This window comes from Kineococcus rhizosphaerae, assembly GCF_003002055.1.
Classification (GTDB): domain Bacteria; phylum Actinomycetota; class Actinomycetes; order Actinomycetales; family Kineococcaceae; genus Kineococcus; species Kineococcus rhizosphaerae.
Window position 1 is genome coordinate 170,639 of record NZ_PVZF01000008.1, and the last position, 56,229, is coordinate 226,867.

At 75.1% G+C, this 56,229-nt stretch carries 59 protein-coding genes and 2 pseudogenes (1 of these 61 running past the window's edge); 35 read left to right on the forward strand and 26 right to left on the reverse strand.

Features of this window, described 5'->3' with window-relative positions; translation table 11 throughout:
• Positions 1–50: 50 nt before the first annotated feature.
• From CLV37_RS16460 to CLV37_RS16470, 3 genes are all read right to left on the reverse strand, one after another.
• On the reverse strand, positions 51–677 hold the full coding sequence (locus CLV37_RS16460) for a Maf family protein (RefSeq protein WP_245885446.1): 627 nt from the start codon (positions 675–677) through the stop codon (positions 51–53).
• 113 nt (positions 678–790) lie between these two features.
• Complete coding sequence (locus CLV37_RS16465) at positions 791–2,413, reverse strand: DUF885 domain-containing protein (RefSeq protein ID WP_106212341.1); 1,623 nt, start codon at positions 2,411–2,413, stop codon at positions 791–793.
• A 16-nt stretch (positions 2,414–2,429) separates the two neighbouring features.
• Positions 2,430–3,440, reverse strand: coding sequence for an ABC transporter substrate-binding protein (locus CLV37_RS16470; RefSeq protein WP_106212343.1), 1,011 nt, complete (start codon positions 3,438–3,440; stop codon positions 2,430–2,432).
• A gap of 86 nt (positions 3,441–3,526) precedes the next feature.
• On the opposite strand from CLV37_RS16470, the gene CLV37_RS16475 reads away from it, so the two are divergent.
• On the forward strand, positions 3,527–4,354 hold the full coding sequence (locus tag CLV37_RS16475; RefSeq protein ID WP_106212344.1) for a biotin--[acetyl-CoA-carboxylase] ligase: 828 nt from the start codon (positions 3,527–3,529) through the stop codon (positions 4,352–4,354).
• On the opposite strand, the gene CLV37_RS16480 is transcribed toward CLV37_RS16475, so the two are convergent.
• Together CLV37_RS16480 and CLV37_RS27695 are read right to left on the reverse strand one after the other, a co-directional pair.
• Entirely contained in the window at positions 4,295–4,879 is a 585-nt protein-coding gene (locus tag CLV37_RS16480; RefSeq protein ID WP_106212346.1) for a GtrA family protein, read from the reverse strand. The genes CLV37_RS16475 and CLV37_RS16480 overlap by 60 nt on opposite strands.
• 75 nt (positions 4,880–4,954) lie before the next feature.
• Positions 4,955–5,092, reverse strand: a complete 138-nt coding sequence (locus CLV37_RS27695; protein WP_170127310.1) for a hypothetical protein — start codon at positions 5,090–5,092, stop codon at positions 4,955–4,957.
• A 156-nt stretch (positions 5,093–5,248) separates the two neighbouring features.
• Here CLV37_RS27695 and CLV37_RS16485 point away from each other — a divergent pair, with 156 nt between their 5' ends.
• Both CLV37_RS16485 and purE read left to right on the forward strand, forming a co-directional pair.
• Positions 5,249–6,490 carry a 5-(carboxyamino)imidazole ribonucleotide synthase gene (locus CLV37_RS16485; RefSeq protein WP_106212598.1) on the forward strand — a complete coding sequence of 414 codons (1,242 nt, stop codon included), beginning with the start codon at positions 5,249–5,251 and terminating at the stop codon, positions 6,488–6,490.
• A 40-nt stretch (positions 6,491–6,530) separates the two neighbouring features.
• On the forward strand, positions 6,531–7,049 hold the full coding sequence (gene purE / locus CLV37_RS16490; protein WP_211298715.1) for a 5-(carboxyamino)imidazole ribonucleotide mutase: 519 nt from the start codon (positions 6,531–6,533) through the stop codon (positions 7,047–7,049).
• A gap of 271 nt (positions 7,050–7,320) precedes the next feature.
• On the opposite strand, the gene CLV37_RS16495 is transcribed toward purE, so the two are convergent.
• Positions 7,321–7,782, reverse strand: a complete 462-nt coding sequence (locus CLV37_RS16495) for a DIP1984 family protein (protein ID WP_106212348.1) — start codon at positions 7,780–7,782, stop codon at positions 7,321–7,323.
• Positions 7,783–7,872: 90 nt separating this feature from the next.
• Here CLV37_RS16495 and CLV37_RS16500 point away from each other — a divergent pair, with 90 nt between their 5' ends.
• Positions 7,873–9,129, forward strand: coding sequence for an alpha/beta fold hydrolase (locus CLV37_RS16500; RefSeq protein WP_425433624.1), 1,257 nt, complete (start codon positions 7,873–7,875; stop codon positions 9,127–9,129).
• Positions 9,130–9,251: 122 nt separating this feature from the next.
• Positions 9,252–11,024, forward strand: a complete 1,773-nt coding sequence (locus CLV37_RS16505) for a S8 family serine peptidase (protein ID WP_106212351.1) — start codon at positions 9,252–9,254, stop codon at positions 11,022–11,024.
• 65 nt (positions 11,025–11,089) lie between these two features.
• Here CLV37_RS16505 and CLV37_RS16510 read toward each other — a convergent pair whose 3' ends face one another.
• Positions 11,090–12,331: an LCP family protein gene (locus CLV37_RS16510; RefSeq protein ID WP_106212353.1), complete on the reverse strand. Its 1,242-nt coding sequence runs from the start codon at positions 12,329–12,331 to the stop codon at positions 11,090–11,092.
• 250 nt (positions 12,332–12,581) lie between these two features.
• Here CLV37_RS16510 and dprE2 point away from each other — a divergent pair, with 250 nt between their 5' ends.
• Genes dprE2 through CLV37_RS16525 form a run of 3 tightly spaced genes read left to right on the forward strand, consistent with a single transcriptional unit; the run spans position 12,582 to position 15,465 of the window.
• Positions 12,582–13,319 carry a decaprenylphospho-beta-D-erythro-pentofuranosid-2-ulose 2-reductase gene (dprE2, locus tag CLV37_RS16515; protein ID WP_106212355.1) on the forward strand — a complete coding sequence of 246 codons (738 nt, stop codon included), beginning with the start codon at positions 12,582–12,584 and terminating at the stop codon, positions 13,317–13,319.
• Positions 13,320–13,363: 44 nt separating this feature from the next.
• A complete protein-coding gene (locus CLV37_RS16520) occupies positions 13,364–14,155 on the forward strand; it encodes an SDR family NAD(P)-dependent oxidoreductase (protein ID WP_106212602.1) in 792 nt (263 codons plus the stop codon).
• An 11-nt stretch (positions 14,156–14,166) separates the two neighbouring features.
• Complete coding sequence (locus CLV37_RS16525; protein WP_106212357.1) at positions 14,167–15,465, forward strand: MFS transporter; 1,299 nt, start codon at positions 14,167–14,169, stop codon at positions 15,463–15,465.
• Positions 15,466–15,483: 18 nt separating this feature from the next.
• Here CLV37_RS16525 and CLV37_RS16530 read toward each other — a convergent pair whose 3' ends face one another.
• Together CLV37_RS16530 and CLV37_RS16535 are read right to left on the reverse strand one after the other, a co-directional pair.
• Positions 15,484–15,870: a tautomerase family protein gene (locus CLV37_RS16530; protein ID WP_106212359.1), complete on the reverse strand. Its 387-nt coding sequence runs from the start codon at positions 15,868–15,870 to the stop codon at positions 15,484–15,486.
• Between the two features lie 41 nt (positions 15,871–15,911).
• Positions 15,912–16,502, reverse strand: coding sequence for a hypothetical protein (locus CLV37_RS16535; RefSeq protein WP_146149445.1), 591 nt, complete (start codon positions 16,500–16,502; stop codon positions 15,912–15,914).
• A 77-nt stretch (positions 16,503–16,579) separates the two neighbouring features.
• Between CLV37_RS16535 and CLV37_RS16540 the strand changes: the two genes are divergently transcribed.
• On the forward strand, positions 16,580–17,740 hold the full coding sequence (locus CLV37_RS16540) for a winged helix DNA-binding domain-containing protein (protein ID WP_106212363.1): 1,161 nt from the start codon (positions 16,580–16,582) through the stop codon (positions 17,738–17,740).
• 1 nt (position 17,741) lies between these two features.
• Here CLV37_RS16540 and CLV37_RS16545 read toward each other — a convergent pair whose 3' ends face one another.
• Both CLV37_RS16545 and CLV37_RS16550 read right to left on the reverse strand, forming a co-directional pair.
• Complete coding sequence (locus tag CLV37_RS16545; protein WP_106212365.1) at positions 17,742–18,359, reverse strand: MBL fold metallo-hydrolase; 618 nt, start codon at positions 18,357–18,359, stop codon at positions 17,742–17,744.
• A gap of 23 nt (positions 18,360–18,382) precedes the next feature.
• A complete protein-coding gene (locus CLV37_RS16550; RefSeq protein WP_106212367.1) occupies positions 18,383–18,622 on the reverse strand; it encodes a hypothetical protein in 240 nt (79 codons plus the stop codon).
• 185 nt (positions 18,623–18,807) lie between these two features.
• Here CLV37_RS16550 and CLV37_RS16555 point away from each other — a divergent pair, with 185 nt between their 5' ends.
• The 4 genes from CLV37_RS16555 to CLV37_RS16570 all read left to right on the forward strand — a co-directional run bounded on the left by CLV37_RS16555 (position 18,808) and on the right by CLV37_RS16570 (position 23,193).
• Complete coding sequence (locus tag CLV37_RS16555; protein WP_106212369.1) at positions 18,808–18,999, forward strand: hypothetical protein; 192 nt, start codon at positions 18,808–18,810, stop codon at positions 18,997–18,999.
• A 68-nt stretch (positions 19,000–19,067) separates the two neighbouring features.
• Complete coding sequence (locus tag CLV37_RS16560) at positions 19,068–21,959, forward strand: helix-turn-helix transcriptional regulator (protein WP_170127311.1); 2,892 nt, start codon at positions 19,068–19,070, stop codon at positions 21,957–21,959.
• Positions 21,960–21,988: 29 nt separating this feature from the next.
• Positions 21,989–22,453, forward strand: coding sequence for a YbaK/EbsC family protein (locus CLV37_RS16565; RefSeq protein WP_106212373.1), 465 nt, complete (start codon positions 21,989–21,991; stop codon positions 22,451–22,453).
• A 59-nt stretch (positions 22,454–22,512) separates the two neighbouring features.
• Positions 22,513–23,193 carry an NADPH-dependent F420 reductase gene (locus tag CLV37_RS16570; RefSeq protein WP_106212375.1) on the forward strand — a complete coding sequence of 227 codons (681 nt, stop codon included), beginning with the start codon at positions 22,513–22,515 and terminating at the stop codon, positions 23,191–23,193.
• Between the two features lie 75 nt (positions 23,194–23,268).
• On the opposite strand, the gene CLV37_RS16575 is transcribed toward CLV37_RS16570, so the two are convergent.
• On the reverse strand, positions 23,269–23,877 hold the full coding sequence (locus CLV37_RS16575) for a TetR/AcrR family transcriptional regulator (RefSeq protein WP_170127312.1): 609 nt from the start codon (positions 23,875–23,877) through the stop codon (positions 23,269–23,271).
• 183 nt (positions 23,878–24,060) lie between these two features.
• Between CLV37_RS16575 and CLV37_RS16580 the strand changes: the two genes are divergently transcribed.
• Entirely contained in the window at positions 24,061–24,966 is a 906-nt protein-coding gene (locus CLV37_RS16580) for a dienelactone hydrolase family protein (RefSeq protein WP_106212377.1), read from the forward strand.
• 68 nt (positions 24,967–25,034) lie between these two features.
• Here CLV37_RS16580 and argG read toward each other — a convergent pair whose 3' ends face one another.
• From argG to CLV37_RS16595, 3 genes are read right to left on the reverse strand one after another with little or no spacing between them, the layout of a single operon-like run.
• Positions 25,035–26,447 (reverse strand): argininosuccinate synthase, encoded by a 1,413-nt coding sequence (gene argG, locus CLV37_RS16585; RefSeq protein ID WP_106212379.1) that lies wholly within the window; start codon positions 26,445–26,447, stop codon positions 25,035–25,037.
• A gap of 47 nt (positions 26,448–26,494) precedes the next feature.
• Entirely contained in the window at positions 26,495–28,099 is a 1,605-nt protein-coding gene (locus tag CLV37_RS16590) for a Na+/H+ antiporter (RefSeq protein ID WP_106212382.1), read from the reverse strand.
• 5 nt (positions 28,100–28,104) lie between these two features.
• Positions 28,105–29,031: an aldo/keto reductase gene (locus CLV37_RS16595; protein WP_106212385.1), complete on the reverse strand. Its 927-nt coding sequence runs from the start codon at positions 29,029–29,031 to the stop codon at positions 28,105–28,107.
• 84 nt (positions 29,032–29,115) lie between these two features.
• Here CLV37_RS16595 and CLV37_RS16600 point away from each other — a divergent pair, with 84 nt between their 5' ends.
• Positions 29,116–29,694 (forward strand): TetR/AcrR family transcriptional regulator, encoded by a 579-nt coding sequence (locus CLV37_RS16600; protein ID WP_106212387.1) that lies wholly within the window; start codon positions 29,116–29,118, stop codon positions 29,692–29,694.
• A 7-nt stretch (positions 29,695–29,701) separates the two neighbouring features.
• On the opposite strand, the gene CLV37_RS16605 is transcribed toward CLV37_RS16600, so the two are convergent.
• Complete coding sequence (locus CLV37_RS16605) at positions 29,702–31,021, reverse strand: FAD-binding oxidoreductase (RefSeq protein ID WP_106212389.1); 1,320 nt, start codon at positions 31,019–31,021, stop codon at positions 29,702–29,704.
• Complete coding sequence (locus CLV37_RS16610) at positions 31,018–31,299, reverse strand: helix-turn-helix domain-containing protein (protein ID WP_106212391.1); 282 nt, start codon at positions 31,297–31,299, stop codon at positions 31,018–31,020. Before CLV37_RS16610 ends, CLV37_RS16605 begins: the two co-directional genes overlap by 4 nt.
• A 57-nt stretch (positions 31,300–31,356) precedes the next feature.
• Between CLV37_RS16610 and map the strand changes: the two genes are divergently transcribed.
• From map to CLV37_RS16625, 3 genes are read left to right on the forward strand one after another with little or no spacing between them, the layout of a single operon-like run.
• Complete coding sequence (gene map / locus CLV37_RS16615; protein WP_106212393.1) at positions 31,357–32,124, forward strand: type I methionyl aminopeptidase; 768 nt, start codon at positions 31,357–31,359, stop codon at positions 32,122–32,124.
• Between the two features lie 31 nt (positions 32,125–32,155).
• Complete coding sequence (locus CLV37_RS16620; RefSeq protein ID WP_106212395.1) at positions 32,156–32,650, forward strand: GNAT family N-acetyltransferase; 495 nt, start codon at positions 32,156–32,158, stop codon at positions 32,648–32,650.
• Positions 32,647–33,195, forward strand: a complete 549-nt coding sequence (locus tag CLV37_RS16625) for a GNAT family N-acetyltransferase (protein ID WP_211298716.1) — start codon at positions 32,647–32,649, stop codon at positions 33,193–33,195. Before CLV37_RS16620 ends, CLV37_RS16625 begins: the two co-directional genes overlap by 4 nt.
• Positions 33,196–33,204: 9 nt before the next feature.
• Here CLV37_RS16625 and CLV37_RS16630 read toward each other — a convergent pair whose 3' ends face one another.
• Positions 33,205–33,672: a VOC family protein gene (locus CLV37_RS16630; protein WP_106212397.1), complete on the reverse strand. Its 468-nt coding sequence runs from the start codon at positions 33,670–33,672 to the stop codon at positions 33,205–33,207.
• A gap of 61 nt (positions 33,673–33,733) precedes the next feature.
• On the opposite strand from CLV37_RS16630, the pseudogene CLV37_RS29025 reads away from it, so the two are divergent.
• Positions 33,734–33,859: pseudogene (locus CLV37_RS29025) on the forward strand (transcriptional regulator); the annotation flags it as partial.
• Positions 33,860–33,912: 53 nt separating this feature from the next.
• Here the strand turns inward: CLV37_RS29025 and CLV37_RS28565 are convergent.
• Positions 33,913–34,245, reverse strand: a complete 333-nt coding sequence (locus CLV37_RS28565; RefSeq protein WP_245885449.1) for a hypothetical protein — start codon at positions 34,243–34,245, stop codon at positions 33,913–33,915.
• A 4-nt stretch (positions 34,246–34,249) separates the two neighbouring features.
• On the opposite strand from CLV37_RS28565, the pseudogene CLV37_RS29300 reads away from it, so the two are divergent.
• Together CLV37_RS29300 and CLV37_RS29305 are read left to right on the forward strand one after the other, a co-directional pair.
• Positions 34,250–34,336, forward strand: a pseudogene (locus CLV37_RS29300) (WYL domain-containing protein); the annotation flags it as partial.
• 190 nt (positions 34,337–34,526) lie between these two features.
• Entirely contained in the window at positions 34,527–34,748 is a 222-nt protein-coding gene (locus CLV37_RS29305; RefSeq protein WP_211298717.1) for a WCX domain-containing protein, read from the forward strand.
• A 30-nt stretch (positions 34,749–34,778) separates the two neighbouring features.
• Here CLV37_RS29305 and CLV37_RS16640 read toward each other — a convergent pair whose 3' ends face one another.
• Positions 34,779–35,303, reverse strand: coding sequence for a P-loop nucleotide/nucleoside kinase family protein (locus tag CLV37_RS16640; RefSeq protein ID WP_211298718.1), 525 nt, complete (start codon positions 35,301–35,303; stop codon positions 34,779–34,781).
• A gap of 45 nt (positions 35,304–35,348) precedes the next feature.
• On the opposite strand from CLV37_RS16640, the gene CLV37_RS28880 reads away from it, so the two are divergent.
• Positions 35,349–36,257, forward strand: coding sequence for a helix-turn-helix domain-containing protein (locus CLV37_RS28880; RefSeq protein WP_170127313.1), 909 nt, complete (start codon positions 35,349–35,351; stop codon positions 36,255–36,257).
• On the opposite strand, the gene CLV37_RS16650 is transcribed toward CLV37_RS28880, so the two are convergent.
• Positions 36,179–37,078 carry a MurR/RpiR family transcriptional regulator gene (locus tag CLV37_RS16650; protein WP_170127314.1) on the reverse strand — a complete coding sequence of 300 codons (900 nt, stop codon included), beginning with the start codon at positions 37,076–37,078 and terminating at the stop codon, positions 36,179–36,181. The genes CLV37_RS28880 and CLV37_RS16650 overlap by 79 nt on opposite strands.
• A gap of 84 nt (positions 37,079–37,162) precedes the next feature.
• On the opposite strand from CLV37_RS16650, the gene CLV37_RS16655 reads away from it, so the two are divergent.
• Complete coding sequence (locus CLV37_RS16655; RefSeq protein ID WP_106212401.1) at positions 37,163–38,203, forward strand: SIS domain-containing protein; 1,041 nt, start codon at positions 37,163–37,165, stop codon at positions 38,201–38,203.
• Positions 38,200–39,288 carry an N-acetylglucosamine-6-phosphate deacetylase gene (locus CLV37_RS16660; RefSeq protein ID WP_106212403.1) on the forward strand — a complete coding sequence of 363 codons (1,089 nt, stop codon included), beginning with the start codon at positions 38,200–38,202 and terminating at the stop codon, positions 39,286–39,288. The genes CLV37_RS16655 and CLV37_RS16660 overlap by 4 nt, the downstream gene beginning before the upstream one ends.
• Before the next feature lie 23 nt (positions 39,289–39,311).
• Here CLV37_RS16660 and CLV37_RS16665 read toward each other — a convergent pair whose 3' ends face one another.
• A complete protein-coding gene (locus CLV37_RS16665; protein ID WP_106212405.1) occupies positions 39,312–39,674 on the reverse strand; it encodes a hypothetical protein in 363 nt (120 codons plus the stop codon).
• A 154-nt stretch (positions 39,675–39,828) separates the two neighbouring features.
• Positions 39,829–41,367, reverse strand: coding sequence for an APC family permease (locus tag CLV37_RS16670; RefSeq protein ID WP_106212407.1), 1,539 nt, complete (start codon positions 41,365–41,367; stop codon positions 39,829–39,831).
• A 179-nt stretch (positions 41,368–41,546) separates the two neighbouring features.
• Between CLV37_RS16670 and CLV37_RS16675 the strand changes: the two genes are divergently transcribed.
• From CLV37_RS16675 to CLV37_RS16690, 4 genes are all read left to right on the forward strand, one after another.
• The gene (locus CLV37_RS16675; RefSeq protein ID WP_106212409.1) at positions 41,547–43,469 is read left to right on the forward strand and encodes a primary-amine oxidase; all 1,923 of its coding nucleotides are present in this window, start codon (positions 41,547–41,549) and stop codon (positions 43,467–43,469) included.
• On the forward strand, positions 43,469–44,905 hold the full coding sequence (locus CLV37_RS16680) for a gamma-aminobutyraldehyde dehydrogenase (RefSeq protein WP_106212411.1): 1,437 nt from the start codon (positions 43,469–43,471) through the stop codon (positions 44,903–44,905). Before CLV37_RS16675 ends, CLV37_RS16680 begins: the two co-directional genes overlap by 1 nt.
• A gap of 20 nt (positions 44,906–44,925) precedes the next feature.
• Positions 44,926–45,393, forward strand: a complete 468-nt coding sequence (locus CLV37_RS16685) for an Lrp/AsnC family transcriptional regulator (RefSeq protein ID WP_245885450.1) — start codon at positions 44,926–44,928, stop codon at positions 45,391–45,393.
• 176 nt (positions 45,394–45,569) lie between these two features.
• Positions 45,570–46,364 carry a universal stress protein gene (locus tag CLV37_RS16690; protein ID WP_106212413.1) on the forward strand — a complete coding sequence of 265 codons (795 nt, stop codon included), beginning with the start codon at positions 45,570–45,572 and terminating at the stop codon, positions 46,362–46,364.
• A gap of 45 nt (positions 46,365–46,409) precedes the next feature.
• On the opposite strand, the gene CLV37_RS16695 is transcribed toward CLV37_RS16690, so the two are convergent.
• Positions 46,410–47,378 carry a zinc-binding dehydrogenase gene (locus tag CLV37_RS16695; protein ID WP_106212415.1) on the reverse strand — a complete coding sequence of 323 codons (969 nt, stop codon included), beginning with the start codon at positions 47,376–47,378 and terminating at the stop codon, positions 46,410–46,412.
• Positions 47,379–47,448: 70 nt separating this feature from the next.
• Here CLV37_RS16695 and CLV37_RS16700 point away from each other — a divergent pair, with 70 nt between their 5' ends.
• From CLV37_RS16700 to CLV37_RS16715, 4 genes are all read left to right on the forward strand, one after another.
• Positions 47,449–48,021, forward strand: coding sequence for a TetR/AcrR family transcriptional regulator (locus CLV37_RS16700; protein WP_245885451.1), 573 nt, complete (start codon positions 47,449–47,451; stop codon positions 48,019–48,021).
• Positions 48,022–48,119: 98 nt separating this feature from the next.
• The gene (locus CLV37_RS16705) at positions 48,120–48,473 is read left to right on the forward strand and encodes a VOC family protein (protein ID WP_106212612.1); all 354 of its coding nucleotides are present in this window, start codon (positions 48,120–48,122) and stop codon (positions 48,471–48,473) included.
• 95 nt (positions 48,474–48,568) lie between these two features.
• Complete coding sequence (locus CLV37_RS16710) at positions 48,569–49,834, forward strand: PP2C family protein-serine/threonine phosphatase (RefSeq protein WP_146149448.1); 1,266 nt, start codon at positions 48,569–48,571, stop codon at positions 49,832–49,834.
• Between the two features lie 40 nt (positions 49,835–49,874).
• The gene (locus CLV37_RS16715) at positions 49,875–50,330 is read left to right on the forward strand and encodes an SRPBCC family protein (RefSeq protein ID WP_106212420.1); all 456 of its coding nucleotides are present in this window, start codon (positions 49,875–49,877) and stop codon (positions 50,328–50,330) included.
• Positions 50,331–50,339: 9 nt separating this feature from the next.
• Here the strand turns inward: CLV37_RS16715 and CLV37_RS16720 are convergent, their stop codons facing one another.
• Complete coding sequence (locus CLV37_RS16720; RefSeq protein WP_106212422.1) at positions 50,340–50,996, reverse strand: SMI1/KNR4 family protein; 657 nt, start codon at positions 50,994–50,996, stop codon at positions 50,340–50,342.
• A gap of 33 nt (positions 50,997–51,029) precedes the next feature.
• On the reverse strand, positions 51,030–51,857 hold the full coding sequence (locus tag CLV37_RS16725; protein WP_106212424.1) for a class I SAM-dependent methyltransferase: 828 nt from the start codon (positions 51,855–51,857) through the stop codon (positions 51,030–51,032).
• A gap of 262 nt (positions 51,858–52,119) precedes the next feature.
• On the opposite strand from CLV37_RS16725, the gene CLV37_RS16730 reads away from it, so the two are divergent.
• From CLV37_RS16730 to CLV37_RS16740, 3 genes are all read left to right on the forward strand, one after another.
• Positions 52,120–53,919, forward strand: a complete 1,800-nt coding sequence (locus CLV37_RS16730; protein WP_170127315.1) for a SpoIIE family protein phosphatase — start codon at positions 52,120–52,122, stop codon at positions 53,917–53,919.
• Between the two features lie 47 nt (positions 53,920–53,966).
• Positions 53,967–54,539: a TetR/AcrR family transcriptional regulator gene (locus CLV37_RS16735; protein WP_146149449.1), complete on the forward strand. Its 573-nt coding sequence runs from the start codon at positions 53,967–53,969 to the stop codon at positions 54,537–54,539.
• Between the two features lie 155 nt (positions 54,540–54,694).
• Positions 54,695–56,229 carry the 5' portion of a DUF5605 domain-containing protein gene (locus CLV37_RS16740; protein WP_106212430.1) on the forward strand. It continues 226 nt past the right edge of the window, so the window shows 1,535 of its 1,761 coding nt (coding positions 1–1,535); it begins with the start codon at positions 54,695–54,697; the stop codon falls past the right edge of the window.

Sequence of the window (56,229 nt, forward strand, 5' to 3'; positions counted from 1 at the left end):
GGAGTCGAAGGTGGGGGGAGCGGGACGAGGGCTGAGGATACCCGCGCCCGCTACCCCCGCGACGCCCACAGGTCGGTCCACACGACCCCCGCCTCGCGCACGAGGTCGCGCAGCAGCGGCAGCGAGACCCCCACCACCGCGTGGTGGTCGCCCTCGACCCCCGTCACGAAGGCCCCGCCGAGGCCGTCGATCGTGAACGCCCCCGCCACCGCCAGCGGCTCCCCGGTCGCCACGTACGCCTCGATCTCGGCGTCGGAGACGTCCGCGAAGTGGACCGTCACGCTCGCCACGCCCCCGATGGTCGCGCCCGAGCCCTCGTCCCGGTCGTCGATCAGCCAGTGCCCCGTGTGCAGGACCCCGCTGCGGCCCCGCATCGCCCGCCACCGCTCGGTGGCCTCCTGCGCGCTCGCGGGCTTGCCGAACACCTGCCCGTCGAAGGCCAGGACGGAGTCGCAGCCCAGGATCAGCGCGTCCTCGGGACGCTCGTCGTTCGCGGCGACGTCCTCGGCCTTGGCCTTGGCCAGGACCAGGCACACGTCCTCGGCGTCGGTGACGCCGTAGCGCTCCACGACGGCGGGTTCGTCGACCGCCGAGACCAGGACCGCCGGGTCCAGGCCGGCGGCGCGCAGGGTCGCGAGGCGGGCGGGGGAGGCGGAGGCGAGGAGCAGCGACGTCACGGCGCACATCGTTCCACGCGCCGCGGGGCCGGTCGGGGTCCGGACCGTTGACGCGACGGTGCGAAAGGTTCGTGCCGTCGCGTCAACGGTCCACCAGGGGCTGTCACGCAGGGTCAGGGCAGGAGAGTCGAGCGCAGCACGTCCAGCCCGACCGACCCCACGTCCAGGGCCCGCCGGTGGAACGCCTTGAGGTCGAACGCGGCTCCCTCGTGCGCCCGCACGTCCTCGCGCAGCGCCGCCCACAACCGTTCGCCGACCTTGTAGCTCGGCGCCTGCCCCGCCCAGCCCAGGTAGCGGTCCAGCTCGAAGCGCAGGACGTCGGGGTGGTTGCCGGACACCGAGCGCAGGTAGTCCCACGCCTTCGCGTACGTCCAGGCCCCGCCGTCGGGGGCCGGCAGCCCGCAGTGGATCCCGATGTCCAGCACGACGCGGCCCGCGCGCAGCAGCTGCGCGTCGAGCATCCCGAGCACCTCGCCCGGGCCGTGCAGGAAGCCGAGGTCCTGCATGAGCCGTTCGGCGTACAGCGCCCAGCCCTCGCCGTGCCCGGAGACCCAGCACCCCTGCCGGCGCCAGCGGTTCAGCACCTCGCTGCGCACGGCCGTCTGACCGATCTGCAGGTGGTGGCCGGGGACCCCCTCGTGGTGGACGGTCGTCGCCTCCCGCCACGTCGAGAACGCCGTCTGCCCCGCCGGCACCGCCCACCACATCCGGCCCGGGCGGGTGAAGTCCTCGCTGGGGCCGGTGTAGTAGATGACGCCGCTGGTGGTCGGCGCGATCCGGCACTCCAGCCGCCGGATCTGCTCGGGGATGTCGAAGTGCTCGCCCTGCAGCGCGTCGACGGTGGCGTCGGACCGGTCCTGCATCCACGCCCGGAAGTTCTCCGCCCCCTGCACGACCACCCCCGGGTCCGCGTCGAGCGCCGCGGCCGCGGCCGCGGCGTCGCCCGAGCCGGTGATCTGCCGGGCCACGTCCGCCATCTCCGCCCGCAGCCGCGCGACCTCCTCCAGACCCCACGCGTACGTCTCGTCGAGGTCGATCCGCGCCCCCACGTGGAACTGCGACCACAGCGCGTACCGGTCGCGGCCCACGGCGTCGGCCGCGGGCGCCTGCGGCAGCAGTTCGGTCCGCAGGAACCGCGCCAGGTCCGCGTACGCCTGCGCCGCCGCGGCGCCGGCCGCCTCCACGCCCCGGCCCGCCCCGAAGGTCGCGAAGAAGCCCGTCGCGTTCTCGGCCGCCTCCGTCGCGCACGCCTCGACCTGCCGCACCGCCGCGACCCGGCCGGCCGCCGCGGCCGCGCGCAACGACTCCACGTACCCCGCGAGCGCCGCCGGGACGGCGGCCAGGCGCTCGCCGACGACCTGCCAGTCGGCGTCGGTCGCGGTGGGCAGCAGGTCGAAGACCATGCGCAGGTCCTGGACGGGGGAGGCGATGACGTTGAGGTCGCCGAGCAGCTCGCCCGCGTCGTGCAGGGCGACCTCGAGGCCGAGGCGGTCCCGCATCGCGGCGACGGTGACGCGGTCGACGTCGTCGACCGCGGGGGTCCGCTCCAGCTCGCGCAGGGTCGCGCGGTTCGCGTCGGCCACGGCCGCCAGGCCCGCGGGGGAGCGGTCCCCGAGCCCGGGGGCCGGGTCGGGGGCGCCCAGGCTCAGGGCGAGCGTCGGCTGCAGCCGCAGCACCGTCTCGAAGTGGTCTTCGGCGATGGTGTCGACGGCCGTCGGGCGGCGCTGCTGGTCCACGGCACGACCCTAGTGATCACGACCCCGCGGCGGGAGCCTTCTGCGCAGCCGACTCCAGCAGGGGCACGAGCCGGTCCAGCAGCCACGGCAGGCTGAGCACGGTCGCGGACGTGGCCGTCACGAGGGTCTCGTCGTCGAACCAGGCGACGGCGTCGGCAGCCACCGCGGGCATCGTGGCGAAGACGGGGTCGGCGCGCAGCTGGTCGCGGGTCAGCCCGCCGTACCCGACGAGCACGTCGGAGTCGAGGTCGCGCACGCGTTCCTTGGCGACCTCGGCGTAGAACGTCGCCTCCTGCGCGGCCAGCGCGGTGATGCCGGGGGCGTCGACGAGGCCCAGCTCGTGCATGACGTCGACGCGCGGGTCGCCGGGCAGGTACGCCGACAGGCCCTGCTGGGAGGCGTAGACGTAGCTGAACGTCCTGCCCCGCAGCGCGGGGGCCGCCTCGGCGCGGGCGGCGAGGTCGGCCTCGGTGGAGGCCACGAGCGCCTGCGCCTCGGCGGTCCTGCCGATCGCCTGCCCGACGAGCCTGACCTGGTCCTGCCAGGTCGTCAGCCACGGCTGGTCGGGGTAGCCGACCGTCGGGGCGATCTTCGACAGCGTCGCGTAGTCGTCGGCCGTGATGCCCGAGTAGACGGCGAGGACCAGGTCCGGGGCCAGGGCGGTGATCTGCTCGAACGGCAGCTCGCCGGACGTTGGGTTCGGTAGGAACGTCGTGGTCGCGGCGTCGAAGTGACCCTGCCACCAGGGCAGCGTCCCGTCGGGCAGGCCGCCGTAGGTCACCTCGGGGACGGCGACCGTCTGCCCGCCCAGGGCCCACAGCGCCTCCTGGGACCCCCAGCCGAGGCAGACGACGCGCTGCGGCGCGGCCCCGACCGTGGTGGTGCCGAGGGCGTGGGTGATCGTCGCCGGGAAGGCGCCGTCGGGGGTGGCGGCGGGTTCGGCCGTGGCCTGCTCGCCGGAGCCGCAGGCGGCGGCCAGGGCGAGGAGCGGGACGGTGGCCAGCAGGGCGCGACGCGTCGTGCGCACAGGGACTCCTGAGGTCGAGGGTAGGGAAGGCTCACCTCACCACAAGATCGTGCCGGGGCGAAATCCCGGCCTGCGAGGATCGGGGCGTGGACACCCCCGCCGACCCCGCCCGGCCCGGCTCGGACTGGACCGACCTCGACCGGCCACCGCTGCGGGCCACCGCCCTGCGCACCGCCCTCGTCGGCCCGCGGGGCTGGAGCCGCCTCGACGTCGTCACCAGCACCGGGTCCACCAACGTGGACCTGCTCGCCGACGAGGGCGCCCCGCACGGCGCCGTCCTCGTCGCCGACCACCAGGCCGCGGGGCGGGGACGCCTCGGGCGCACGTGGTCGGCACCGCCCCGGTCCTCCCTGGCCGTCTCCGTCCTGCTGCGGCCCGCGCAGCCCCCGGCCCGCTGGTCGCTGCTGCCGCTGGTGACGGGGATCGCGGTCGTCGACACGCTCGCCGCCCTGGGGGTGCAGGCCGGGCTGAAGTGGCCCAACGACGTCCTCGTCACCGGCCCGGACCGGCCGGGGAAGGTCTGCGGGATCCTCTGCGAGGCCCGGCCCGACCGCGTCGTGCTCGGAGCCGGGATCAACGTCTCGCTGCGCTCGGAGGAGCTGCCCGTCGACACCGCCACCTCGATCGCCCTCGCCGGGGCCCGGGCGCAGGACCGCGACACCGTCCTGCGCCGCTACCTGCGCGCGCTGGCGCTGCGGGTCCAGGCGTGGGAAGCGGGCCAGGACCCCCTGGACGCCTACCGCGGGGTGAGCTCCACGATCGGGGCGCAGGTCCGCGCCCAGCTGCCCGACGGCTCGTCGCTGGAGGGGACGGCGATCGACGTCGACGCCGACGGCCGCCTCGTCGTGCAGACCTCAGACGGTGCCCGGACGAGCCTGGCTGCGGCGGACGTCGTCCACCTGCGTCCCCGCTGACGGCTGCTCGGCGTGCGGGGGGTGGGGCTGCCACCCCTCCTCGCGCAGCTCGTCGACGAACACGAACCGGCGGTAGGCCCACCAGCGGAACAGCGTCCCGAGCGCGACGCCGACGACCTTGGCCGAGATGTTGGAGGCCAACGGCCCGCGCAGGTCCAGCACGTAGTACGTGAAGGCCAGGCAGACCAGCGAGATGAGCAGCCCGAAGCCGTTCATCACGAAGAACAGCAGGAGCTCGCGCGGGGCCGAGGCGCGGCGGCGGTGCCGGAACGTCCAGTAGCGGTTGCCCAGCCAGGCCACGACGATGCTCAGCAGCACCGAGATCACGTTGGCGGTCAGCGGTTTGCCGTGCAGGACGCCGACGCCGTCGGGGCCGGCGTAGCGCAGCAGGTTGAACACCCCGAAGTCGGTGACGAAGGCGACGGCGCCGACGATGCCGAACTTGGCGGCCTCGCGGGCCAGGACCTCGTAGGTGTCGCGCAGCCTGCGCACGAGACCTGCGCCGTCCCGTTCGTTCCCGCTCACTCGCGTCCCCTCGTCGTGACCTGTCGACCCTGCGGCCACGCAGTCTGACGGGTCATGCTGGGAACCGGCTCCACCTCAGCGTTCGAGCGGGGCGCGTGTCTCGGCCGGGGTGTTCGCCGGGGTCTTCGCCGACGAGCTGCGGGGGGTGAGGTGGTCCTCCATCTTCATCGCTCCGACGATCCCGATGACGACGAACGTGATGCAGACGATCACGGTGAACAACGAACTCCCCCTCCGTGGGTCCGCGCCGCGGGTGCCGGGCGCGTGGGACAAGCGTCGCGCACGTCGACGCAGCGGGCATCCCGGGGGTTCCATCGGCCGAACGGGTGAGGACCTGAGGGGGCCGCAGGGCCACTACCCTTGACGCACGTGAGCGCATCCCCGGTCGAGCAGCAGCGTCAGGACCCGGCTCCCTACGCCCGCCCCGGTGGGTTCCCCGTCGTCGGCGTCGTCGGCGGGGGGCAGCTCGCGCGGATGATGCAGCCGGCCGCCGTCGCCCTCGGGCTGCGGTTGCGGGTGCTCGCCGAGGGCCCGGACGTCGCTGCGGCGCAGGTCGTCACGCCCGCCCCGATCGGGGCGGCGGACGACCTCGACGCCCTCGTCGCCTTCGCCCGCGAGTGCGACGCCGTCACCTTCGACCACGAGCACGTCCCCGGCGAGGGGCTGCGGGCGATGGCCGAGCTGACCTCCGTGCAGCCGGGCGCCGACGCCCTCGTGCACGCCCAGGACAAGATCGTCATGCGCGAGAAGCTCACCGAGCTGGGGATCCCGTGCCCGCGCTGGGCCCGCGTCGCCGACCGCGCGGCCGTCGAGGCCTTCGGGTCCTGGCCCGTCGTGCTGAAGACCCCGCGCGGCGGCTACGACGGCAAGGGCGTCCTCGTCCTGTCCGGGCCGGACGACGAGGGGTGGGCGACGGCCGACGCGTGGCTGGCCGACTGGGCCGACCGCGGCGGCCTGCTCGCCGAGGAGCACGTGCCCTTCACCCGTGAGCTCGCCGCGCTCGTCGCGCGCAGCCCCTCGGGCCAGGCCGCGGCCTGGCCGGTCGTCGAGACCGTCCAGCGCGACGGCGTCTGCCACGAGGTGACCGCGCCCGCGCCGGACCTCGCCCCCGAGCTGGCCGCCACGCTGACCGACGTCGCGCTGCGGATCGCCGGTGGGCTCGGCGTCACCGGGGTGCTGGCCGTGGAGGTGTTCGAGGTCGAGCGCGACACCCCCGACGGGCCGGTCAAGGACGTCCTGGTCAACGAGCTCGCGATGCGCCCGCACAACTCCGGGCACTGGAGCATCGAGGGGTCCGTCACCAGCCAGTTCGAGAACCACCTGCGCGCCGTCCTGGACCTGCCGCTGGGCTCGACCGAACCCCGCGCGCCGTGGACGGTCATGGTGAACGTGCTGGGCCCGAAGGTCATCGAGGAACGGCACGAGGACCTGTACCGGTCCTACCTGCACGTCATGGCGCACGACCCGGGCGTCAAGGTGCACCTGTACGGCAAGGAGCAGCGGCCCGGCCGCAAGCTCGGGCACGTCACCGTCTACGGCGACGACCTGGACACCGTCCGCGCGCGTGCCCGGCACGCGGCGGCCTTCATCGCGGGGGAGATCGACGAGTGAGTGACGAGCGGCGCGCCGGCGCCTGGACGGAGGCGACCGCGTGAGCGTGCGCGTGGGGTTGGTCATGGGGTCGGACTCCGACTGGCCCGTCATGGAGGAGGCCGCCAAGGCGCTGGAGGAGTTCGGCGTCGGGTACGAGGCCGACGTCGTCTCGGCCCACCGGATGCCGCAGGACATGATCGCCTGGGGTGCGGCCGCGGCCGGGCGCGGGCTGCAGGTGGTCGTCGCCGGTGCCGGCGGCGCCGCGCACCTGCCGGGGATGCTCGCCAGCGTCACCCCGCTGCCCGTCATCGGCGTGCCCGTCCCGCTGCGCCACCTCGACGGCATGGACTCGCTGCTGTCCATCGTGCAGATGCCCGCGGGCGTGCCCGTCGCGACCGTCTCGATCGGCGGCGCCCGCAACGCCGGTCTGCTGGCCGTGCGGATCCTGGCCGCCGCCGACGCGGACCTGCGCGCGCGGATGGTGCAGTTCCAGGACTCCCTGCGCCAGACCGCGTACGACAAGGGCTCGGCGCTCCGGGCCCGGACGCGGCGCGGGGGCGTCGGGTTCGGCGCCTGACCTCTCCCGAGGCCCGGACGCGCGCAGGCCCCCACCCCTTCCGGGGTGGGGGCCTGCGCCGTTGCGACGGGGTCCCCTGACCCACCCTCACCGGACGGACCGACACACGGTGGTGCGCTGTGCCGGGTGCACCGTGAGCGGTGCGTGGTGCGGGGCTGCTCGGTGCGCGGAGACTCGAACTCCAGGCTGCCCTCCACCCCCAGCGGGTGGCCGTGTTCACCGCCGGCCACTGCGGTGCGTGTCCGCTCCCGTCCGGTTACCGACTGCCCGTCTACCGCTCCAGCAGGTCGTGCGTCCAGTTGGCCTGCTGGATCCTGCCCTCCAGCTCCCGCAGGTCCCGGGCGACCTCGTCGGCCTGCCGGCGCAGGCCGGCGACGGGCAGCGCGCTGACCTGCCGCAGCTCGCTGCGCAGCTGGCGCATCCCGTGCCCCGAGGCCGCGTCGGCGGCCGAGGTCAGCAGGCCGTGCCGCAGGCGCAGGACGTCGCGGGCCGCGAGCGCCTCGGTCATGGTCGTGCCCCCGCCCACGTCGACCGTCGAGTTCGTGCGGTTGATGCGGGCGATGAGCACGCCGAGCCGGTCGAGGACGTGCCCGGCCTCGACGAGCAGGGCGGCGGCATCCTCGGCCGGCTCGTCGCCCTCCTGGTGGCGGGCGTTGGCGCTGACGCGCGCCCGCAGCTGCTCGACGCGCCGTTGGGCGTCGGCGCGTTCGGTCAGGGCCTCGGCGATCTTCACGTCCCCGACGGTAGGCGGGGAGCGGGGCGGGCGTCGACCGCCTTCCCCGGGCCTGTGGACGACGAGGGCACCGGTAGCGTCGGCGCCGTGCTGACGACCGAGTCCTTCCGCATCGACGGTCACGACGTGCACGAGCACGTCGTGACCGCGCCCCTGGACCACGCGGGGGTCGTCCCGGGCACGGTCGAGGTGTTCGCCCGCGAGTACGTCCGCGACGGGCAGCGGGACGCTCCGCGGCTGGTGTTCTTCCAGGGCGGCCCCGGCAACCCGGCGAACCGGCCCGACGTGATCGGCGGCTGGCTGGACCGGGCGCTGGAGGAGTTCCGCGTCGTGCTGCTCGACCAGCGGGGCACGGGACGCTCCACGCCCCTGGACCGGCAGAGCCTGACCGGCACCCCGGCCGAGCAGGCCCGGTACCTGCGGCACTTCCGCGCCGACGCGATCGTCGCCGACGCCGAGCTCCTGCGCGCCGCCCTCGGCGGGGACACCTGGGCCGCCCTGGGGCAGAGCTACGGCGGGTTCTGCCTCACGACGTACCTGTCGCAGGCGCCGCAGGGGCTGCGGGAGGTGTTCGTCACGGCGGGCCTGCCGGGGATCGCGACCACGGCCGACGACGTGTACCGCGCCACGTACGCGCAGACGGCCGTGCGCAACGCGGAGTTCTTCGCCCGCTACCCCCGCGACCTGGTGACGGCGCAGCGCGTCGCGGACCACCTGGAGAGCACCGAGGAGTTCCTGCCGACGGGGGAGCGGCTGTCGGGCCGGCGGTTCCGCACGCTCGGGATCGCGCTGGGGCAGGTGTCGGGGTTCGACGCCCTGCACTTCGCGCTGGAGGACCCGTTCACGGCCGGCGGGCGGCTGCGCGAACGGTTCCTGCTGGAGGTGGGCCGCCGGCTCTCCTTCGCCCCGCACCCGTTGTACGCGCTCGTCCACGAGAGCATCTACGCCCAGGACGCGGCGACGAACTGGTCCGCGGAGCGGGTCAGGGGCGAGTTCGCCGAGTTCGCCCTGGACGCGCCGACGTTCCGGTTCACGGGGGAGCACGTGTACCCGTGGCAGTTCGACGAGGACCCCGCGCTGGTGCCGCTGCGGGAGGCGGCGCACCTGCTCGCGGCCGACGCGTCGCTGCCGCCGCTGTACGACGCGGACGTCCTGGCGCGCACCACCGTGCCGGTGGCGGCGGCCGTGTACGTCGACGACATGTTCGTCCCGTACGCGTTCTCGCAGGCCACGGCGCGCGCGATCCGGGGGGCGCGCACGTTCGTGACGAACGAGTACCAGCACGACGGGCTGCGGATGGACGGGCGCCGGCTGCTCGACGTGCTGTTCGCCCTGGCCCGGCGCTGACCAGTTCTCGGGGCAACTACCGTGCGATCTGCCGACAGTCAAGCCTTGTCTGTGAGCAATCTGTGCACCATGCTCGGCCCGGATCGTCCACCCCCGGACGCTCCACCGAAGCAGGAGGCCACGTGCGCAAGATCGTCCTCTCGGCCGCGATGAGCACCGCGCTCCTCGCGACGACCCTCGCGGTGACGCAGTCCGCCAGCGCAGGCACCGACACCACCCAGGTCGGGCAGAACCCCCGCAGCACCCGGTCGGCCGCGACGTCGGGGACGTCCGCGACGCAGCGGTTCGTCGTCCTCTACGTCGCCGGCACCTCCGACGCGAACGCCCGGGCCGCCATCACCGCCGCCGGCGGCACCGTGCTGTCCAGCAACGCCGAGGTCGGCTACGCCCTCGTGGAGAGTTCCGCGGCCGACTTCGCCGCGAAGGCCGACGCCGCCGTCGGCCTCGTCGGCGCCGCCGCCGACCGCAGCATCGGCAAGGCCCCCGCCGACGCCGTCTCCAGCGCCGACGCGATTGAGAAGCTGACCGCCGCCGAACGCGCCACCCTGGCCGGGCGGTCCACGCTGAAGTCGCCGGCGCGCTCCTCGCGCGAGGAACCGCTGGCCTCGTTGCAGTGGGACATGAAGGCCATCGGGGCCACCGCGAGCGGCTCCTACAAGACCGAACCCGGCAGCAAGAAGGTGACCGTCGGCATCATCGACACCGGCGTCGACGGCACCCACCCCGACATCGCCCCGAACTTCGACGCCAAGAACAGCCGGAACTTCGTCACCGACCTGCCCGACATCGACGGGCCCTGCGAGGTCGCCTCCTGCGTCGACCCCGTGGACGTCGACGACGACGGTCACGGCACCCACGTCGCCAGCACCATCGGCTCCCCGGTCAACGGCCTCGGCATCGCCGGTGTCGCCCCGGGCGTCAACCTCGTCAGCCTGCGCGCCGGCCAGGACTCCGGGTACTTCTTCCTGCAGCCGACGCTGGACGCGCTGACGTTCGCGGCCGACTCCGGCGTCGACGTCGTCAACATGAGCTTCTACGTCGACCCGTGGCTCTACAACTGCCAGGCCAACCCGGCCGACTCGCCCGCCGAGCAGCAGCAGCAGCGCGTCATCGTCGCCGCCGTCCAGCGCGCGATCGACTACGCCCGCAGCAAGGGCGTCCTGCCGATCTCGGCCAGCGGCAACGAGGCCACCGACCTCGGGGCTCCCGGCGTCGACTCCACCAGCCCCGACTACCCGGTCGACGCCGACGGCAACCCCACCGAGGCGCGCGACCGCACCATCGACAACGCCACCTGCCTCAACGTCCCCGCCGAGAACGACGGCGTGGTGACGGTGAACTCGACCGGCCCGTCCGGCCGCAAGGCGTACTACTCCAACTACGGGACCGAGCAGTCCGACGTCTCGGCCCCCGGCGGCGACGCGTACGACACCCCGAACGGGCGCACCTCCCCGAAGGGCATGATCCTCGCGGCCTACCCGGCGAACGTCGCGAAGGCCGAGGGCACGATCGACGAGAAGGGCGAGCCGAACACGCCGTTCGTGCTGCGCGAGAAGACCAAGGACGGCAAGGACGCGTACTACCAGTACCTGCAGGGCACCTCGATGGCCGCCCCGCACGCGGCCGGGGTCGCGGCCCTGATCGTCAGCCGCTACGGCAAGCCCGACAAGGCGCACCCGGGCACGCTGACCCTGGACCCGAAGCTCACCCAGGCCATCCTGCTCGGGACCGCCACGGACACCCCGTGCCCGGTGCCGGCGGAGTTCACCTACCGGCGCGTCTCGGCCACCGCCGGCGAGGTCGTCTCGACGGCCACCTGTGCCGGGACCCTCGACGACAACGGGTTCTACGGGGAGGGCATCGTCAACGCCCTCTCCGCCGTCACCGAGTTCTGAGCGTCACCGCGCTCTGAGCACCACCCGGACCCCCGTGGCCGAGGAACCTCCTCGGCCACGGGGGTTCACGACGTCAGCGACCGCAGCGCCGCGGTGTCGTCCGCCTTCAGGTCCTCGAACATCGTCAGCGCCCGCTCCGTGTCCCACTTCACCGCGATGCCGTGGGGGGTCCGCAGGTTCGGGTCCGAGACGGGGACCGTCATCGAGACGCCGTCCGCCCCCGTCGCCGCGCGCATCCCGCGCAGGAAGGCCACCAGTTCGGTGAGCGACGAACCGTCGTCGACGGTCACGGCGTTCCCGCCCGCCGACGCCAGCGGGAAGGCCGTGAAGGGGTTCAGCAGCGTGGCCGGGCTCGCGGCCTTCGAGGTGATCGCGCCGAGCAGTTCCCGCTGGCGCTGCACGCGGCCGAAGTCGCCGTTCACGTCGGTGTAGCGGTACCGGGCGTACCCGAGGGCCGTCTTGCCGTCCATCGTCTGGCACCCGGCCTGGATGTCCAACCCCGCCCGCACGTCGTCGACGGCCTTCTCCGGGCACATCTCCACCCCGCCGACCGCGTTCACGATCTGGGCGAAACCCCCGAAACCCGTCTCGACGTAGTGGTCGATCCGCAGACCGCTGACGTCCTCGACCGTCTGCATGAGCAGCGGCGCACCACCGATGGAGAACGCCGCGTTGATCTTGTTCTTGTCGTGCCCGGGGATCGGCACGTACGAGTCGCGCGGGACGCTGATGAGCGCCGCCGGGCCCCCGCCGTCGGGGACGTGCAGCAGCATGATCGTGTCGGTGCGCTGCCCGGAGATGTCGTTGCCACCGGCGGAGTACTCGGCGATCTCCTCCGGGGTCAGCCCGTCGCGCGAGTCGCTGCCGACGATGAGGTACGTCGTGCCCGGGGTGGCCGCGGGCCGCGCGCCCGTCGGGGCGGCGGCGATCTGGTGCACCGACGACCAGCCCCGCCAAGCCAGCGTCGCCGGGTAGAGCACGGCGAGGACGACGAGGACCGCGACGACGGCCAGCACCCGGCGGCGGCGGACGTTCGGGCGGCGCCGGCGGGCGGGGGCGGGCAGGGGACGGGAGGCGGGGCGGGCGGCGTCCTCGTCCGGCAGGTCGTGGGGCTCGCGCCCGGCCGGCTCCTGCGCCACGGGCCGGCGCAGTTCGGCGAGCCGCTGCTCGCGTCCCGGCGCCTGGGCCGCGGGCCGGGCGGGCCGGGCCGGGCGCCGGTTCGGCCGCCCGTACGTCGTCGAGTGCCAGCGCTGAGCGTCGTCCCCCGGCGCTCCGGGGTCGTGCGGCTCGGGCGGTTCGGCGGGCATTGCCCCACCGTACGGCCGGTGCACGCGCGCACCCGGCCCCCACACGGGGAATGCACACTTTCCGCCCGCCCGCACCCGCTCCGGCCCGTCCCCGCCGCCGCCCCGCCCGCCCGAAGCACACCTCGAGCCCCTGGCGGGCCCGTTCGAGGGCTCGAGGTGTGCTTTGCGCGGGGAGGACGGCGGCGGGGAGACTGGGCGCCGCGACCCGGCACGAGGCCGTCGCGATCGCCCGGAAGGCAGGTCGGACCTGATGCCGAACCCCGTGCTGCTGCTCGGCGGCCGCAGCGAGATCGGGCTCGAGGTGGCCGAGCGCCTCGTCCGGGCCGGCGCGCGCACCGTCGTGCTCGCCGCCCGCCGCGCGTCCGACCTGGGCGCCGAGACCACCCGGCTGACGGCCCTGGGCGCCGAGGTCGAGGCCGTCGAGTTCGACGCCGACGACGTCGCCGCCCACGAGGAGGTCCTCACCGGCCTCGTCGCCCGGCACGGGGCGTTGGACGCCGTCGTCGCGTTCGGGGTCCTCGGCGACCAGGCCCGCGCCGAGCGCGACGTCGCCCACGCCCTCGCCGTCGTCCACACCGACTTCGTCGCCCAGGTCAGCGTCCTGTCGCACCTGGCGAACCTGCTGCGGCCGCTGCGGGCCGGCCGGATCGTCGTGTTCTCCTCCATCGCCGGGGCCCGGGTCCGGCGGGCGAACTACGTCTACGGCTCCGCCAAGGCCGGTCTGGACGGTTTCGCCTCCGGCCTGGCCGACGCCCTGCACGGCAGCGGCGTCCGGTTGCTGCTGGCCCGCCCGGGTTTCGTCGTCGGGCGCATGACCGAGGGGATGTCCCCGGCGCCGCTGTCCAGCACCCCCGCGCAGGTCGCCGACGCCGTCGTCGCCGCCCTCGACACCGGCCGCGGCGAGGTCTGGGTCCCCGGCCCGCTGCGCGCCCTGGCCGCCGCGATGACCGTCACCCCGCGCGCGGTGTGGCGGCGCGCGCCCCGCTGAACTCCACCGCGCGGAGCGCCGCAGCCGTGCCTAGCGTGCTGCCCATGGATCTCGAACTCGCGGGACGCACCGCTCTCGTCACCGGCGCCGACTCGGGGATCGGCTGGCACACAGCACGTCTGCTGCTGCAGGAGGGGGCCCGCGTCGCGATCACCGACGTGGACCCCGACCGGCTCGACGCCGCCGCCGCGAAACTCCCCGGGGACGTGCTCGCCGTCGCCGCCGACCTCACCGACCCCGCCGCCGTCGACCGCCTGCACCGCGAGGTCGTCGCCGGCCTCGGCGCTCCCGACGTCCTCGTGCACGCCGCCGGCGTCACCGGCGCGCAGGGGCTGTTCCACGAGATCGACGAGGACGGGTGGCGCTCCACCCTGGAGACCGACTTCTTCGCCGCCGTCCGCGTCGTGCGGACCTTCCTCGACGGCATGCGCGGCACCGGGTGGGGTCGCATCGTCCTGCTCGCCTCCGAGGACGCCGTCCAGCCCTACACCGACGAACTGCCCTACTGCGCCGCCAAGGCCGCCGTCCTCAGCCTCGTCAAGGGGCTGTCCAAGACGTACGGCGGCGAGGGGATCCTCGTGAACGCCGTCTCGCCCGCCTTCATCGCCACGCCCATGACCGACGCCATGATGCAGAAGCGGGCCGACGAGCTGGGCGTCGGCGTGGAGGAGGCCATCAGCAGCTTCCTCGACGAGGAGCGGCCGTTCATGGAGCTGAAGCGACGGGGTGAGGCCGAGGAGGTCGCCGCCGTCATCGCCTTCCTCGTCTCCGAGCGCGCCAGCTTCGTCAACGGCAGCAACTACCGCGTCGACTCGGGGTCGGTCGCCACGATCTAGGCTCCGCAGGTGTGAGCACGGTTTCCGAACGCCTCGACGCGCTGCCCTTCACCCCCCGGCACCGGCGGCTGCTCGTCGGTTCCGGCGTCGGCTGGGCCCTGGACGCGCTCGACGTCGGTCTGGTCGCCTACGTCCTCGTCGCGCTGCGCACCCAGTGGGACCTGAGCGAGGGGCAGTTGTCCTGGATCGCCTCGGTCGGGTTCGCGGGCATGGCGGTCGGGGCGAGCCTCGGGGGGCTGCTCGCCGACCGCGTCGGCCGCCGGCAGGTCTTCGCGCTCACGCTGCTCGTCTACGGCCTGGCCACCGGCGCCGCGGCGCTGTCGTGGTCCCTGGGGGCGCTGCTGGTGTTCCGGTTCCTCGTCGGCCTCGGGCTCGGCGCCGAACTGCCCGTGGCGTCCACGCTGGTCAGCGAGTTCGCACCCCGGCGCATCCGTGGGCGCGTCGTCGTCGTCCTGGAGGCGTTCTGGGCGGTGGGGTGGACCGTCGCGGCCCTCGTGGGGTTCCTGCTCGTGCCCACCTCCGACGACGGGTGGCGCTGGGCGCTGGCGATCGGGGCGCTGCCCGCCGTGTACGCGATCGTCGTCCGCCGGGGGCTGCCGGAGTCGGTGCGGTTCCTGCTGTCGAAGGGGCGCACGGCCGAGGCGACGCGGGTCGTGCGCGAGTTCGAGGCGTCCGCGGGGATGACCACGGCCCGGGAGCTGGTCCCGGACCCCGCGCCCGCGGCCGGCCGGGGGATCTGGGCGGCGGGGCTGCGGTCGCGGACCGCGGGGTTGTGGCTCGTGTGGTTCTTCGTGAACTTCAGCTACTACGGGGCGTTCACGTGGATCCCCAGCCTGCTCGTGAAGGACGGGTTCTCCCTCGTCCGGTCCCTGGAGTTCACCCTCGTCATCACCTTGGCGCAGCTGCCCGGGTACGCCCTGGCCGCGGTCCTCGTCGAGGCGTGGGGACGCCGGCGCACCCTGTCGACGTTCCTGGTCGGCTCGGCGCTGGCGGCCCTGGCCTACTCGGCGGCGGGCTCGGAGGCGACGATCCTGGCGGCCGGGATGGCGCTGTCGTTCTTCAACCTCGGGGCGTGGGGCGCGCTGTACGCCGTGACGCCGGAGGTGTACCCGACCCCGGTGCGGGGCCGCGGCGCCGGCGCCGCCGCCGGGTTCGGCCGCCTCGCCTCGATCCTGGCGCCGCTGGCGGTGCCGTTCCTGTCGTCCTCGGGCGGCACGGGGCTGGTGTTCGTGGTGTTCGGGGTGGCGTTCGCCGTGGCGGCCTCGGCGAGCTTCCTGCTGCCGGAGCGCCGGGGAGCGGCTCTCGACTAGCGGTCGACTAGCGGTCGACTAGCGGTCGACGCGGTAGCTCAGCTCCAGCTCGTCGCCCGGCAGCCCCCGGATGCCCCAGTCGTGCCGGGGCGTCTCGAGGATCACGACCTCGAGGTCGACGGGGGAGATGCCCAGCGTCTGCACGTCGGCGAACAGCCTGCGGTAGAACGCCTTCTTCGTCGCCACGCTCCGGCCCTCGAACATGACGACCTCGACGACCGTGTAGCGCTCGGTGCGGCCGTCGGGGGTCGGGAAGTCCTCGGCGTCCATCGGGAAGAAGCGGTGGAACCGCTTCGCCTCCGGCAGGCCGAGCACCTCGACCGCGGCGCGGTGCAGCACGTCGGACAGGTCGGCGCGGATCGGGCGCAGGTGCTCCGCGCGGCCGTGGACCTTGAACTGCGCCACCGTCTCCTCCTGCTGTGCCGTCGGTCCGCCCGGGCGGGCGGTCAGGTCCTGCTCGCGCCCAGGCTCGCGGCGGCCTCGGCCTCCAGGGCGGCGAGGTCGACGAGCAGGCTCGCCGCCCCGTACAACCGGTCGCTGAGGGCGTCCATCCCGGGCGACAGCAGCGTGAGGTCCCCGCGCTCGGCGAGGTCGGCGAAGATGCCGTCGTTGCTGACGACCACGAACTCGACCGGGTCGGGGACCTTGCGGGCCGCCGCCAGCAGCGCCAGGTCGGCGACGTCGGCGCCGTCGGGGACGGCCTGGGCGCGGGAGGCGAACTCCTCCAGCCACGGCTGCGAGCGCGCCACCGCCCCGACCTGGCCGGCCAGCGCCACCCGGTCGGCCTGCCGGGCGAGGTCGAGGACGACGGACAACCGGGCGCGCAGCCGCGACGGGCCCGCCCGCAGGTTGTCGAGGTCGACCAGGAGCACGCGGGTCGCGCCCTCACCGGCCCAGACGGGGTACCCCCGCACGAGCTCGCGCAGGGCGTCGCTCAGCGGGTCCGGACCCGGGCGGACGATCTCCGGGGCGGGGACGTCGGCGAGGTCGAACCACTCGTAGTCGGCGTACTCTCCCGGTGCGCCGCCCAGTCCCATGCGCACCAGGGTCCCACTGCCCCCTCCGCCACCGCGCCTCAGGGCGGCGTGTCGGAGGTGGCTGACACGATGAGCCGGTGCGCCACGTGAGCGACGACGAACGCCGGGCCCGCCTCGCCGTCCGGCACGCGCTGGCCTCGGGGGTGGCCTCCCCCGAGGAGGCGACGCGGGCGGTGACCGTCCTGCACGCCACCGAACCCGCGACCGTCCACCTGTCCTGCTGGGCGCGGGTGCCCGGGCTGGCCGTCGCCGACGTCGAGCGCGCGCTGTACGCCGACCGCACGCTCGTGAAGCAGCTCGCCATGCGGCGCACGCTGTTCGTCGTCCCGCGCGACCTGCTGCCGGCCGTCCTGCCGAGCGCGTCGGCGCGGGTGGCCGCGACCGAGCGCGCGGCCGTCGTCAAGGACGTCGTGACGGCCGGGCTGGCCGTCGACGGGAACGCGTGGCTGGACGCCGGGCGGGCGCAGGTGATCGACCTTCTCGGACGCCACCCCGCGGGCCTGCCGGCGCAGGCGGTCCGCGAGGCCGTCCCGGCCATCGACGTCAAGGTGTCCGTCCGGCCGGGGTCGCAGTGGTCGGCCTCACGGGTCCTGACCCACCTCGGCCTGACGGGGGACGTGGTGCGGGGCGCGAACTCCGGGCACTGGCGGGTGTCGCGGCCGGCGTGGACGCTGACGCGGGACTGGATCGACCCGCCGGTGCCGTGGAGCGCGGCCGACGGGTACCGGGAGGTCGTGCGGCGCTGGCTGTGGAGCTTCGGGCCGGGCACCGAGGACGACCTGGTGTGGTGGCTGGGGGCGACGAAGGGCGTCGTGCGCACCGCGCTGGCCGGGCTGGGGGCCGTCGCGGTCCGCCTCGACGACGGCTCCACCGGGTGGCTGCTGCCCGAGGACGAGGAGGTGGTCGCCGACCCCGGCCCGTGGGTGGCGCTGCTGCCCGTCCTGGACCCGACGGTCATGGGCTGGAAGGAGCGCGGGTTCCACCTCGGCCCGCACCGGGAGCGGCTCTTCGACCGCAACGGCAACGCGGGCACGACGGTGTGGGTGGACGGCCGGGTCGTCGGCTGCTGGGTGCAGGACGCCGCCGGCGTCGTCCACCTGCGGCTGCTGGAGCGGGTGGGCGCGCGGGCGCGCCGGGCCCTGAGCGCCGAGGCCGAGCGGCTCACGGCGTGGCTGGGCGGGGTGAAGGTGGGGACGGTCTACTCCTCGCCGGCGATGAAGGACCCCGTCGTCTGCTAGGTCACCAGCCGCGGGCGCGCCACTCGGCGAGGTGGGGGCGTTCGGCGCCGATCGTCGTGGGTGCGCCGTGCCCGGGGTGCACGACGGTGTCGTCGGCCAGGACGTCGAACAGGCGGACGCTCACGTCGTCGAGCAGCGACGTGAAGCGCTCGGGGTCGCCGTTCGTGTTCCCGACGCCGCCGGGGAACAGCGAGTCGCCCGTGAAGACGTGGTCGGGTCCGTCGGGGTCGCGCAGCAGCAGGGCCACCGAGCCGGGGGTGTGCCCGCGCAGGTGGACGACCTCCAGCAGGACGTCCCCGACGCGGACGACGTCACCGTGCTCGAGCCGGTCCTGGACGGGCAGGGGGAGGTCGTCGGCGTCGGCGGTCCCCGCGGCGGTGCGCGCACCGGTCGCCTCGACGACGGCGGCGAGCGCCCCCACGTGGTCGTGGTGGCGGTGGGTGGTGACGACGAGGTCGAGGGTGCCGTCGACGAGCGCGAGGAGCGTGTCCGGTTCGGCGGCGGCGTCGACGAGGAGCCTGCGGCCGGTGCTGCGGCACCGCACGACGTACGCGACGTTGTCCGTCGGGCCGACGTGCGCTTCGTCGAGGATCGCCGTGGTCGTCGTCGTGGAGGCCATGGCGAGACGGTACAGAAGGGGCCTCAGCGCGACCGGGCGGCGTCCGTGGTGGCCGGTTCGCGCAGGTCGACGACCGCGGGGCGGGCGGCGGGCGGGTGCTCGTGCACGCGGCGGGCCAGGGCGACGGCGAACCCCATGGTGCACAGGCCGTAGAAGACGGCGCGGGCCGCTTCGCCCTGGGCGGCGAAGCCGCCGAGCAGCGCCAGGCACCCCAGGGCACCGATGAGGTGCACGAGGTCGATGAAGGAACGCCAGACACCCACCCGTCGATGGTGGCCCCGGACCGGGCCTCGGGCACGACGTGGGGCGGAAGTCCACCGCCCCGGTCCACGCGTCTTCACGTTGGGTCGCACCTTACGAACTGTAGGTAACTAAGGCGCCCGCCGCCCGCCGGGACGACGTGATCTGCCGACGTCCGGGCCGGGGCCTCAGCCGCAGGGTCGGTCCCGTGAACACCTACGGGATGGACTGGGAACTGCACGAGGGCCTCGCCCTGCGCGTCGAGGAGGCCGTGGCCGCCGCCGAACGGGACCGGCTGGTCCGCGAACTGCGCGCCGCCCGCCGGGCCCGGCGCACCGGGCGAGCACGCTGGTGGCCCCGGAACCGGCTGCTGCGCAAGGAGATCGCGGTCGGCCGCTGAGGGCCCGGACGGCGAGCGCCCGGCGATCGGTCGGCGTGCTGTCGGTCCCCGGTGCCACGATGGCGCACGTGCCCGTCCTGCCTCCCGCCGTCCCCGGGCCGCCCCCGGCCCTGGTGGGTCGCGCGGTCGAGCTCGACGCCCTCGAGGCCGCGCTCGCCACGGCGCGCGCCGGCACCTCGGTGGGCGTCCTCGTCGAGGCCGACGCCGGGGTGGGCAAGTCGCGGCTCGTCGCCGAACTGGCCGCCCACGCCCGCGAGGCCGGTGACACCGTCCTGCTCGGGCACTGCGCCTCGGCCGGCGGGGAGACGCTGCCGTACCTGCCGTTCGTCGAGGCCCTCGAACCGCTGCGCGAGCAGGGGCGCTCCCCGTCGTTCTGGGCGGCGCCGGGCGAGACCGCCGCCGACGTGTCCCAGGTGCAGCTCTTCGACGCGGTCGCCAACGCGCTGACCGGGGCCGCCCGCGAACGCCCCGTCCTGCTCGTCGTCGAGGACCTGCACTGGGCCGACGGGGCCAGCCGGGACCTGCTGACGTTCCTGCTGCGCCGGCTGCGCTCCGAGCGGCTGCTCGTCGTGGCGACCGTCCGCACCGACGACCTGCACCGCCGGCACCCGTTGCGGCCCGTGCTGGCCGAGCTCGGGCGCCTGCCCGGCGTCCGGCGCGTCGTGCTCGACCCGTTCACGACGGAGGAGACCGCCCAGTTCCTGCGCGACCTCGCCGGCGGGGAGGTGCCGTCCGCCGTGGTGCGCCGCATCCACGCCCGCGCCGAGGGCAACGCCTACTACTGCGCCGAGCTCCTGCTGGCCGGGGCCGGCACGGGCGGGCGGCTGCCCAGCGGGCTGGCCGACGTCGTGCTCGCCCGGCTCGAGGCCCTGCCCGGCCCGGTCTCCGAGCTCGTGCGCACCGCCGCCGTCGGGGGGCGCCGCGTGCGGCACGACCTCCTGAGCGCGGTCGCCGGCCTGCCCGCGGAGGACCTCGAACGGCGCGTGCGCGACGCCATCGCCCTGCGCGTCCTCGAACCCGACGGCGAGGAGGGCTACGCGTTCCGGCACGCCCTGCTGCACGAGGCCGTCTACGGCGACCTGCTGCCGGGCGAGCGCGTGCGGCTGCACGCCGCCTACGCCGACGCCATCGCCGCCGGTGGCCGGGCGTCGGCCGCGCAGCTCGCGCACCACGCCCGGCAGAGCAACGACCTGCCCCGCGCCCTGGAGGCGGGGATCGCCGCGGCCGAGGAGGCCGGACGGCTGCGGGCCCCCGTGCAGGCCTGGCGCCACCTCGAGGAGGTCCTGCCCCTGTGGGGCGCGGTGCCCGACGCCGCCGAGCGCACCGGCACGACGCTGCTGGCCCTGACCCTGCGGGCCTCGCTGCTGGCCTCCGCGGCGGGGGAGCCCGCGCGCTCGGCGCTCATCGCGCTGGACGCCGTGACGCTGCTGCCGCCCACCGCGAGCCCGGCCGTCGCGGCGGAGGTCCACGCGCAGTGCGCCTCGGCGCTGTGGGCCTGCGACCGCGCGCAGGAGGCCATCGAGCACGCCCGGCGCGCCCAGGACGCCGGCGCGGACGACCCGGACGCCTGGTCGGCGGTGTTCTGGGCGACGGCCGTGGCCGCCCGCTGCTACCTGGGCCTGGACCGCTTCGCCGAGGCCCGCGCCGAGGCCCACCGCGCGCTGGAGGCGATCGGGGACCGGGACTTCGCCGGGGGCGAGGCGGACGTGCTCATCACCCTGGCGGGTCTGGACAACCTCGACGGCCGGCTCGCCGACGCCGACGCCCTCTTCGCCCGCGCCGCCGCCGCGGCCGAGGCCGGCGGCCACCTCGGGACGGCCCTGCGGGCCCGGTACAACCTCGCCGCCGACCGCTACGACCGCGGTGACCTCGCCGGCGCCCGCGAGGTCCTCGACGCGTCGTGCGCGTGGGCCGCGCAGGTGGGGCTGTCCTGGTCGCCGTACGGCCTGCAGCTGATCGCCCTGCAGGTCACGACGAGCTTCGTCACGGGGGACTTCGACCGGGCCCTGGCCCAGGCCCGGGCCGTCGGACCGCAGGCCCCGCCCCTGGTCGCCTCCGCGGTCGGCGTCGTCGTCGCCGAGGTGCTCGCGGCCCGCGGGGCCTTCGAGGAGGCCGACGCCGTCCTGCAGCCCGAGTGGTTCGACGACGTCGAGGACGGCCTGCCGGCCGCCGCGGCCCACGCGGAGGCGTTGCGCTGGAAGGGAGAACCGGCCGCCGCGGCCGACGTCCTGGTCGGCGCGCTGTTCAGCTACGAGGGCAACGAGCACCCCAAGCACCTCCTCGGGATCCGGCTGGGGGCCCTGGCCGTCGGGGCCCTGGCCGACGCCGGGTCCGACGGCCCCGACGACGAGGCCCTCGTGCGGCGGGTCGAGGAGCGGGTCGCCGACCTGGTGCGGACCGGCCAGCCCCGCGCGGGGACCCTGGGCCCCGAGGGGCGGGCGTGGGCGGCGACGCTGCGGGCCGAGGCCGCGCGGTGGCGCCGCGCACCCGCCGCCGACCAGGTCGCCGCGTGGCGCGAGGTCGTGGAGGAGTTCTCCTACGGCGACGTCCACGACCTGGCCCGCGCCCGGTGGCGGCTGGCCGAGGCGAGCTTCGCGGCCGGGCTGCGCGAGGAGGCGGTGCTCCTGCTCGACGAGGCCCGCCGGACGGCGTCGCGGCTGCGGGCCGTCCCCCTGGCCGCGGCCCTGGAGGACCTGGCCCGACGGGTGCGGGCGCGGTCCACCCCGGGCCGCGGTCCGCTGACCTCCCGGGAGCTGCAGGTGCTCGACCTGGTGGCCGCCGGGCGCACCAACAAGCAGGTGGGGGAGGCGCTGTTCATGGCCGAGAAGACCGCCAGCGTGCACGTCTCGCGGATCTTCGCCAAGCTCGGGGCATCGTCTCGCGCCGAAGCGGTCTCGATCGGGTTGCGCAGCGGGCTCCTCACCGCCTCCCCGACCGGTCGGGACCACGACGGCGGCTGACGGCCACCCGCCCGACCCGAGGAGTCCCGGTGCACCGCAACGCAGTCGTCGTCGCCCAGGCGTTGCGCGAGGCCGGGGTGCGGGGCGAGGTCGTCGAGCTGACGAACTCGGCCCGCACCGCCGCCCAGGCCGCCGCCGTCCTCGGCTGCCCCGTCGGGGCCGTCGCCAACAGCCTCGTGTTCCTCGCCGACGGCGAACCGGTGCTGGTGCTGACCAGCGGCGGGCACCGCGTCGACGTCGCCGCCACCGCGGCCGCCCTCGGCGCCGGCGACCTCACCCGGCCCAAGGCCCCGGCCGTGCGCGCCGCCACGGGCCAGCCCATCGGGGGCGTGTCCCCGGTCGGGCACCCCCGTCGGCTGCGGACCCTCATCGACGTCGACCTGCTGCGCCACGACGTCGTGTGGGCCGCGGCCGGGACCCCGCACACGGTCTTCCCGACGACGTTCGCCGAGCTCGTGCGGATCTGCGACGCCGAGCCCGCCCGGGTGGCCTGAGCGGGTCCGTCCCGCTCGGGTACCGGAATGCCCTCCGCGCCGGGTGCCTTGCAGCAGGCATGAGCATCATCGGAATCATCGGCAGCGGAAACATCGGCAGCGTCGTCGCCCGCCTGGCCGTGGACGCCGGTCACGACGTCGTCATCGCCAACTCCCGCGGCCCGGAATCGCTGGCCGGGCTCGTGGGCGAGCTGGGTCCCAAGGCCCGTGCGGCGACGACCGCCGAAGCCGCCGCGGCGGGCGACCTCGTGGTGGTGACGATCCCGCTGGGTCGCGTCCCGGACCTGCCCGCCGGGCTGCTGGACGGCAAGGTCGTCGTCGACACCTGCAACTACTACCCCGAGCGCGACGGCGACATCGCCGTCCTGGACAGCCACGAGCTGACCACCAGCGGGTTCGTGCAGCGCCACTTCGCCGGCGCGCGCGTCGTCAAGGCGTTCAACAACATCTTCGCGCAGAACCTCGGGGAGCTGCAGCGTCCCGCGGGGGCCCCGGACCGCACGACCCTGACGATCGCCGGGGACGACGAGGAGGCGAAGCGCACGGTCACCGGGTTCCTCGACGCGATCGGCTACGACACCTTCGACACCGGCGGCCTGGCCGACAGCTGGCGCTTCCAGCGCGACCAGCCCGCCTACGCCGGGGTCTACACCGAGAGCGGGGACCCCGCCGAGCCGCGGCGGCGCACCCGCGAGGAGCTGGCGGCCCGCCTCGGGGAGGCGGACCGCTCCATCCGCTGAGCACCCGCGTCCCACCCGCGTCCCCCCGGACGGCCGGCACCGGCCCGTCCGGGGGGACGCGCGGTTCCGGGGTCGTCAGGAGCGGCGCGGGTACGCCGTCTCCAGGCCGCGCACGAACAGCTCGAACGCGGCGTCGACGCGGTCGGTGTCGCCGGTGACGAGGCGGTCCAGCAGCAGCCCGCGCATGGTCGACAGGACGAGGGTGCCGAGCGAGCGGGCCGTGGCGGGGTCGGCGCCCGCGGCGGCGAACCCGGCGGCGATCAGGTCGGTGCGCTCGCGCACCGACCGGCTCACCGTCGCGGCCAGTCCCTCGTCGTAGAGCGCCTGACCGGTGACGGCCAGGAACAGCCGGACGTGGCGCCGGCCCGGTTCGGCGGTGGCGTGGCGCCACAGCGCCCGCAGCGGGCCGTCGGGGTCGCCTTCGTGCAGGCCGGGGGCGCTGAAGGCGCGGGTCAGGACGCGCTCGACGATCTCGGCGAGCAGGTCCTCGCGGGTGCCGAAGTGGTGCAGCAGGGCGGCGTGGCTCACCCCGACGCCCTCGGCGACGCGGCGCAGCGAGGCCTGGGCCAGCCCCTCGGCGACGACGTGCTCGGTGGCCGCCTGCAGCAGCTCCTCGCGGCGGTGCCGGTAGCGCAGCCGGCGGCCGTCCTCGCGCGGGGGGACGGCGTCGGCGGGGGCTGGCACGGGGGAAGGGTAGTCGCGGCGGGGTCGCCGGGCGGCGCGCCGGAATTGCTTGACCACGTGGTGAGGCAAAGTTAGCGTGAGCCCGGCCCGCCCGGCGGAGGTGCTCGGGGTCACGACGTCGCGGCCCCGACCGCTCGTCCGCGCGGGCCCGCACCCCCGTCGGTCCCCGAGAGAGGAACCCCGATGCCGCGCTCCACCCCCACCAGTGACCGCACCCCGCGCCGCGGGACCCGCCGCCTGCGCGCCTCGCTGGCCGCGACCACGTTCGCCCTGACCCTGCCGCTGCTCGCCGCCCAGCCCGCGCAGGCCGCCAACCCCTACGAGCGCGGCCCGGCGCCCACGACGGCCAGCGTCCAGGCCACCCGCGGCTCGTTCGCCACGGCGCAGACCACCGTCTCCGGCTTCTCGGTGCGGGGTTTCGGCGGCGGCACGATCTACTACCCGACCTCCACGACGGCCGGCACGTTCGGCGGGGTCGTCATCGCCCCCGGCTACACGGCCACCCAGTCCAGCATCGCCTGGCTGGGGCCGCGGCTGGCGTCGCAGGGTTTCGTGGTGTTCACCATCGACACCCTGAGCCGCTACGACCAGCCCGCCACCCGCGGCGACGAACTGCTCGCAGCGGCCGACTACCTCACCGGCAGCAGCACCGTCCGCAGCCGGGTCGACGCGCGCCGCGTCGCGGTGGTGGGCCACTCGATGGGTGGCGGCGGAACCCTGGAGGCCGCCAAGGACCGGCCGTCCCTGCGGGCGGCGATCGGTCTGACCCCGTGGAACCTCGACAAGACGTGGCCGGAGATCACGACCCCGACGCTCGTCGTCGGCGCGCAGGACGACACCGTCGCGCCGGTGACGTCGCACTCCGAGCCGTTCTACCAGTCGCTGCCCTCGACGACGGACAAGGCGTACCTGGAACTGCGCGGCGCGAGCCACTTCGCCCCGAACTCGCCGAACACCACCATCGCCTCGTACAGCATCTCCTGGCTCAAGCGGTTCGTGGACGACGACACCCGGTACAGCCAGTTCCTGTGCCCGGCCCCGTCGGTGAGCACCGCCATCAGCGAGTACCGCAGCAACTGCCCGTACTGATCCGGCCGGTACGACGACGGCCCGGCGGGAACCCCCGCCGGGCCGTCGTCCTGCTGCGTCGAGCAGGGTCAGTCGGTGCCGGACTCCATGGCCGCGGCGTCGAGCAGTTCGTCCTGGCTGCTCTCGCCGCGCGAGGCGATCGCCTCGGCCCCACCGGATTCCAGGGCGCCGATGAGGCTGACCTGGGAACTGCCGACCATGCCCAGACCGGCGTACTGCTCCAGCTTGGCGCGCGAGTCGGCGATGTCGAGGTTGCGCATGGTCAGCTGGCCGATGCGGTCGACGGGGCCGAAGGCGGAGTCCTCGGTGCGTTCCATCGACAGCTTGTCCGGGTGGTAGCTGAACGCCGGGCCCTGCGTGTCGAGGATCGAGTAGTCCTCCCCGCGGCGCAGGCGCAGGGTGACGGTGCCGGTGACGGCGTTGCCGACCCAGCGCTGCAGGGACTCGCGCAGCATGAGCGACTGCGGGTCCAGCCAGCGGCCCTCGTACATGAGCCGGCCCAGGCGCCGGCCCTCGTTGTGGTAGCTGGCGACGGTGTCCTCGTTGTGGATGGCGTTGACGAGGCGTTCGTAGGCGGCGTGCAGCAGCGCCATGCCGGGGGCCTCGTAGATGCCGCGGGACTTGGCCTCGATGATGCGGTTCTCGATCTGGTCGGACATGCCCAGGCCGTGCCGGCCGCCGACGGCGTTGGCCTCCAGGACGAGGTCGACGGCGTTCTCGAAGGTCCGGCCGTTGATCGAGACGGGCCGGCCCTGCTCGAAGCCGACCGTCACGTCCTCGGGGGCGATCTCGACGGCGGGGTCCCAGAACCGCACGCCCATGATGGGTTCGACGAGTTCGACGCCGACGTCGAGGTGCTCCAGGCGCTTGGCCTCGTGGGTGGCGCCCCAGATGTTCGCGTCGGTCGAGTAGGCCTTCTCGGTGCTCGCCCGGTAGGGCAGGTCGCGCGCCTGCAGCCACTCCGACATCTCGGTGCGCCCGCCGAGCTCGGTGACGAACTCGGCGTCCAGCCACGGCTTGTAGATGCGCAGCGCGGGGTTGGCGAGCAGGCCGTAGCGGTAGAACCGCTCGATGTCGTTGCCCTTGTAGGTCGACCCGTCGCCCCAGATCTGCACGTCGTCCTCGAGCATGGCGCGCACCAGCAGGGTGCCGGTGACGGCGCGGCCCAGGGGCGTGGTGTTGAAGTAGCTGCGCCCGCCGGAGCGGATGTGGAACGCGCCGCAGGTCAGGGCGGCCAGGCCCTCCTCGACGAGCGCGGAGCGGCAGTCGACGAGCCGCGCGAGCTCGGCGCCGTAGGCCGACGCGCGGCCCGGGACGGAGTCGATGTCCGGTTCGTCGTACTGGCCGATGTCCGCGGTGTAGGTGCACGGCACCGCGCCCTTCTCGCGCATCCAGGCGACGGCGACGGAGGTGTCGAGGCCGCCGGAGAAGGCGATGCCGACGCGTTCGCCGGCGGGCAGGGAGGTGAGCACCTTGGACATGCGGAACAGTATGCACACCCCTGCATGAGCATGCAAAGTTGTCCGGGTCAATCCACGGCCGGCTCCTCCCGGCGCTGCGGCGCGTGCAGGTAGCGGCCGCCGTCGCGCACGACCGGAGCCTCGTCCTCGGCCAGCAGCTGCATCTCGGTGCGGTCGAACCGCTCCTGCAGCCGCCACATCTGGGAGTCCTCCAGCAGGCCCTGCGCCACCAGGTCCGCCAGCGCCTGCCGCTTGAGCACGAGCAGCTCCAGCCGCAACGCCCGGATGCTCCCGGGATCGTGGTGCGCGGCGACCGGGGTGCCGTCGGTGACGTGGTCGCGCAGCGCCTGCACCGTCTCGGCGGCGACCCCCAGCCGCACGGCGGCGCCGTCCAGGCCGGAGTTCGCGACCTCGCTCAACCGGGCGTAGGCACGTTCGAAGGCGTTCTCCTCCTCGGCCGCGTCCAGGGCGGGGATGCGCGCCCAGCGGATCACGGCGGGCAGCGTCGCGCCCTGCACGAGCAGGGTGAACCCGATGACGACGAACGTCAGGACCAGCACGTCCTCGCGGCCGCTGACCGACAACGGGATGGACAGCGCCGCCGCCAGGGAGATCGCCCCGCGCATCCCCGACCACGACGAGACGACCCGCGTGCGCCAGCCGACCCGCAGGGCCCGTTGCGCGGGCCGCCGGTCCAGGGCGCGCACGACGTGCGGGGTCACGAGCATCCACAGCAGGCGCGTCCCGAGCGTCACCAGCGCCAGCAGGACTCCCTCGCCGACCAGGCGCAGCGCCTCCGAGCCCCCGCCGGCCTCGGTGAACAGCGCCCGGGCCTCCAGGCCCACGAGCACGAACAACCCGCCGTTGACGAGCCAGGTCGTGATCTCCCAGAAGGCCCCGACCTGCAGCCGGCCGCGCGCGCCGACCAGCCGCCGGGTCTGGCGGCTGACCCCCAGCGCGCACACGACGACGGCCACGACCCCCGAGGCGTGGACGGCCTCGGCCAGCACCGACGCCGCGAAGGGCTCGACGACCGAGACCGCGCCGAGCACGAGCGGGTCCTGGACCCGGCGCAGCACGATGAGCGCCAGCCACGCCACGACGACCCCGACGGCGATGCCGCCGGCGTACGACCAGGCCAGGTCCCCGACGGCCGACAGGGCCGTGACGCGTTCGCCGGCCGCGGCCGCGACGGCGATGGCCAGCAGCACCAGCGCGGTCCCGTCGTTGACCAGGCTCTCCCCGCGCAGCATCGTCATGATCCGCGGGGGCAGGGCCCGGCCGTAGGCGGCGACGGCCGAGGCGTCGGTGGGGGCCAGGACCGCGCCCAGCACCCAGGCCGTCGCCCACGGCAGCCCCAGCGCGTGGCCGATGACGGCGATGACCGCGGCGGTCGCGATGACCAGCGGCACCGCGGCCAGGAAGATCGCCCGGCGGTAGCGCCAGGCGTGCTGCACCGACGTCGTGTAGGCCTCCCAGTGCAGGATCACCGGCAGCAGGACGAGCAGCACGAGGTCGGGTTCGACGACGACCTCGCCGGAGGCGGGGACGACGGCGAGCAGGCAGCCGAGCAGGAACAGGACGGTCGGCGGGGGCAGTCGCACCGTGCGGGACAGCGCCGGGGCGAGGGCGACGAGCCCCACGATGACGACGAGCAGAGCGTTGGTCTCCACGGGCCTCACTCTCGTCCTGCGGCGGGCTCGGGGTCGAGGGTCGCACCGGACGGCGGGGCGAGGGGTGGCGCGAGGGCGTCGAGGGTGGCCAGCGTCGCCGCGTCCAGTTCGACCGCGGCGGCGGCCAGGTTCGCCTCGAGGTGCGCGACGTCGGCGGTGCCGGGGATGAGGTGGGTGGTGGGGGCGTGCGCCAGCAGCCAGGCCAGGCCGACCTGTGCGGGGCTGACGCACAGGGCCTGCGCCGCGGTGCGGACGGCGGGTGCGTCGACGACCTTGGGCGTGCCGGGGAAGGCGCCGCCGAGGGGGAAGTAGGGGACCCAGGCGACGTCCTCGGCGCGGCAGAGGTCGAGCAGGTCCTCGCCGTCGCGGTCGAGCAGGCTGTAGGCGTTCTGCACGCAGGCGATCCCTGCGGGCAGGGCGCGGCGCAGGTCGGCGGGGGTCACGGTGCTCAGGCCGATGGCCGCGACCTTCCCGGCGTCCCGCAGGTCGGTGAGGACGGCGAGCTGGTCGTCGAGGTCGACGACCTGGTCGCCGGTGGCGATGAGCCCGGGCCCGACCTCGGCGCGGCGCAGGTTCACCAGGTCGAGGCGGTCGGTGCCCAGGCTGCGCAGGTTGGCCTCGACGCTCGCGCGCAGCTGCTCGGGGCGCTGGGCCAGGCGCAGCCGGTGCTCGCCGTCGGGAGCGGGTTCGGCGCCGACCTTGGTCGCGACCAGGACGTCGTCGCCGGGGCGCAGCGCGTCGCGGACGAGGGCGTTGGCGAGGCCGTCGCCGTAGAACTCGGCGGTGTCGACGTGGTCGACCCCGAGGTCGAACGCGCGGCGCAGCAGGGCGAGCGCGCCGTCGCGGTCGCCGGCGAGGCGGGGCAGCTGCAGGGCGCCGTAGCCGACCCGGTGGACGGTGCGGCCGGCGAGGGGGGCGGTGGTGAGGGGCATCGGGACTCCCGGCGTGGGACGATGAGTGAAGCGGAGGAGCCTCCGCTGAGACCAGCCTACGCCTGAAACGGAGGAACCTCCACTTTGTCTGCCGCCCGACGCCCCCGCGCCGACGTCGCCCGCAACCGCGCGCTGCTGCTCGCCGCCGCCCGCGACGCCTTCACCAGCGGCGAGCCCGTCGTCCTCGAAGCGGTCGCCCGCGCCGCCGGCGTCGGCATCGGCACGCTGTACCGGCACTTCCCCACGCGCGAGGACCTCGCCGAGGCCGTCTACGCCGCCGAGCTCGACGCCGTCGTCGAGGCCGCCCCCGCGCTCCTGGCCGAACTGCCCCCCGACCGCGCGCTGCGCGCCTGGCTGCAGCGCTACACCGAGTTCGTCGCCACCAAGCGCGGGATGCTGCAGACCCTGCGGGCCGGCTGGGCCTCGGGGCGCATCGCCACCCCCGCCACCCGGGAGCGGGTCACGGCGGTGCTCGGGACGTTCCTGAGCGCCGGGGCCGCCGCGGGCACGCTGCGCGGTGACGTCGACCCCGACGACGTCACCGCGCTCATGCTCGGGGTGTTCGTCCCCTCCGAGACCCGTTCCGCCGAGCAGCAGGACCGGCTGCTCGACCTGGTCCTCGCCGCGGTGGCCGTGCCCGGCCCCTCCTCGTCCGGGGGCTGAACGGGGCTCAGATCCCCTTGCCCGGGTTGAGGATCCCCAGCGGGTCGAACACCGCCTTGATCCGGTGCTGCAGGTCCAGGGAGTCCTCGCCGAGCTCGGCCCGCAACCACGTCCGCTTCAGCAACCCCACGCCGTGCTCGCCGGTCAGCGTCCCGCCGAGGCGCAGCGCGAGGTCGAACACCGCGCACGCGGCCTCCCACGGCGGCCCCTCGGTCACGGTCGCACCGCGCTCGACGACGACGATGGGGTGCAGGTTGCCGTCCCCGGCGTGCGCGATGGTCGCGATCCGCACCCCCGTGCGCGCCGAGATCGCCTGGATCCCCGCGACGGCCTCGGCCAGCTTCGAGCGCGGGACGGCGACGTCCTCGATGAACACGTCCCCCGTCGCCTCCAGCGCGGGCAGCCCGGCGCGGCGGGCGGCCAGCAGCTCCTCGGCCTCCACCGGGTCCGTCGTCGCCCGCCAGGTCGTCGCGAACGGCGCCACGACCTGCCCGACGGCCTCGATCTCGGCGAGCGCCCCGCGGCCGTCGCACTGCACGACCAGCGCCGCCGCGCCGAGGGAGCGCAACGACGAACCCCGCGCCGCGTCGACGGCCTCCAGGGTCACGGCGTCGACGAGCTCGAGGACCGAGGGCTGCAGCCGGGCCGAGGTGATCGCGGCGGCGGCCGCGGCCGCGGCGACGACGTCGTCGAAGTGCGCGGCGAGCGTGGCGGTCTCCAGGGGTTTCGGGCGCAGCCGCAGCGTCGCCCCTACCACGACGGCCAGCGTCCCCTCCGAGCCGACGACCAGGCTCGTGAGGTCGTACCCGGCGACGCCCTTGACCGTCTGGCGCCCGGTGGCGACGCGACGGCCGTCGGCGAGCACGAGGTCGAGCCCGAGGACCGCGTCGCGGGTCACGCCGTACTTCGCGCACCGCAGGCCGCCCGCGTTCGTGGCGATGTTCCCGCCGATCGAGGAGATCGCGGCGCTGGCGGGGTCGGGGGCGTAGAACAGGCCGTGCTCACCGGCGGCGGCGTCGAGGTCGGCGGTCAGCACACCGGGTTCGACGACCGCGACCTGGTCGTCGGGCCGGATCTCGACGATCCGGTCCATCCCCGAGACGTCGAGGACGACCTGCCCGGCGTGCGCGCTGGAGCCGGCGGCCAGGCCGGACCCGGCGCCGCGGGTCACGACGGGCGTGCGGTGCGCGCTGGCCCAGCGCAGGGTCTCGACGACGTCGTCGACGTTCCTGGCCCGCACGACCGCGTCGGGCAGGGTGTCGGGGCGGTGACCGGAGCGGTCGGTCGCCACGGCCTCGCGGGCGGCGCGGTCCTCCAGCAGCCTCACGCCACTCCCTTCACGGGGTCGTCGGCGGGGACCGCCGGGGGAGCGCAGCGCGCGACGACCTCGCCGAGCGGCAGGTCGAGGGCCTCGGCGAGCGCGACGACGGTGAAGAACGCCGGGGTGGGGATGCGGCCTGCCTCGATCTTGCGCAGCGTCTCCGCGGGGACCCCCGACAGGGCGGAGACCTGGGGGATCGTGCGCTCGGCGCGGGCGGTGCGCAGGAGTTCGCCGAGGCGGCGCCCGCGGGCGCGCACCTCTTCGGGCAGCGGGGGCCGGACCATGGACGTGATACTAATACCGGGATAGAAGTACCGTGATAAGAATACCGGAGGTGCACGGTGGTGGAACTGAAGACGCCCGGTGAGCTCGACGCCATGCGCGCCGCGGGCCGGGTCGTGGCCCGGGCGCTGGCCGCCGTCCGCGCGCACGCCGCGCCCGGTGTGCGGCTCGACGAGCTCGACGCCCTCGCCCGCGAGGTGATCTTCGGGGCGGGCGCCACGTCCCCGTTCCTGGACTACCAGCCCCGCTTCGCCGACACGCCCTTCCCCGGGGTCATCTGCGCCTCGGTCAACGACGCCGTCCTGCACGGCATCCCCGGCCCCTACGCGCTGCGCGACGGCGACCTGCTCAGCGTCGACTGCGGCGCCGTCCTCGACGGCTGGGCCGGCGACTCGGCCACCACCTTCAGCGTCGGCACCCCCGCCCCCGGCGACGCCGACCTCGTGGCGGCGACCGAGGAGGCGCTCGCCGCCGGCATCGCCGCCGCCGTCGTCGGGAACAAGGTCGGCGACGTCTCCGCCGCCATCGGCGCCGTCGGCCACGCCCACGGGTGCGGGGTGAACACCGAGTTCGGCGGCCACGGTGTCGGGCGGACCATGCACGAGGACCCCTCGGTCCCCAACGACGGGAAACCCGGGCGGGGGCTCACGTTGAAACCCGGCCTCGTCATCGCCATCGAACCCTGGTTCACCGCCGGCGGGAACCCCGCCTACCGCACCGACCCCGACGGGTGGACCATGCGCAGCGTCGACGGCAGCCGCGGCGCCCACGAGGAGCACACCGTCGCCGTGACGGCCGACGGGCCGCTGGTGCTCACAGCACCCTGAACCCCCCGGCGCGGGTCGCTACCGTTCCCCGGTGACCCTCCCGTACCCGGCGCGGCTCGCCGACGGCGACCTCGTGCTGCGCCTGAGCACTCCGGACGACGTCGCCACCATCACCGGCTGGCTCGCCGACCCCGCCGTCCACCGCTGGTGGGGAGGGGAACCCGTGCCCGCCGCGGAGGTGCGCCGGAAGTACTGCGGTGCGCGTGAACCCGCCGTCGCGGTCTACGTCCTGGAGTTCGCGCAGGACCCCGTGGGACTGGTGCAGGCGTGGCAGGACCCGGACGCCCGGGGGCTGGACGCGTTCCTGGCCGCCGGGCACCAGGGGCGCGGGCTCGGGCCCCGCGCCGCCCGGCTGCTGGCCGTCGACCTGCTCGCGCGCGGCTGGCGGGGACTGACCGTGGACCCGGCTGTCGACAACCCCCGGGCGCAGGCGGCGTGGCGGCGGGCGGGTTTCGTCCCCACGGGCGAGCGCGGCCTCGACGACGGGTACGAGACGGTGCTGATGGAGTTCCGCGGCGAGCCGTGACCGGGCCCGCTACCGTCGGCCGCGTGCGGGAACTGCTGACGGCGCGGTTGCGGTTGCGGGCGTTCGGCCCGGGCGACGAGGACGCGGTGCACGCCTACGCCGGCGACCCGCAGGTGTGCACCCACGTGACGTGGGGCCCGAACTCGCGGGCCGAGTCCGAGGAGTTCGTCGCCGAGCAGCTCGCCGCGCGGGACACGGCGGACGAGGACGGGCGGTGGACGTGGGCGATCACCCGCGACGGCGAGGTCCTCGGCACGGTGGCGCTGTGGGTGTCCAGCGCCGCGAACTCCCGCGGGGAGCTGGGCTACGTGCTGCGGCGCGACGCCTGGGGTGCGGGCATCACCACCGAGGCCGCCCGCGCGGTGCTGGGGTTCGGGTTCTCCGACGCCGGGCTGGCGCGCGTCGAGGCCACCTGCCGGCCGGAGAACACCGGGTCGCGCCGGGTGCTGGAGAAGATCGGGATGCGGTGCGAGGGTCTGCTGCGCTCGCACGTCGTGGTGCGGGGCGAACGCCGCGACAGCCTGTTGTTCGCCGCGGTCGGCTGACGGGCCGGCTCAGTCGGTGACGGTTCCGGCGGGCGGGGACATCGGGGGTGTCCGGTTGGCCTGGAGCTCCCGTGCCCCGGCGGTGACCGGGGTGTAGAGGTTGATGAGGTTGCCCTCCGGGTCGCGGATGAGGACGGAGAGGTTCCCCCAGGGCATCACCGCGGGCGCCTGCACGACGGAGAAGTCGTCACCGACCTCCGCCCGCAGCGTGTCGAGCAGCGCTGCGGCGTCCGTGACGAGGAACTCGACGATCGCGCTGTCGTTGGCGCCTGCTCGCGGTGCACGGTCGGTGATGAACGCGACCCGCCCGGGGGACGTGAGCGCGAAGGTGGCCGAGGGTGTCACCAGCTCGACGAAGTCGTCGGTCAGGTACTGCGCAGTGGTGCCCGTCAGGACCTCGTAGAACCTGACCGAGCGCGGCAGGTCGTCGGTGATCAGGCGGACGGAGGCCAACTGGACGGTGTTCGAGGTGGTCATGGTGGCGACGCTAGGAGGCTTTGCGGTCAGAACACGTCCACATGCGGGAGAGACTGTCGGGATGGCGCGACCGACGGCCAACGTGCTGGCGTTGCTGGAGCTGCTGCAGTCCGGCCGGACGTACGGTTCGGCCGAGCTCGCGCGCCGGTTGGGCGTCGACGGACGCACCGTGCGCCGCTACGTGGATCACCTGGCCGACCTCGACGTCCCGGTGGAGTCGACCCGGGGCAGGTACGGCGGCTACCGGCTGTCTCGCTCCTCCCGCCTGCCGCCGTTGATGTTCACCGACGAGGAGGCCGTGGCCGTGGTGTGGGCCCTGCTGTCCACGGCCCGGTCCAGCACCGGCCCCACGAGCCTGCTCGACGTCGAGACCGCCACGGCGAAGGTGCGTCGCGTCCTGCCGCCGGCCCTGGCGCAGCGCATCGACGACGTGGTGCGGACGGTGACGTTCACCGCCCGCGCCGACGGGAACGGTGCCGAGGACCCGGCCCCCCGCAGGCGTCCGCCCTCCTCCGCCGAGGTGCTGCTGGACGTGGCGCACGCCGTCGTGCACCGGCGCGTCGTCACCTTCACGTACGCACCCCGATGCGGGCGGCCGCGGGCGCGTGACGTCCAGCCGTACGCGGTCGTGGCGCACGGTGAGGCGCTGTACCTCAGCGCCCACGACGTCGGCCACGACGCGGTGCGGACCTTCCGCCTCGATCGGATCTCCGACGTGCACGTTCGCCAGGACCTTCGTGCCCCCGCCGGACGTCGACGCCGTCCACGCCGTCCTGGGACCCCTAGCCCCCGATCCACTGCGGTACGAGGTGTCCGTCCTCGTCCGTGCCACTGTTCCCCACGTGCGGCAGTTCATGCCCGAGACCTTGGTCTCGGTCCAGCCCCTGCCCGAGCACGGCGGGCAGACCGGTTGGCTGCGCGTGTTCGTGCGCGCCGAGCGCCTCGAGTGGGTCGCGGCCAGGCTCGCCGCGCTCGACCGCCCCTTCGTGGTGGAGGCACCCGAGGCCTTGCAGCAGGTGGTGGCCGACCTCGGGCGGCGCCTCGTCGACAGGGTGCAGGTGCGCTCGGCCGGCTGACGTCGCCGACGCCCGGACCCACCGCCGCGCTCAACCGAGCACGAGGCGGACCGCGTCGGCGATCTCCAGCACCGCCGTGTCGACGACCGTCCGGGGACCGGTCCACGGCACGAAGTCGTTGCGCTGCAAGTCGTCCCACGTCGGTTCGGGGTGGCCGGGGATGTCGGCGACGCGGTGCTCGACGCGCGCGCGGTGCAGCGCGGGGTCGGAGCAGACGACCTCCACGTCGCGCACGCCCACCCCGGCCCCGCTCGCCACCCGCCACCACAGCTCGCGCGTCACGGGCAGGGGGTTCACCCCGTCGGCGACGACGGTGTGGCCCTGCCGCAGGAGGTCGGCGGCCACGGCGCGCGCCACGTAGTACCCCTGCGGCCCGACCGGGTGGGTCGCGGCGCCGGAGTCCACGAGCGCCTGCTCGATCGTGTCGATCCGCACGTGGGCGGCGCCGACGGCCGCGACCAGGGCGCGCGCCAGGGTGGTCTTGCCGGTTCCGGGCAGCCCGGACAGGACGATGAGCACCACGGCAGTCCACCAGGGCAGCAGCGTCCGCGACATGCTCGGCACGCTCGGGGGCATGTCCCGGCGTCTACGCTCGCCAGGGTGCTGAGCGATCTCCTCGGGGCGACGGCGCGCTCGGACGTGACGTTGTCGTACCTGGCCGAACCGTGGGGCCTGCGGTTCGCGACGCGGTCGGCGCTGACGGTCCACGTCGTCGTGCGGGGCGCGGTGCGGGCCGGGGACGGGCTGCTCGCCGCGGGGGACGTCCTGCTGGTCCGCGGCGAGCACACGATCACCGACCCGTCCGGGAGCACCCCCGGGGCGGTCGTCGAGGGTACGGGGCGCGTCCGCGCGGCCGGTGAGGGACCCGGGGCCGCCGGGGACCGGTGGCGGCTGCGGCAACCGCGCAGCTACGGCGACGGGTTGTCCGCCCGCACCCTCGTCGTGCACGCGACGTACCCGGCGCCCGACGTCGTCGGGCGCCGGGCGCTGGCGGGATTCCCCGCCTCGGTCCGGGGCGCGGTCCCGGCACCGTTGCGGGACCTGCTCGTCGCCGAGGCCGTGCGCGAGGGGCCGGTGCAGCGGGCGGTGCTGGACCGTCTCGTGGACCTGGTCGTCGTGACGGTCGTGCGCGACCGGGGTGGCCCGGGGTTGTCCGGTGCGCTGGGAGACCCGGTCGTGGGCCCGGCCCTGGACCTGCTGCACGCCGATCCGGCCCACCGGTGGACGGTCGCGGAACTCGCGGCGCGGGTGGGGGTCTCGCGGGCGGCCCTCGCCCGCCGGTTCGCCGCCCTCACCGGGTCCGGGCCCATCGGCTACCTCAGCGAGCACCGGCTCGACCTGGCCGCGGACCTGGTGCGCGGTGGCGACCGCACGCTGAACTCCGTCGCCCGCGCCGTCGGGTACTCCGACGGTTTCGCGCTGAGCGCGGCCTACCGGCGGCGCTTCGGCCGCCCGCCCTCGGCGGACCGGGGCCGGGATTCCGAGCGGGGTTCTGAGACGGCCTGGTAGGTGCGCTGCAGGGTCTCGGTGGCCGAGCTCCCGAGCCGGCGCACGACGGCGACGTAGAGCGCGTCCAGGACCAGGGCGGCGCCGGCGCGGCTGGCCATCGCCCCTGCGCGGTAGGCGGTCTCGCGCCCGGTGGCGACGAGCACGTGGTGGGCGGCGCGGGCCAGGGGGTTCGTCGCCGAACTCGTGACGGCGACGACGACCGCCCCGCGGTCGCGGGCCCGGAGCGCGGCGGCGACGACGTCGGGGGTGGTCCCCGAGCGGCTCACGACGAGGGCGACGTCACCGGCGCGCAGGGTCTCGGAACTGACGAGGGCGGCGTGGCCCTCGGTCCGCAACCGCGTGCCCAGGCCCACCCGCACGGCCTTGTGGTCGAAGTCGGCGGCCAGCAGCCCGGAGGTGCCGATCCCGCAGCAGTCGACGAACCGGGCCCCGTGCACGGCCGCGGCGGCCGCGTCGAGGGCGTCGAGGTCGAGGGTGCGGGCGGTGGCGTGGACGGCCTCGCTCTCCAGGGCGGCCAGCCGGGCGACGACCCCGGCGAGGTCGGTGGCGTCCTCGGGGGACCCGGTCAGCAGGGCGGCGGGTTCGGGGGCGGCTCCCGCGGCGGCCAGCGCGAGCCGCAGCTGCGGGTAGCCCGCGAAACCCAGCGACCGGGCGGTGCGGACGACGGTCGCCTCGCTCGTGCCCGTGCGGGTCGCGAGGTCGGTCACGGTCCACTGCGCGGCGCCGGTCGGGTCGTCGAGGAGTTCGGTGAGGACCCGGGCCGTGGACGCGGTGGCCGCGGGGAGGGCGGCGAGCAGGTGCGCCCGCAGGGGTGCGGTCACGGCGGCTCCCTCCGGTCGGGTCTGGTGAGAACTTTCATCGTCCGGTACGGTCGTGTCAACTTCCTTCAAGAGTTGGAGCCTGCCGTGAGCGCCCCCCGTGGTCACCTCGTCCGTTCCGAGATCGCCGAGCAGCCGGCCGTCGCCGACCGGGTCCTGTCCGCCGCCGGCGGCGAGCTGGCCCGCGTCGCCGCCGTGCTGCGCGAGGCGGCCCCGCGCGCCGTCCTGCTCACCGCCCGCGGCACCAGCGACCACGCCGCCCTGTACGCCAAGTACCTGATCGAGGTCGGCCTGGGCCTGCCCTGCGGGCTGACGTCGACCTCGACGCTCACCGTCTACGGGGCGACGCCGGACCTGCGCGGCGTGCTGTGGATCAGCATCAGCCAGTCCGGCGGCTCGCCCGACCTCGTCGAGTCCACCGCGGCCGCCCGCCGGGCCGGGGCGATCACCCTGGCGGTGACGAACAACCCCGGTTCCCCGCTGGCCGCCGCCGCCGAGCACCACCTCGACGTGCACGCCGGCCCGGAGCTCGCCGTCGCCGCGACCAAGAGCTACACCGCCCAGCTGCTGACCTTGTGGCTGCTCGTGACCACCTGGCGCGCAGGCGATCTCACCCCGGCGCAGGAGGTCCCGCAGTTCCTCGCGCAGGCCGTCGCCGCCGACGACGTGCCGGAGGTCTCGGCCCGGTACCGCTTCGTCGACCGGCTCGTGGTCACCGCCCGCGGGTACTCCTACCCGACCGCGCGCGAGGCCGCGCTCAAGCTCATGGAGACCTCGTACCTGTCGGCGCAGGCGTTCTCCGCGGCCGACCTCATGCACGGTCCGCTGGCCATGGTCGACGCCGACCGGCCCGTCATCGCCGTCGTGCCCGAGGGCCCGGGCGGGGAGGCGATCGCCCCCGTCCTGGCCGCCCTGCACGAACGCGGCGCCGACGTGTGCGCCGTCGCCCCGGCGGGTCTGGCCCCGGACGCGACCGTGCGCCTCGCCCTGCCGTCGGGGATGCCCGAGGACCTCGCGCCCATCGTGCAGATCGTCCCGCTGCAGCGGCTCGCGCTGGAGATGGCCGTCGCCCGCGGGCTCGACCCGGACGCCCCGCGCGGGCTGCGCAAGGTGACGGAGACGCGGTGACCGTCCTCGCGCGCGGCGCCGTCCGCACGGGGACGCGCACCGCGGAGTGGGTGCTGCTCGACGGGCCGCGCGTCCTGCGGACGGGCACCGGGCCCGCCCCCGCGGCCGACGAGGTCGTCGACGGCGCCCACGTCGTCCCGGGGTTCGTCGACGTGCACTGCCACGGCGGGGGAGGGGTGAGCTTCGGCGGGTCCGTCGAGGACGCGCTGACGGTGGCCGCGACCCACCGCGCCCACGGCACGACGACGATCGTCGCCAGCCTCGTCACGCGCCCCGTGGACGAGCTCGCCCGGACCCTGGACGCCTACGCCGACCTCGTCGCCGACGGCGTCCTGGCCGGGATCCACCTCGAGGGCCCGTGGCTGAGCCCGGACCACCGCGGTGCCCACGACGCCTCCCTGCTGCGGGCCCCCGAGGCCGGCGACCTCGACCGGCTGCTGCGCCCGGGACTGGTCGCGATGGTGACCGTCGCCCCGGAGCTGGAGGGCGGACTGGCTGCGGTGCAGCGCATCGCCGCGGCGGGGGCGGTCGCCGCGATCGGGCACACCGACGCCGACGCCGACCTCACCCGCCGCGCGGTCGACGCCGGCGCGACCTGGGCCACGCACCTGTTCAACGCCATGCCCCCGGTGCACCACCGCGCCCCCGGTCCCGTCGCCGCGCTGCTGGAGGACGAGCGCGTCACGGTCGAGCTCATCGCCGACGGCGTCCACCTGCACCCCCTCGTGCTCTCGCTGGCCGCCCACCGCGCGGGCCGGGGGCGGGTCGCGTTCGTCACCGACGCCATGGCGGCCACGGGCTCGGCCGACGGCCGCTACCGCCTCGGCGACCTCGACGTGGACGTCGTCGACGGGGTGGCCCGGCTCGCCGGGGGCGGCTCGATCGCGGGCAGCACCCTGACCCTGGACCGGGCCCTGGCGTTCGCGGTGGCGGCCGGGCTGGACCTCGACGACGCCCTCGCCGCGCTCACCGCGGTCCCGGCCCGGGCACTGGGCCGCCCCGACGTGGGCCACCTCGAACCCGGCGCCCGCGGCGGTGCGGTCGTCCTCGCCGACGACCTCACGGTCGTCCGCGTCCTCACCTGAGGGCTCGTCTGAGGGCTCGCCCCTCAGCGCGCCCCCACCAGCGGGGCCAGCGCCCGCGCCATGTCGCGGGCCCGCGGCAGGTCCTGCGCGCTCGCCGGCCGCCGCACCGCCAGCACGCCCTCGCGGGGCGCGGGGTCGGTCACGTCCAGCACCACGGCGCGCCCGTCGCGCAGCATGACGTCCAGCAGGCGTTCGCCGTCCCCGGTCGTGGCCACCGCGCGCGAGCGCAGCAGGTGCCCCACCGCCGTCGTGCGCGCCATGCGCAGCAGCAACGACTCGTCGTCGAGGTGGTTCAGCTCCGGCCGGCGCAGCAGCGTCCGGGCCAGCGCGCTGATCTCGGCCGCGGTGGCCGGCGGGACGACGGCGGGTCGTGAGCGGTGCAGCACGGTGGGTCCTCTGGGTCGACGGTCACCAGCCCCTCGTGGGCTGCCCGTTCCCCACTGCTGTCGGCGGCGGGGGCCGGTGACGCGATCGGCCGTTCGGGGGGCGTCCGGCCGTGCCGCGCGTGGGTGGACGTCCGGAGGCCCGGTCGGGGGCCGGTCAGAGGCCGCCGATGGGCGGCGCGCCGGTCTCCGGGACGAGGATCGGCGTGTCCGCGTCGAGCGTGCGGCCCGTGAAGAACGGCCGCAGCCGGGTCGCGCACAGCAGCATCAGCGGGACGCCGAGGACCAGCATGCCGATGCCGATGACGAACACCCCGCCGAGCGGGCCGAACGTCGTGAACCCGTAGTCGGGCTTCAGCATGTCCACGCAGGACTGCACGAACGCCCACAGCATCGCCAGCCCGCCCAGGGCCGGGAGCACCCCGCGCAGCAGCAGGTCGCGCGCCGAACGGGTCAGGGTCCGGCGGAAGTACCAGATGCAGGAGAACGCGGTGATGCCGTAGTAGAACGCCACGGCCAGCCCGAGGGAGGCGATCGAGTCCTGCAGCGCGTTCTGGCTCACCAGGCTCAGGACGACGTAGAACGCGACGGCCGCCGCGCCCATGACGACCGTGCCGAACGAGGGCGTCTTGTACCGGGGGTGGACGTTGGCGAACCGGCGCGGCAGGGCCCCGTACACGGCCATCGACAGGGTCCCGCGGGCCGTGGGCAGGATCGTCGTCTGCGTCGAGCTCGCCGCCGAGATCGCGACGGTGATGAGCAGGAGCCCCGACATCACGGCGCCGCCGACCGGGTGCCCGAGCGTGGACAGGACGTCGTCGGCGTTGTCGGGGTTGTTCAGCCCGATGCCCGTGGTGCCGAACCCGGCGTACGCCTGCACGGCGACCGCGACGAGCACGTAGGTCACGACGAGGATCACGGTGGCCAGCAGGGCCGCCCGGCCCGGGGTCCGGTCGGAGTCGCGCGTCTCCTCGCTCACCGCCAGGCAGGCGTCCCAGCCCCAGTAGATGAAGATGCACAGGATGACTGCCTCGGCCATCGCCGACCCGCTGACCCCGAACGGGGAGAACCAGTCCCAGGACGGGCGCACGGCCTGCGAGCCCGCGCCGCCGGAGTAGACCAGCCACAACGCGCCGACGGAGACGATCGCGAGGACGGCGAACTGCACGATGACGAGGGCGTTCTGGATGCGCTCGGAGATCGTGATGCCGCGGTAGCTGACCCACGTCATGCCGACGATGAAGACCAGGCCGAGCGCGGTGCGCAGCAGCAGGCTGTCCGCCGCCGCGTCCAGGCCGAGGAACCGCAGCGTGTAGACCGCGGAGATCTCCGCGACGTTGGCCAGGACGATGATCGCCGAGACGGCCACGCCCCACCCGCCCATCCAGCCCACCCACGGGCCGAAGGCCTTGGTGCCCCAGGTGAACGTCGTCCCGCAGTCGGGGGCGGCGCGGTTGAGCTCGCGGTAGGCGACGGCGACCAGCAGCATCGGGACGAAGGCGAGGAGGAACATCGCGGGGGCCTTGTCGTGCACGGCGAGGACGACGTACCCGAGGGTGGCGGCGAGGCTGTAGACGGGCGCCGTCGCGCCGAGGCCGATCACGGTGTTGCCCCACAGGCCCAGGGCCCCGGACTGCAGGCCCTTGCCGGCGGGCCCGCCCGCGGGTGGTTCGGCGGGGTGGTCGGTACGCGCCATCGAGGCTCCTGTGCGTGGGAGGGGGCCAGAACCCGGGGACACTAGCAGCGGAGCGGGCGTGATCACGGAATTCGTCGTGAACCGGGCCCGAGACGACGGAAAACGACAGTCACCCTTGCTCCGGACAGACGGGGACGACACACTGAGCCCCGACGGTCCACCGACGGAGGAGGTCTGACGTGCCCGCGCACCCGCTGGTCCCGCTGGGTGAGGAGGAGTTCCGCCGCAACCTCGACGTCCTGCGCTCGAGCGGCCGGCTGACCCCCACGATGCGCTTCGCCGGGGTGAGCCTGGCCGAGCCCCCCAAGGCCGACGTCCTCGCCTGGTCGCCCGGCGACGCGGTGCCCCGCCGGGCCCGCTCGGTCGTGTGGGACCGCGCCGACAACCGCACCTTCGACGTCGTCGTCGACCTCGTGGGCGGCACCGTCGAGCGCTTCGAGCACCTGCCCGGCGTCACCCCCAACTTCACCCTCGACGAGTTCCACGAGGTCGACCGGGTGCTGCGCACCGAGCCGCGCGTCGTCGAGGCGCTCGCCGCCCGCGGCATCACCGACCTCGACCTGGTCCTGCTGGACACCTGGACGTACGGCGCGGCCGTCATGCCCGAGCAGTGGCGCGACCGGCGGCTCGGCTGGGTCGACGTGTGGCGCCGCGAGACGCCCACCGGCAACCCGTACGCGCACCCCGTGAACGGCCTGAAGTTCGTCGTCGACGTGAACACCTTCGAGCTGCTCGCCGTCGACGACGGGCCCGTCGTGCCCGACGCCCCGGTCCGCGGTGAGTACGACCCCGCGCTGACCGGGGAAACCCCCGAACCGGCCCTGGCCCCGCTGGAGATCACCCAGCCCGAGGGGCCGTCCTTCACGATCTCCGACGACGGTGAGCTGCGCTGGCGGAACTGGTCGGTGCGGATCGGGTTCACCCACCGCGAGGGCCTGGTGCTCCAGCAGCTCGCGTGGGACGACGGCACCGAGCGCCGCGAGATCGGCTACCGGATGTCGTTCGCCGAGATGGTCGTGCCGTACCGCGACCCCTCCTTCGAGCACCGGCGCCGCACCGCCTACGACATCGGCGAGTGGGGCCTGGGGTACATGACGACCTCGCTGGAGCTCGGCTGCGACTGCCTCGGCGAGATCCGCTACCTCGACGCCGTGCTCTCCGACTCCCGCGGGGAGCCCTACGTCGTCCCGCAGGCGATCTGCCTGCACGAGGAGGACGACGCCGTGCTGTGGAAGCACGTCGACGAGCGGGCCGGGGCGCAGGTGCGCCGCTCGCGCCGCATGGTGGTCTCCTTCCACGCCACGGTCGCCAACTACGAGTACCTCGTCTACTGGCGCCTGTACCTCGACGGCACGATCGAGTGCGAGGTGCGGGCGACGGGCATCATGGTGACGACGCCGCTCGCCGAGGGCGCGCCGACACCCGCGACGGGGGTCCTCGTCGACGAGCGCACCTACGCACCCATCCACCAGCACTTCCTCGTCGCCCGCCTCGACCTCGACGTCGACGGCCCGCGCACCACCGTCCACGAGGTCGACACCCACGTCGCGCCCACCGGGCCGGACAACCCCCACGGCCTGGCCCTGACGACGACGGCCACCCCGATCCGCTCCGAGCGCGAGGCCGGCCGCGACGTCGACTGGCAGCGGCAGCGGGTCTGGAAGGTCGTCAGCACGCAGCGCACGAACGCGTGGGGGACGCCGACCGCCTACAAGCTCGTGACGCCCGACGCGATCCCGCACCTGTTCGCCCCCGACGCCCCGCAGTTCCTGCGGGCCCCCGTCATCGGGCACGACGTGTGGGTCACCCGGCACCACGACGACGAGCTCTGGCCCGCGGGGGACCACCCCACGCAGAGCGCGGAGGACCTCGGGATCACCCGCTGGACCGCCGACGACGAACCGCTGGAGGACACCGACACCGTGCTGTGGCACGTGTTCGGCGTCCACCACGTGCCGCGGCCCGAGGACTGGCCCGTCATGCCCTCGGACGCCGTCGTGTTCCGCCTCAAACCCGCGGGGTTCTTCGACCGCAACCCCGCCCTCGACCTGCCGGGCACCCCGGCGGCGCACTGCCACAACCCCGTTGGAGGGAAGAACTGATGGAGACGCTCCTCAACGTCGTCGGCGGCCGGTCCGTGCCGGCGTCCGACGGTGCCACGACCGACGTCGTCGACCCGTCGACCGGGGCCGTCTACGCGACGGCCCCGCGCTCGAGCGCGCAGGACGTCGAGTCCGCCTACGCCGCAGCCTCGTCGGCGTTCACGTCGTGGGGCCGCACGACCCCGGCCGAGCGGCAGAAGTTCCTGCTCGACCTCGCCGACGCCATCGAGGACCGCGCCGAGGAGTTCGTCGCCGCCGAGGTGCGCAACACCGGCAAGCCCGTCTCGCTGACCCGCAGCGACGAAATCCCGCCGGGGGTCGACCAGCTCCGGTTCTTCGCCGGTGCCGCCCGCGTCCTGGAGGGCCGGTCGGCGGGGGAGTACCTCGCCGGGCACACGTCGTGGATCCGCCGCGAGCCCATCGGCGTCGTCGGGCAGGTCACGCCCTGGAACTACCCGTTCATGATGGCGATCTGGAAGATCGGCCCGGCCCTGGCCGCGGGGAACACGATCGTCCTCAAGCCCTCCGACACGACCCCGGCCTCCACGGTCCTGCTGGCGCAGGTCGCGAACGAGGTCCTGCCGCCCGGCGTGCTCAACGTCGTCTGCGGCGACCGGGACACCGGCCGCGCCCTCGTCGAGCACCCGACCCCCGGCCTGGTCGCCATCACCGGGTCCATCCGCGCCGGGATGCAGGTCGCGGAGTCGGCGTCGAAGCAGGTCAAGCGCGTCCACCTCGAACTCGGCGGCAAGGCGCCCGTCGTGGTGTTCGACGACGCCGACGTGGCCGCGGCCTCGGAGGCCATCGCCGCGGCCGGGTACTTCAACGCCGGTCAGGACTGCACCGCCGCCACCCGCGTCCTCGTCGCGCCCCGCGTGCACGACGACTTCGTCGCCGCCCTGTCCGAGCAGGCGAGGGGCACGAAGATCGGCCTGCCGGACGACCCCGACACCGCGGTGGGCCCGGTGAACAACCCGAACCAGCTCGCCCACGTCTCCGGGTTCGTCGACCGGCTGCCCGACCACGCCGTCCTGGGCGCGGGCGGGGCGCGCGGCACGGGCGACCTGGCGAACGGGTTCTACTACCAGCCCACCGTCGTGTCGGGGCTGCGGCAGGACGACGAGGCCGTGCAGAACGAGATCTTCGGCCCCGTCATCACGGTGCAGCGGTTCAGCGACGAGGACGAGGCCCTGCGCTGGGCCAACGGCACGAAGTACGGGCTGGCCTCCAGCGTGTGGACGAAGGACTTCGGCCGCGCCATGCGCATGTCGGCCGCGCTGGACTTCGGCTGCGTGTGGATCAACACCCACATCCCGATCGTCGCGGAGATGCCGCACGGCGGGTTCAAGCAGTCCGGGTACGGCAAGGACCTGTCGATGTACGGGTTCGAGGACTACACCCGGGTCAAGCACGTCATGGCCAACCTCGAGTCCTGACCCCGGACCGAGGACCGCGCGTGCCGAACCGTCAGCCCCCCACCCCGCTCGACGACGTCTCCAAACGGATCATCGAGGTCCTGCAGGTCGACGGCCGCATGTCCTACGCGGCCGTCGGCAAGGCCGTCGGGTTGTCCGAGGCGGCGGTTCGGCAACGCGTGCAACGACTGCTGGACTCCGGCGTCGTGCAGATCGTCGCGGTCACCGACCCGGTCCAGGTGGGGTTCGCCCGCCAGGCCATGATCGGCATCCGCGCCGACGGGGACACCCGCCTCGTCGCCGACCGCCTCGCCGACATCCCCGAGGTCGCCTACGTGGTCGTGACGGCCGGTTCCTTCGACGTGCTCGCCGAGGTGGTCTGCGAGGACGACGACGGGCTGCTGGAGATCGTCAACAACCGCGTCCGCGCCATCCCGGGGGTCCGGACCACCGAGACGTTCGTCTACCTGAAGCTGCGCAAGCAGCTGTACGACTGGGGCACCCGGTGACGTCCCCGGGGCCGGGAGGGTGACGCCCCGCGCCCCCTGACCGCGCCCCCTGACCGCGCCCCCAACCGCGCCCCCGACCGCGCACCGGCCCGCGCTCCCGTTGTGCGCCGGCCGCGCCGGGGGGACCATCGGAGGACGCCGGGACGCACCCCCGGCCCCGACCGCGAGGAGGCGGCGTGCGCGCGACGACGGTGGGTTTCTCCGGATCGGGTGCCTCGCGGCGGGCGCTGCGCTGGGCCGTGCAGGACAGTGCGGCGACCGGGTGGCCGCTGCACGTGGTGGTCGGGCCCGGCGCGGGGCACCGCGACCTCGACGCGGTGCTGGCCGAGGAACTGCTGCGGGTCCCGGGCCGCGAGCCACCGGTCGACGTCACCCTGACCACCGGCTCCGTCGCCCATGCGCTGCTGGCCGCGGACAGCGCCCAGCTCGTCCTCGGCTGCGGCCGCGACACCGCCCCGCTGGGGCCGGGCGCCGGGCCGGTGCTGGGCGTCGTCGTCCCCCGCAGCACCGTGCCCGTCGTGCTCGTGGGACCGCAGGCCGTGCTGACCCCGCCGCGTCGCGTGGTCGTCGTGTCCTCCTCCGGCGACCCCGGGTCCGACGGCTCCGTCGCCGACCGGGCCCTCGACCGCGACCTGCCGGTGCGGCTGCTCACGACGTGGTCGGCCGGCTCCGACCCGGCCGAGCGCCGGCACGCGCACCTCGTCGCGACGGGCCGGCACCACGAGACCCGGGCCAGGGTCTCGGCCGCCACCCACCGGCCGGTGCAGGCCGAGGTGGTGGAGGGCCGGCTGGAGGACGTCCTGCCGCGCCGGCTGAGCGTGGGGGACCTGCTCCTGGTGGCCGCGGGCACCGTCGGCACCCTGCCGGTGCGGACGTTGCGCTCACCCGTGGTCCTGGTACCCGCCGCGGCGCCGGTCACGATCGACCTGCGGGAGACGGCCCGGGGCCGGACCGCGGTGGGGGTCTCCTGAGGAGGGCCATGGTCCTGGGGCCCCTGGCGAAGGGCACCCCGCGGCTCACGGCGTGAGCACGACCCGGCCGAACACCTCCCCGGCGTCCATCGCGCGGTGCGCGTCGGCGGCCCGCCCCAGCGGCAGGACGTCGTGGACGACGGTGTGCAGCTCCCCGCGGACCGCTGCCGCGAACTGCTCCGCGCGCACGGCCGTGACGTCCGGGTGGGGGACCGTGTCGAGCGAGAACGTCGAGAACGTCGGGGAACGGCGGAAGTTCGCCAGCAGACGGGCGCCGAAGTCCGCCGGGGGCATCCCCGCCACGGCCCCCACGGTGACGTACCGGCCGTTCGGCCGCAGCCGGTCGAGGAACCGCGGGACGTCGGGACCGCCCACGACGTCCACCACCACGTCGAAACCCGCGTCGGGGCCCGCGCCGGGACCCGCGCCGGAACGGTCCAGCACGTGGGTGGCCCCGAACTCCCGCAGCCGCTGACCGCGCCCGGGGGAGGAGGTCGTCACCGCGACCGCGCCGGCGCCCCCGGCGGCGGCGAGTTCCACCGCGGCGATCCCGATGCTCCCCGCGGCCCCGCGCACCAGGACCGACTCCCCGGCGCGGAACCGCCCGTGCGCCAGGGCGAAGTGCGCGACGGGACCCGCGCTGCCGAGGGTCACGGAGTCGACCGGTGACAGTCCCGCCGGGAGTTCGAGGACGTCGGCCACGTCCACGGCGACCCGTTCGGCGTACCCGCCGCCGGTCAGGCGCAGGAACGCCCACACGGACCGTCCCCGCCAGGAGGGGTCGACGCCGTCACCGAGGTCCCGCACGGTCCCCGCGACCTCCGCGCCGGGCACGAAACCCGCCCGGAACCCGTACCCGCCGAGCGTCCCGCGCCGGATCACGGCGTCCACCCCGGCCACGCCGGCGGCCCCGACCTCCACGAGCACCTGGCCCGGACCCGGCGCGGGGTCGGGGACGTCGACCACCTCCAGGCCCTCGGGACCGCCGAACTCCCGGACCACCACTGCACGCACGTCGTCTCCTCGTCTAGGGTTTCGCCGGACCGTAGTGGACGCCCCCGTCCGTTCGAGGGAAGTGAGGGACGTGACGACCGGACTGCCTCAGGTGCTGCGCAGCGACGCGCGCGACAACCGCGAGCGCGTGCTGCAGGCGGCGCGCGAACTGTTCGCCGAGCGCGGGCTGGACGTCACCGTGCGCGAGGTCGCCCGCCGCGCCGGCGTCGGGCCCGCGACCCTCTACCGGCGGTTCCCGGCGAAGCAGGACCTCCTCGAGGCCGCGTTCGCCGAGGAGGTGCGCCGGTGCTCGGCCGTCGTGGACGAGGGCTGCGCCGATCCCGACCCCTGGTCGGGGTTCAGCACGATCGTCGAGCAGGTCCTCGTCGTGAACTCCCGCAACCAGGGTTTCACCGAGGCCTTCACGGCCGCCGACCCGCACGAACCGGGACTGGCGGCCCACCGGCACGCGCAGGTGCGCCGGTTGCGCCGGCTGATGGCCCGCGCCCGGGAGGCGGGCGACCTGCGTGCGGACGCCACCGTCGACGACTTCGTCCTCGTCCTGCAGGCCGGCCGGGCCCTGAGCGCGGTCCCGGCCCGGCGCCGGACGGCGGCCGCGCGGCGGCTGGCGCGGATCGCGCTCGACGGGCTGCGCGCCCGCTGAGCGGGACGGTCCGCGCTCCGGGGTGCGGACGCCCCGGTCCGGGGTCACGGTGGGTCCACCGGGCCGGCCGGCTCGGGTGGATCTTCGTGGAGGTCGGCGTGGCGAGTGGTGTGGCGACGGTGTGGGTACCGGTCGACGACATGGACCGGGCGGTGGCGTTCTACGGCCAGACCCTGGGGCTGGACGTGACGTCCACCTCGCCGGACTGGAGCGAGATCGACGCCGGGGGCCTGATGATCGGTCTGAACGGCCGGGAGGAGACCGCGACGCGCTCCGCCGGCGGGGCCGTCATCAGCTTCCAGCCCGACGGCGGGCTGGACGACGAGGTGGCCCGGCTGAAGGACGCCGGGGTCGAGTTCACCGGGCCGATCAGCGACCACGAGTGGGGTCGCATCGCCCCCTTCAAGGACAGCGAGGGCAACGACCTGCAGTTCTACGCCCCGCCCGCGTGAACGGGCGCGTCCCGCCGGGGTGATCGTCACCCCCTCGCGCACCGCAGGCCCCTCGCGCGCGACAACGGTCGCGGGGGGTGGTCCCATGGGGGGTGATGACGACGCACAGCGCAGCAGGACCCGACGCCGTCCCCGCCGATCCGGCGGCGGCCCTGGCGGAGGAGCACCTGCGGAGCCTGCTCGTGCGGGCCGCGCAGCAGGGCCGCAACGCGGTGTGCCTGTCGGACGTCTCCCTGCCGGACCAGCCCGTGGTGTGGGTGAACGAGGCCTTCACCGCCATCACCGGGTACACCTTCGACCAGACGGTCGGCCGCAACTGCCGCTTCCTGCAGGACGGCGTGCCGACGGCCGGTGAACTCTCCGGGGGTCCCGACGTCACCGACGCCGCCCGCCGGATCCGCGAGCTCATCGACGACCGCCGGTCCGGGACGGTCGTGATCCCCAACCGCCGCGCCGACGGCGGGGTCTTCTACAACGCGCTGGCCCTCAGCCCGCTGCCCGACGAGCGGGGGGTCGTCCGCTACTACCTGGGCGTCCAGCAGGACGTCACCGAGCAGATCAGGGCCGAGCAGGCCCGCGACCGGTCGTACGCCGAGGCGGCCGAGCTGGCCGACCAGCTCCAGAACCGGCTCGTGCCCGCGATGCTGGCGGACACCCCGGAGTGGGACGTCGCCGTCCGGTACCAGCCGGCGACCCGCGCCGACGGGAGCCGCGGAGAGGTCAGCGGCGACTTCTACGACCTGCAGGTCCGCCCCGACGGGCACGTGCTCGCCGTCATCGGCGACGTCTCCGGCCGCGGGCCCCGGGCGGCGGCCACCACGGCGGCCCTGCGCTGGAGCATCCGCGGTCTGAGCAGCGTCGTCGACCGGCCCGGGCGGTTGCTGGAGCACGTCGCGGACGCCGTGCACGAGGCCCTGGACGACCGGTTCGCGACGGTGGCGGCGGTCCGCCTGCCGGAGTTCCCCGCCGATGCCGAGGCGGGTCGCGACGCGGTGGTCGCCCTGGCCGGGCACCCCCAGCCGGTGCTGCTGCCGCGCGGGGGCCCGGCCCGGTTCGTGGGCCGGCCCGGGATGCTGCTGGGGCCGTTCGCGGACGTGACGGTGCTCGAGGAGCAGGTGCCGGTCCGCTCCGGCGACGTCCTGGTCCTCTACACCGACGGGGTGACCGAGGCCGCCTCACCCGAGCACGAGCTGCTGGGTGACGAGGGGCTGCTCGGGGCGCTGGACGAGGCGCTGGACGAGGCGCCGGGCGGGGCGCGGACGGCCGACGACGTCGCCGACGCGGTGCTGCGGGCCGTGGCCCGCCACGTGGCCGGGGGACCCACCGACGACCTCACGCTCATGGTCCTGCGCCGCCGTTGAGCGCGCCGGCCGGGACCCCGCGGCCTGGCACCCTGGGGGCGTGAGCGCCCACGCCGTGGTCCGGCAGGTCCTGCCCGTGCCCGCCGCCGTGGCCTTCGACGTCGTCCACGACTACCCGGGCCGGTTGCGGTGGGACACCCTGCTGCGCGAGGCGTTCACCGTGGGCGGTGCGGCTCCGGCCCGGGGCGTCGAGGCCGTCTGCCGGGCCCGGTGGACGCTGGGGGGCCTGACCTTCCGCACCCGCTACGTGACCTTCCGGCGCCCGGAGCTGGCCGCGGTCACCCTGACGTCACGCTCGCCCTTCTTCGCCGCCTGGGCCGCGTCCATGCGCCACCGCGACCTCGGCGACGGCCGCAGCGAGGTCGTCTACACCCTGACCTTCACCGGCGCCCCGGCTCCGCTGGCCCGGCTCGTGGAACCCGTGGCCGTGCGGGTCTTCCGCTGGGAGACGGGGCGCCGGCTGCGGGCCCTGGCCCACCACCTCGACGCCCGCTGACCCCCGGTCTCAGCCCCGGGGCCGGAACAGGGTGTGCGGCGCCGCGCCGTCCGGGGCGGACAGGCTCCAGCCCTCCCCGTCGGGCTGCCCGTGCCCGCGGTCGAGCAGGTCGGCGAGCTGCTCCAGGTAGGACCGCAGGGACGGGGCCAGGACCCGGTGCCACTCGTCGTCGCGGCCGAACAGGAGGACCTGGCCGACGGTGCCGCGCACGTCCGGGTCGAGGTCGATCCCCACGTGGTTGCCGCCGCCGTCGTGCGTGAGCGGGATCCACCCGCGCAGGGAGTACTTCGCCCGCGCGAAACCCTCCGGCTCCGAGGACACCCCCTCGTCGAGGCCGGTCTCGTCCTCGAAACCGGCCCACTGGTCCCAGTGGAACAGGACGTCCTGCAGGGGCAGCAGCGGCTCCCCGCCGAGCAGGCCCGCGGCCCAGCGCGGGTCGTCGTGCCGGTGCTGCACCTGCCCGTCGTGCAGGAGGTACAGCGCCCGCACGTCCGCCGGCAGGGGGCGCCCGAGGTGCTCCTGCGCGGCGTCGAGCTGGTCCACGGTCGCGGGTGGGCGCAGCAGCGGGTCACCGGGGACCGACGCCACCACGCGCTCCAGCGCGGCCCGCGTCCGGTCGGCCGTGTCCTGGTCGTCCGCCGTCGGACCGTCCTGGTGAGCGTCCACCGCAGCACCGTACCGATCCCGCGGCGGCCGGGGTCAGGACGGCCCGGCCCCGGCGGGCCCGTGCCCGACGACGAGGCGCAGCGAGCCGGCGAAGGTCGGCTGGCGGCGCAGGTGGCCGAACTCCGCGTCCCAGGCGCCGGAGTCCAGGTCGGCGCGCAGGGTCTGCTCGAAGCGCCGCTCGACCTCGGGGCCGACGAAGCTCCACGCCGAGTTCGCCCGGCGCGCCCCGGGGTCCAGCAGCAGTTCCGGGCGCCCGTAGTAGGCCTCGGAGAACCCGTCGACGCACCCCAGGGGGATGTCCACCGCCCGCACCTCGACCCGTGCGCCCGCCGCGCCGGGGCCCGTCAGCGCCCGCTCGATCGCGGCGATCGCCGGGTAGCGGCGCGCCTCGGTGGCGATGACCTCCGGTGCGTAGCGCGTCAGCCAGGACGCCTCCAGGGCCGCGGGGTCGCAGGTCAGGACCAGCACGGGGCCGCGGGTGACGCGGCGCACCTCGGCCAGGCCCGCGGCCAGGTCCGGCCACTGGTGCACGGTGAAGGTGGCCATCGCCGCGTCGAAGGCGCCGTCGTCGAAGGGGAGGTGCTCGGCGGTCGCGTCGACGGCGACGCTCAGGTGCGGTGGACGTTGCCGGCGCATCGTGGCGCTGGGTTCGACCGCGCTGACCCGGCGCTCGGCCGGTTCGTAGGACCCGGCGCCGGCGCCCACGTTGAGGACGGTCTCCGCCGTTCCCAGCGCGGTCTCGACGGCGGCCGCGATGACCGGGTCAGGACGCCGGTAGGTGCTGTACCCGGTGCCGATGCGGGCGTAGTCGGCGTCGCCCGCGCTGCCGTCGGTGCGGGGCGTGCTCTGCTGGTCGGTCACGGATCCACGTCTCCTCGTGTCCTGCAGGTGCTTCCCCGTCCACCCTGGGTGCTGTCGACGTGGACGACCACTGGCCGGAGCGCCGATGGTCGCAAGGATCCAGCCACGGTTCGGCGCTCCTCGCCGGGGGTGGGCCCGGACACCGCGTGTTTCTAGAACCTCACCGGGCCAGACCGCCCGGAGCCTGCGTACGCTGCCGGGGGAACAGCGGTGCAGCCGCCCGCCGGCGGGCTGGCGGAGCGCCAGGCGGAGGAGGGGAACGGTGCCGGACGTCCGACCCGGTGCACCTGCCGACCGGCTCCAGGGGCCCGTCCCCCAGCAGGGGGTGGCCCAGCCGGCGGCCGGGGGCGACCAGCGCGACACCCGCGCCGCCGTCGACGTCGCGCTGCTGCCGGCGGTGTTCAGCGGCGCCCTGGTGGCGATGATCGCCCTGGACCGCGACGGGACCGTGACGGCGCTGACCCCGTCCGTGGAGCGTCTGCTGGGCTGGACCGAGTCCGAGCTGCTCGGAACCCCGCTGCACCGGCACGTGCGCCACCAGCGCGCCGACGGCCGGCCGGTGCCCGCCGAGGACAGCCCGGTCCTGGCGGGCCTGCGCGAGGCCCGGCCCGCGGGCCGGGACGACGAGTACCTCGTGCGCAAGGACGGGTCCCTGCTCCCCGTCACCTGGGCGTTCGCGCCGACGGTGCTGGCGCGCACGCCGGTCGGGGGCGTCCTGACCTTCTACGACGCGCAGGCCGCCCGGGCCCAGACCGCGCGGCAGCGGCAGCGGCTGGCCGAGGTGGAGGAGTCCAACGCGCGCCTGGCGCTGCTGGCCGACGTCTCGCACGTGCTGGGCGAGAGCGACGACGTCGTCGAGGGCCTGCGGGCGGTGGCCCGCCGGGTGGTCCCCGTCCTGGCCGACTGGGTGTGCGTCGACGTCCTGGGGGAGGACGGGACCACCCTGGAACGGGTCGCCCTGGCGCACCGCGACCCGGTCCTGGACGCCGTCGGCGCCACGCACCTGGGGCCGTTGCCGCCGCTGCGCCCGGGGATGACCAGCGCGCTGGCCCAGGTCCTGCAGGGCCTGCCGCTGCTCCACCAGCAGGAGGTGCCGGCGACCGCCGTCGACGAACTGGCCGCCGACCGCCTCGCCCTGGTGCGCGAGCTCGGGGCGGCCGAGGGCATCACCGCCCCGCTGCGGGCCCGGGGGCGGACGCTGGGCGCGATCACGCTGGTGCGCACCGACGGCACCCGCCCCTACCGGCAGGAGGACCGGGACTTCGTCGCCGACCTGGCCGCCCGGGCCGCGGCCCTGCTGGACACCACCCGCCTGCTGGGGCACCAGGTGCGCCGGGCGGAGCAGATGCAGCGCGCCCTGCTGCCGGAACTGGCCGACCGGATCGGTCCGCTGGCCCTGTCCGGCCTCTACCGCCCCGCCAGCGACCTCGCCCAGGTGGGTGGTGACTGGTACGACGCGTTCGCCCTGCCCGACGGCAGCACCGGCCTGGTCATCGGTGACGTCGCCGGTCACGACCTGCACGCCGCCACCCGCATGGGCGCGATCCGCCACAAGCTGCGCGCCCTGGCGGGCGACCGCGTCGCCCCGGCCTCGGAGGTCGTGGCCCGGCTGGACCGCGTGGTGCAGCGCTTCGCCCCCCAGGACCTGGTGACCCTGCTGTACGCGCGCGTCACCGCCGCCGGTCCGGCCGGGGTGCGCCTGGAGTGGTCGAACGCGGGCCACCCCCCGCCGCTGCTGCTGAGCCCCGGTGGACCGGCGCGCCTGCTGGACGACGTGGTGGACCTGCCCGTCGGGGTCGACGACCTGCCGCGCGCCGACGCCGCGACGGCCCTGGAGGACGGGTCGACCCTGGTCCTGTACAGCGACGGGCTGGTCGAACGTCCCCGCGAGTCGCTGACCACCGGCCTCGAGCGCCTGCTGCGGGTCGCGGCCGACCTGGGGACGGTGCCCCTGCGGGGGCTGGGTCAGGACCTGCTGACCGGGATGCGTCCCACCGGCCTCGACGACATCGCCGTCCTCGCGGTCCGGCTGGGCCCGCAGGGGGCGGACGCCGCCCCCTGACCGCCGGCGGCACGGGTGCGGGGCCCGCGGTCTCGTACCGTGGCGTGGTGAGCGAGCCGATGACCAGGCGGGGTCCCTACGCGGTCGGCACCGAACGCAAGGCGCAGCTCGTCCGGGCGACCGAGCGGCTGGTCCTCGAGCACGGTCACCAGAACGTCACCATGCGCATGGTCGCCGCGGCCGTCGGGGTCTCCGAAGCGGCTGCGTACCACCACTTCTCCTCCCGGGACGAGCTCCTCGTCGCCGTCATCGGCTTCCGCGACGAGGGGGAGGGGGCCCGCGACGTCGTCGACCTGGTCCACCACCTCGTCACGATCGCGGCCGAGAACCAGCGCTCGCCGCACGCCGTCGAGCTGTTCGCCGACATGGCCGCCAAGGCCAGCGACCGGCAGCACCCGGCCCACGCCTTCTTCGCCGACCGCTACGCGCGGATCACGAAGACCCTCGAGGAGGCGGTGCTGGCCGACCAGCGGGCCGGCCGCCTGTCGACCCGGCTCAGCGCGCACGCCACCGCGGTGACGCTGATCTCGCTCATGGACGGGTTGCAGACGCGCTGGCTGGTCACCCCCGACCTCGACATGGCCGACCACCTGCGGCAGCTGATCGACGCCCTGCGCTGAGGGTCCACCCGACGGTCCCACCTCCCCGGGCGAAGGCCTGTCCTCCAAACCTGAGGCGTGTTAGCTTTTGAGGGCACTGGTCAACCGGTGCACCTCTGCCTCCGCCGCAGAGGTCGTGTCAGCGACGACGCGCGTCCGCGCACCGGGAGAGATCCGTGCCCTACACCCGTGAGTCCAGCGTCGGCCACGTCCTGGACGACCCCGCCGCCCGCGCCGTCGTGCAGAAGTTCCTGCCCGGCGTCGCCAACTCCCCCATGGCCCTGCAGCTGCGCTCCGCCCCCCTCGGCGTCATCGTCGACCACGACCGGGTCCTCGCCGGCGACCCCCAGCGGCTCCAGGACTTCTGGGACCGGATCTCCGAGATCGAGGTCGGTGAGGTCGCACCGCGTCCCGAGGCCCCGAGGATCGAGCCGGACCCCGGGTACGAGACCCCCGACGTCCCGCGCGGCAGCGCCCGCGTCCACGTCCCCGCCCGCGGGACCCGCTACGGCGTGGTCGAGATCTCCTTCCACGGACCCGACCACGGCAACCCCTTCGTCGACGTCGACCTCACCGCCGACGTCCACGGCCCGTCCGGCGACGTCCGCGTCGGCGGGTTCTACGACGGCGAGGGCCGCTACCTGCTGCGCTTCTGCCCGCAGGTCGAGGGCACGTGGACCTTCCGCACCCGCTCCACCGCGCGGTCCCTCGACGGCATCGAGGGGACCGTCGAGGTCGACCCCCCGGCCCCCGGCCAGCACGGCCCCGTGCGCGTGGCCGACACCTTCCACTTCGCCCACGCCGACGGGACCCGCTACACGCCCGTCGGCACCACGGCCTACGCCTGGATCCACCAGCCCGCGCACCTGCGCGAGCAGACGCTGGAGACGCTGGAGGCCTCGCCCTTCACGAAGATGCGCATGACGGTGTTCCCCAAGTCCTACCTGTACAACTCCAACGAACCCGAGGTCTTCCCCTTCGTCCGCGGCGACGACGGCGAGTTCGACCACACCCGCTTCGACCCGGCGTTCTTCCACCTGCTCGAGGAGAGCGTCGCGGCGCTCGCCGAGCGGGGGATCGAGGCGGACCTCATCCTCTTCCACGCCTACGACCGCTGGGGTTTCTCCGACATGGGCGCGGCGGCCGACGACCGGTTCGTCCAGCACGTCGTCCGCCGGCTGGCGGCGTTCCCCACCGTCTGGTGGTCCATGGCCAACGAGTACGACCTGTTGTGGGCCAAGACCGTCGAGGACTGGGAGCGCATGGCGCAGGTCGTCGTCGCCGAGGACCACGTCGGGCACCTGAACTCGATCCACAACTGCTTCGGGTTCTACGACTACACCAGGCCCTGGATCACGCACTGCTCGACCCAGCGCATCGACGTCTACCGCACGGCGGAGAACACCACCGAGTGGCGGGAGCAGTGGGGCAAGCCGATCGTCGTCGACGAGTGCGCCTACGAGGGCGACATCGACCAGGGCTGGGGCAACATCACCGGCGAGGAGATGACGCGCCGCTGCTGGGAGGGGGCGGTGCGCGGCGGGTACGTCGCGCACGGGGAGACCTACTGGAACGAGCGGGAGGAGATCTGGTGGTCCAAGGGGGGTGAGCTCGTCGGCGACAGCCCGGCGCGCATGGGTTTCCTGGCCGACGTCATCGGGCAGGCCCCCGGTGGGGCGATCGAGCCGCTGGCCTCGGAGTGGGACGTGCG

What these genes read in the sequence shown, in the direction of transcription:
- CLV37_RS16510 (WP_106212353.1), bottom strand. Translation starts at nt 12,331, where the DNA reads ATGCCCGCCGAACCGCCCGAGCCGCACGACCCCGGAGCGCCGGGGGAC.
- dprE2 (WP_106212355.1), top strand. Translation starts at nt 12,582, where the DNA reads ATGCCGAACCCCGTGCTGCTGCTCGGCGGCCGCAGCGAGATCGGGCTC.
- CLV37_RS16520 (WP_106212602.1), top strand. Translation starts at nt 13,364, where the DNA reads ATGGATCTCGAACTCGCGGGACGCACCGCTCTCGTCACCGGCGCCGAC.
- CLV37_RS16535 (WP_146149445.1), bottom strand. Translation starts at nt 16,502, where the DNA reads ATGGGACTGGGCGGCGCACCGGGAGAGTACGCCGACTACGAGTGGTTC.
- CLV37_RS16545 (WP_106212365.1), bottom strand. Translation starts at nt 18,359, where the DNA reads ATGGCCTCCACGACGACGACCACGGCGATCCTCGACGAAGCGCACGTC.
- CLV37_RS16570 (WP_106212375.1), top strand. Translation starts at nt 22,513, where the DNA reads ATGAGCATCATCGGAATCATCGGCAGCGGAAACATCGGCAGCGTCGTC.
- CLV37_RS16580 (WP_106212377.1), top strand. Translation starts at nt 24,061, where the DNA reads ATGCCGCGCTCCACCCCCACCAGTGACCGCACCCCGCGCCGCGGGACC.
- argG (WP_106212379.1), bottom strand. Translation starts at nt 26,447, where the DNA reads ATGTCCAAGGTGCTCACCTCCCTGCCCGCCGGCGAACGCGTCGGCATC.
- CLV37_RS16595 (WP_106212385.1), bottom strand. Translation starts at nt 29,031, where the DNA reads ATGCCCCTCACCACCGCCCCCCTCGCCGGCCGCACCGTCCACCGGGTC.
- CLV37_RS16610 (WP_106212391.1), bottom strand. Translation starts at nt 31,299, where the DNA reads ATGGTCCGGCCCCCGCTGCCCGAAGAGGTGCGCGCCCGCGGGCGCCGC.
- CLV37_RS16630 (WP_106212397.1), bottom strand. Translation starts at nt 33,672, where the DNA reads ATGACCACCTCGAACACCGTCCAGTTGGCCTCCGTCCGCCTGATCACC.
- CLV37_RS29305 (WP_211298717.1), top strand. Translation starts at nt 34,527, where the DNA reads ATGCCCGAGACCTTGGTCTCGGTCCAGCCCCTGCCCGAGCACGGCGGG.
- CLV37_RS16640 (WP_211298718.1), bottom strand. Translation starts at nt 35,303, where the DNA reads ATGTCGCGGACGCTGCTGCCCTGGTGGACTGCCGTGGTGCTCATCGTC.
- CLV37_RS16670 (WP_106212407.1), bottom strand. Translation starts at nt 41,367, where the DNA reads ATGGCGCGTACCGACCACCCCGCCGAACCACCCGCGGGCGGGCCCGCC.
- CLV37_RS16680 (WP_106212411.1), top strand. Translation starts at nt 43,469, where the DNA reads ATGGAGACGCTCCTCAACGTCGTCGGCGGCCGGTCCGTGCCGGCGTCC.
- CLV37_RS16710 (WP_146149448.1), top strand. Translation starts at nt 48,569, where the DNA reads ATGACGACGCACAGCGCAGCAGGACCCGACGCCGTCCCCGCCGATCCG.